Source organism: Streptomyces sp. IBSBF 3136, assembly GCF_036815105.1.
GTDB lineage: Bacteria > Actinomycetota > Actinomycetes > Streptomycetales > Streptomycetaceae > Streptomyces.
Map to the genome: position 1 here is coordinate 1 of NZ_JAJSZC010000017.1, position 56,238 is coordinate 56,238.

Sequence of the window (56,238 nt, forward strand, 5' to 3'; positions counted from 1 at the left end):
CACTGGACAGGGAAGGTGTGCGGGGGTGGGCACCCACCCGGTACCCCGCACACCTTCCCTTTCCAGTGTGCGGGGTACCGGGCGTTACGGACCTACTTGTTCAGACCCGGGTACAGCGGGTGCTTGTCGGCGAGCGCCTTGACGCGCGCCTTGAGGGCCGCGGCCTCGGCGGCCCCGAAGGGGGACGGCGCCTTCAGCGTCTCGGCGATCACGTCCGCGACCTCGGCGAAGTCCTCCGCCGAGAAGCCGCGGGTGGCCAGGGCGGGCGTGCCGATCCGCAGACCCGAGGTGACCATCGGGGGGCGCGGGTCGTTCGGGACCGCGTTGCGGTTGACCGTGATACCGACCTCGTGCAGCCGGTCCTCGGCCTGCTGGCCGTCCAGCTCGGACTCGCGCAGGTCCACCAGGATCAGGTGCACGTCGGTGCCGCCGGACAGGACGTTCACCCCGGCCTCGCGCGCGTCGGCCGCCGTCAGCCGCTCGGCGAGGATGCGCGCACCCTCCACCGTACGGCGCTGGCGCTCCTTGAAGTCCTCCGAGGCGGCGACCTTGAAGGAGACGGCCTTGGCCGCGATCACGTGCTCCAGGGGGCCGCCCTGGAAGCCCGGGAAGACCGAGGAGTTCAGCTTCTTGGCGAAGTCCTTCTTGGCCAGGATGATGCCGCCGCGCGGACCGCCCAGGGTCTTGTGCGTCGTGGAGGTGACCACGTCCGCGTACTCCACCGGGTTCGGGTGCAGACCGGCGGCGACCAGGCCCGCGAAGTGGGCCATGTCGACCCACAGGAACGCCTCGACCTCGTCGGCGATCCGGCGGAACTCGGCGAAGTCGAGCTGCCGGGGGTACGCCGACCAGCCGGCGATGATCACCTTCGGGCGGTGCTCCTTGGCGAGCCGCTCGACCTCGGCCATGTCGACCAGGCCGGCCTCGTCCACGTGGTAGGCGACCACGTTGAACTGCTTGCCGGAGAAGTTCAGGCGCATGCCGTGGGTCAGGTGGCCGCCGTGCGCCAGGTCGAGGCCGAGGATGGTGTCCCCGGGCCGGGCCAGCGCGAACAGGGCCGCCTGGTTGGCGGAGGCGCCGGAGTGGGGCTGCACGTTGGCGTACTCGGCGCCGAACAGCTCCTTGACCCGGTCGATGGCGATCTGCTCGGCGACGTCGACGTGCTCGCAGCCGCCGTAGTAGCGGCGGCCCGGGTAGCCCTCGGCGTACTTGTTGGTCAGGACCGAACCCTGGGCCTCCATCACCGCGAGCGGCGCGAAGTTCTCGGAGGCGATCATCTCCAGGGTCGACTGCTGGCGGTGCAGCTCGGCGTCGACCGCGGCGGCGATCTCCGGGTCCAGCTCGTGCAGGGACGTGTTCAGGACAGTCATACGGCTACGACTCCTCAGCCGGCGTTCTGGGCGGTGTACTCGTCGGCGGAGAGCAGGTCGGCCGGCTCGTCCGTGACGCGCACCTTGAACAGCCAGCCGCCCTCGAAGGGGGCCGAGTTCACCAGCGACGGGTCGTTGACGACGTCCTCGTTGATCTCGGTGATCTCGCCGCTGACCGGCGAGTACAGGTCCGAGACCGACTTGGTCGACTCCAGCTCACCGCAGGTCTCGCCCGCCTCGACGGTGGACCCGACCTCGGGGAGCTGGGCGTAGACCACATCGCCGAGCGCGTTGGCCGCGAACTCGGTGATGCCGACCGTCGAGACGCCGTTCTCGGCGGCCGACAGCCACTCGTGCTCCTTGCTGTAGCGCAGCTGCTGGGGGTTGCTCATGGCCTGAATTCTCCTGTACGCGCGGGAGTGCTGATGAAGGGGGACTGCTGGACCTGCCGGGGGCAGGCCGGTGTGCGCAGGGTCACGCCGTGGTGACGGACCGCGCCCAGTGTCTACTTCTGGCGCTTGTAGAACGGCAGTGCCACGACCTCGAAGGGCTCGTGGCTGCCGCGGATGTCCACGCCGACGCCCTCGGTGCCCGGCGCCGCGTGCGCCGCGTCGACGTACGCGATGGCGATCGGCTTGCCCAGGGTGGGGGAGGGGGCGCCGGAGGTGACCTCGCCGATCACCTCGCCGCCCGCGACGACGGCGAACCCGGCCCGCGGCACACGGCGGCCCTCGGCGACCAGGCCGACCAGGACGCGCGGCGGGTTCTGCTCGGCTCTGGCGGCGGCCTCGGCCAGCGCCTCGCGGCCCACGAAGTCGCCCTCCTTCTCGAACTTCACCACCCGGCCGAGGCCGGCGTCGAACGGCGTCAGCGCGGTGGTCAGCTCGTGCCCGTACAGCGGCATGCCCGCCTCCAGGCGCAGCGTGTCCCGGCAGGACAGGCCGCACGGCACCAGGCCGGCGCCCTCGCCGGCCTTGGTCAGCGCCTGCCACAGCTCGACCGCGTGCTCGGGCTTCACGAACAGCTCGAAGCCGTCCTCGCCGGTGTAGCCGGTACGGGCGATCAGCGCGGGGACGCCCGCGACGGTGCCCGGCAGGCCCGCGTAGTACTTCAGGCCGTCCAGGTCGGCGTCCGTGAGCGACTTCAGGATGCCGGGGGACTCCGGGCCCTGGACCGCGATCAGCGCGTAGGCGTCCCGGTCGTCGCGCACCTCGGCGTCGAAGCCCTCGGCGCGCTCGGTCAGCGCGTCCAGCACCACCTGGGCGTTGGAGGCGTTGGCCACGACCATGTACTCGGTCTCGGCGAGCCGGTAGACGATCAGGTCGTCCAGGATGCCGCCGTCGGCCTGGCAGATCATGGTGTAGCGGGCCCGCCCGACGCCGACGGAGGCGATGTTGCCGACGAGGGCGTGGTTCAGCAGGGCGGCGGCGCCGGCGCCGGTCACCGTGATCTCGCCCATGTGGGAGAGGTCGAAGAGACCCGCCTTGGTGCGCACGGCCAGGTGCTCGTCGCGTTCCGAGCCGTAGCGCAGGGGCATGTCCCAGCCCGCGAAGTCGGTCATCGTCGCACCGAGCGAGCGGTGGAGGGCGTCCAGCGCGGTGTGACGGAGTTCGGTACTGCTCATCGGTCGGTCGTCTCCCGGGGCGGATGGGGTCCCCCCACGCGAACGCAGCCGAGCGCGGGGGAGGGCGAGGTCGTTCCTCCCCATCTGTCATCGGAACCTGAGAGGTTCGCCATGATCCCCGCGAGGGGTCGGTCACGGCTTGCACCTTGGGTGGAGCCACTGTCGCAGCGGCCCGCTTTTCAGATGTGCCTCGCCCACGCGGTAACGGTGCCTGAGAGATTCAAGGGAGGGACTTGCTCCTTCGGCGTCCCAGCGAACGAGGCTGGGAACTCTCCCGCGCGGATTCAAACGGCCGGTATGCAGTTGGCGGGCACATCATTGCACGCCACGCCCCCGCCCGTCAGGGCCCGCATCTGTGACCGACCTGTGGCAGTACGCGTACCGAACCGCAGGGCCCGAACCATTACCTTCTCTTTAACGTCGCGGGGCAGGGGATCTGTCGAGCCCCAGGGGAGGACGATGACGGTGAACAGGACCACGGCCTACGTCACCACCGCGGGCGTCGCGGTGCCGGGACAGCCCTCCGCCCCGGCCCTCGAACACCGCGCGGGGCGCCCCGCCGCCGCCGTGCGCGACCTGCGCGAGCGCGCCGGCCACGGCCCGCGCGCCCTGCTCTTCGGGCCGCGTGACGTGGTGGTGGTCACCGGCCTGCCGGGCAGCGGCAAGTCCACCCTGATGCGCCGCGCGGTCCCCGGGCCGCGCGTCGACTCCCAGGACACCCGGGACCGCTGGGACACCCGGATGCCCCGCTTCCTGCCCTACGCGCTTTACCGCCCCTTGGTCCGCCTCGCGCACTACACGGGGCTGAGGCGCGCCCTGCGCACCGGCACGGGCCTCGTGGTGCACGACTGCGGCACCCAGTCCTGGGTGCGTGCCTGGCTCGCCCGGGAGGCCCGCCGCCGGGGCGGCACCCTGCACCTGGTCCTGCTCGACGTGACGGCCCGGACGGCCGAGGACGGGCAGCGCGAGCGCGGCCGCGCGGTGTCCCGGTACGCCTTCCGCCGGCACCGGCGCACGACCGCACGGCTGCTGCGCGCGGTGGAACGCGGCGAACCGCCCGCGGGCTGCGGCTCGGCGGTGCTGCTCGACCGGGCCGCGGTGGACGCCCTGCAGCGCATCGACTTCACCGGCTGATCGGGCCGGGGCCTGTCACAGGCACCCGCTAGCCTTCTGCTCCACAGGCACGGTTCCCAGCAGGCGGTAGGCAGATGGACTTCCCGGCGGACATTCCCGCGGACTTCCCGGCACAGGCGCACCCCCACCCGCACGGCGGTTGGCCCGGCAACGAGCTGGAGGAGGTGCTCTCGGCCTCCCTCGGCATACCCACGGCCGGCGGGCGGATCATCGAGGTGCTGGGCCGCAGCTTCGTCTGGATCCCGCTGCCCAACGGCGGCGGTCCGCACAGCGGTCCGCTCGACCTGCCCACGATGGAGATCGACGGCCAGGTGTTCGTCCCGGTCTTCAGCTCCGAGGAGCAGCTCCACCAGGCGGCCGGCTCCCACATGTCGTACACCATCGCCCCCGCGGTGGAGTTCGCCCGCGGCCTGCCCCCGCAGGCCGGGATCGCGGTGAACCCCGGCGGCGTGGTGGGCGTGCCGCTGCCGCCGGAGGCGGTGGCCGAGCTGTGCCGCGCGGGCCGTACCCCGCTGGACGGTCCCGGCACCGGCGGCCGGGTCCGCCTCTTCGAGCCCGACTGGCAGGACGACCCGGTCGACTTCCTCGCCGCGGCCGCCGCCGAGTTCGCCGCGACCGGCGTGGTCGTCACCGCCCGCCGCTGCCTCGCGGCCGTCGAGACGGCCGACCCGGTCATGTTCGTCGGGGTGGAACTCTCCCAGTGGGAGGGCGACCTGCGCGCCCTGCCGCTGGAGGCCCTCGGCCGGGCCCTCGGCAAAGTCCCGGTCAAGTGGCCGGTCAACCTGATCCTCCTGGACGTCGCCCAGGACCCGGTCGGCGACTGGCTGAAGACCGACGTCCGGCCCTTCTACCAGTACGGCCACTGAAAGCCGGCGTGACGACCGGGGGGCGCGGGGAACTGCGCGACCGGCCGGGAGCGACCCGCACCCGCGCACGAACACGGGGCCCCGAGCCCTTGGGCGCATAAGCTGTCTCCACACACAGGGCAAGAACCGAAGGGGCGGTACGGACAGGTGAGCGCGAGCCCAAGCGGCAGCGTCGAGCACATGCTGCGCCAGGTCACCCCCGGGCGGTACGACGCCTACGAGGCACTGCTGCGCGCCCTCGCCACCCCCTCCTCCGGCCAGATCTGGATGCTCCTGTGGCACGGCCAGGGCGGGTCCCCCGACGCCCAGTACGGGAACATGGAGGTCGACGGGTTCAGCTACGCCCCCTGCGTGACCTCCGCGCAGGAACTCTCGGCGAGCGGCTGGAACCGCTCCTACGAGGTGGTCGACGGACTTGACGTCGCCCGCACGCTCTACCCGGACCACTACGGCCTCTGGCTCAACCCGCACGCCCCGGGCGGCGGTGTCGGCGTCCCCTGGCCGGACCTGCGCCGGATCGCCACCGGCCTTGACCGCCAGCCCGCCGGGCCCCTCAGCCTGTCGGAACCGGGCATCGAGGTCTCCCAGTTCTACGCGCTGCTCGCACAGAACGCCCACCGCACGCCCGCCCTGCGCGCGTTGCGCCGCGCCTGGGTGCAGCCCGCGCTCGGCGCCCCGTACCTCGCCATCGGCCTGGACGTGTACGACACCTCGCCGGCCACGGTCGACTCGGTGCGGGCGATGATGCAGCAGTCCGTCGGAGCGGTGCCCGAGGGGCTGCCGGTGTCCACGGTCGCCATGACCGACGACTACGACCCGGTGGTGCTGTGGATGCGGGCCAACGCCCGGCCCTTCTACGACCGCGACGCGCACGCGGCCGCGCCCCAGCCGCAGCTCCAGGCCCAGCCCCAGGGGCCGGCCGCCGGGTACGGCTATCCGCCGGTCCACGGGGGCTACTGACCGACGGGTCCGCGCAGTCCGTTCCTTGGACGTAGGGCGGTGTCTCCGGTGAACCGCGGACTTCTTCGCGCGTAGATCAGCGCCGGTTCGTCCCGTTTCACGGAGATAGTCACCCGGTGCCCCAAGTGCCCCGCGTTCGCTGGCCGTTACCCGCTGATCGGATAACGGAATCCCCTGGACTGCATCACGTTTGCGCATACTTTCCCCGTCAGCTCTGGCGGGTGATCGCGGCGACGCTGAAGACTCGCGACTCAGGCCACAGGTGGAGACCTCGTGGTCGAGCAAGTCGACAAAGCCGCAAACCGCGGCAGGCGCAGGCCGGTCACCACCGGCGAGAGGGGTCGGGTTCACAGTGACCGCACCGATCGAGACCACCGGAGCGGCGGCCGAGGCACAGCCGGAAGCTGTGCTCGAAGGCGCCGGTAAGGGGCAGATCGAGGGTCGTTCCCTTGGACAGATCGCGTGGACCCGGTTCAAGAAGGACAAGGTCGCGGTCGCCGGTGGTGTGATCGTGATCCTGCTCATTCTTCTGGCGGTCCTCTCCCGTCCGATCCAGGCCATGTTCGGTCTCGACCCGAACGCCTTCCATCAGGACCTGATCACGCCCGACACCTCGCTGCCCAAGGGCGGCTGGGGTGGCATGAGCGCGGACCACCCGCTCGGCGTGGACCCGAAGTTCGGCCGGGACATCGCCACCCGCGTCCTGGAGGGCTCCTGGGTGTCGCTGGTGGTCGCCTTCGGCGCCACGATCCTGTCCAACGTGATCGGCGCGATCATGGGTGTCGTCGCCGGCTACTACGGCGGCCGGGTCGACAACGTCATCAGCCGCCTGATGGACACCTTCCTCGCCTTCCCCCTCCTGCTCTTCGCCATCGCGATCTCCGCCACCCTGCAGGGCGGCGCGTTCGGCCTGAACGGGCTGCCGCTCCACCTGAGCGTGCTCATCTTCGTCATCGGCTTCTTCAACTGGCCCTACCTGGGCCGGATCGTGCGCGGCCAGACCCTCGCCCTGCGTGAGCGCGAGTTCGTCGACGCCTCCCGCGGCATGGGTGCCAAGGGCCCGTACATCCTGTTCCGGGAGCTGATGCCCAACCTGGTCGGCCCGATCATCGTCTACTCGACGCTGCTCATCCCGACCAACATCCTCTTCGAGGCGTCCCTGAGCTTCCTCGGCGTCGGCATCCAGCCCCCGCAGGCGTCCTGGGGCGGCATGCTCCGCGAAGCGGTGACCTACTACCAGGTCGACCCCGAGTACATGATCGTGCCCGGTCTCGCCATCTTCGTGACCGTCCTCGCGTTCAACCTGCTCGGTGACGGTCTCCGCGATGCTCTCGACCCGCGCAGCCGCTGACGCCTGCCGCCGAGAGTCCAAAAAGTTTCCGACTATGGAGGGGAAAGCGCCCATCATGCGAAGGTCTGCGCTGGCCGCGATCGCGGCCATCGGCTCCGCCAGTCTGCTCGTTGCAGGCTGCAGCAAGGCCGATGACAACAAGGGAGACAACGGCACCTCGTCGGCCGGCGCGAACGCCGCGACCAAGGGCGTCGTCAACGCCTCCGACAAGAAGGGCGGCACGCTCACCTACGAGCTGTCCGACGTGCCGGACTCCTTCGACCCCGGCAACACGTACTACGCGTACATGTACAACCTCAGCCGGCTCTACGCCCGCCCGCTGATGACGTTCCAGCCCGGCGCCGGCGAGAAGGGCAACACCCTCGTCCCGGACCTCGCCGCGAGCAAGGGCGTCCCGAGCGAGGGCGGCAAGACCTGGACGTACAAGCTGCGTTCGGGCCTGAAGTACGAAGACGGCACCGCGATCACCTCGAAGGACGTCAAGTACGCCGTCGAGCGCTCCAACTTCGCGCGTGACGTGCTCTCCCTCGGCCCGAACTACTTCCAGCAGTTCATGGCCAAGGGCGACAAGTACAAGGGCCCCTACAAGGACAAGAGCGCCAAGGGCCTGTCGTCCATCGAGACGCCGGACGACACCACGATCGTCTTCCACCTGAACCAGGCGTTCCAGGAGTTCGACTACCTGGTCGCCGCCCCGCAGACGGCTCCGGTGCCCCAGTCCAAGGACAAGGGCGTCGACTACGTCAAGCACATCGTGTCGTCGGGCTCCTACAAGTTCCAGAGCTACGAGGACGGCAAGCAGGCCGTGCTCGTGCGCAACGAGAACTGGGACCCGAAGACCGACCCGCTGCGCAAGCAGCTGCCGAACAAGATCGTCGTCAAGCTGAAGGTCAACCCGGAGACCATCGACCAGGACGTCCTGGCCGGCGACGCGATCGACCTGGCCGGTGCCGGTGTCCAGGCCTCCACGCAGGCCAAGGTCCTCACCGACACCTCGAAGAAGGCCAACACGGACAACACCTTCGGTGGCCGTCTCGTCTACATGGCGATCAACACCAAGGTGAAGCCGTTCGACAAGGTCGAGTGCCGCAAGGCCGTGCAGTACGCGATCGACAAGGTCTCGGTGCAGACCGCCGAGGGCGGCCCGATCCGCGGCGACATCGCCTCCACGGTCCTGCCTCCGGACATCCCGGGCTACGCCAAGTCCGACGTCTACGCCACCTCCGGCAACAAGGGTGACGCCGCCAAGGCCAAGGAGCAGCTCAAGGCCTGCGGCAAGTCGTCGATCAGCACCAACATCTCGGCCCGTTCGGACCGTCCGCAGGAGATCGACGCCGCCACGGCGATCATCAACTCGCTGAAGAAGGTCGGCATCAACGCCAGCCTGAAGCAGTTCCCGTCCGGTAAGTACTTCACCGACTACGCGGGTGTGCCGAAGTTCACCGAGAAGCAGAACGTCGGCCTGATCATGATGCAGTGGGGTGCCGACTGGCCCTCCGGCTACGGCTTCCTGCAGCAGATCCTGAACGGCAAGGCGATCAGCCAGTCCGGCAACACCAACCTGTCGCAGTACGACAACAAGGACGTCAACAGCCTTCTGGGCAAGGCCATCGGCACGCAGGACGACAGCGCGCGCAACGGCCTCTACACCCAGATCGACAAGAAGACCATGGACGACGCCGTCCTCGTCCCGCTGACCTACTTCAAGGTCCTGCTGGCCCGCCCGCAGAACTACACCAACCTGGTTTCCACGGCGGCCTTCAGCGGTCAGTACGACTACCTCAACATCGGCGTCGCGTCGAAGTAGCAGCCCCGGAAGGCAGGTGAAGGCATTGGTGCCCGCGGGCTTCGCGGCCCGCGGGCACCAGCGCCGGTCCCCGTGATCTCGTACATCCTCCGCCGGACGTTCGCGGCAGTGATCCTGCTGCTGGTCGTCTCCGCGGTCACCTTCGCCATCTTCTTCCTGCTGCCACGGCTTGCCGGCCAGACAGCGGATCAGCTGGCGCAGCAGTACATCGGCAAGAGCCCGTCGAAGGCGGACATCGCCGCTGTCAAGCACAACCTCGGTCTGGACCAGCCTGTCTACGTCCAGTACTGGCACTTCATCAAGGGGATCGTGGCCGGCGCCACCTACGACCTCGGCCCCACCACGGTGCACTGCGACGCACCCTGCTTCGGTTACTCCTTCAAGAACCACCAGGCAGTGTGGCCGGAGCTCACCTCCCGTCTTCCGATCACCCTCTCGCTGGCCGTCGGTGCCGCCGTGATGTGGCTGCTCTCGGGTGTGGCGGCGGGTGTCATCTCGGCGCTGAAGCCGCGCTCGGTCCTCGACCGGACCTTCATGGGCATCGCGCTCACCGGCGTGTCGCTGCCCATGTTCTTCACGGGCAACCTGGCGATCCTGCTCTTCACCTATCAGTGGCCGATCTTCGGCAAGACGTACGTCCCGTTCACCGAGAACCCCTCGCAGTGGGCCAACACCCTCTTCCCGGCGTGGTGTTCGCTCGCCCTGCTCTACTCCGCCATCTACGCGCGGCTCACCCGCTCGGGCATGCTGGAGACGATGAACGAGGACTTCATCCGCACGGCCCGCGCCAAGGGCCTGCGGGAGCGCACCGTCGTCACCCGGCACGGCCTGCGCGCCGCGCTCACCCCGATCATCACGGTCTTCGGCATGGACCTCGGCCTGCTGCTCGGCGGTGCCGTGATCACCGAGTCGGTGTTCTCACTGCCCGGCATCGGCCAGTACGCGGTGCAGGGCATCACCGACAACGACCTGCCCAAGATCCTCGGCGTGACCCTGCTCGCCGCGTTCTTCGTCGTCTTCGCAAATCTCCTGGTGGACGTGCTCTACGCCGCCGCCGACCCGCGGGTGAGGCTCTCGTGACCGAACTCTCCAAGACCGGTGCCGCAGTGGGGGAGCCCACCTCCCCCGGCACGGCACCCGAGGCCTTCCTCGAGGTCCGCGACCTCAAGGTGCACTTCCCCACCGACGACGGCCTGGTCAAGTCCGTCGACGGGCTCAGCTTCTCGCTGGAGAAGGGCCGGACCCTCGCCGTCGTCGGCGAGTCCGGCTCCGGCAAGTCGGTCACCTCGCAGGCCATCATGGGCCTGCACCGGCTCGGCACCCGCGGCAAGAACGTGCGGATGACCGGCGAGATCTGGCTGGACGGCAAGGAACTGGTCTCCGCCGCCCCGGACGAGGTGCGCAAGCTCCGCGGCCGCGAGATGGCGATGATCTTCCAGGACCCGCTGTCCGCGATGCACCCGTACTACAAGGTCGGCGACCAGATCGTCGAGGCGTACCGGGTCCACCACAAGGTCAGCAAGAAGGTCGCCCGCAAGCGGGCCATCGAGATGCTCGACCGGGTCGGCATCCCCGAGCCGGCCAAGCGCGTCGACGGCTACCCGCACGAGTTCTCCGGCGGTATGCGCCAGCGCGCCATGATCGCCATGGCGCTGGTGAACAACCCCGAGCTGCTCATCGCGGACGAGCCGACCACCGCCCTCGACGTCACCGTCCAGGCGCAGATCCTCGACCTGATCCGGGACCTGCAGAAGGAGTTCGGCTCCGCGGTCATCATGATCACCCATGACCTCGGCGTGGTCGCCGAGATCGCCGACGACGTCCTCGTGATGTACGGCGGTCGGTGCGTGGAGCGCGGTCCGGCGAACGAGGTCTTCGAGAAGCCGCAGCACCCTTACACCTGGGGTCTGCTCGGCTCGATGCCGCGCATCGACCGCGAGACCTCCGAACGGCTCATCCCGGTCAAGGGCCAGCCGCCGAGCCTCATCAACATCCCCTCGGGCTGCGCGTTCCACCCGCGCTGCCCGTACGCGGACATCCCCAAGGGGAACGTCACCCGCACGGTGCGCCCCGAGCTGGAACCGGTGGGCACCGGGCACTGGTCCGCCTGCCACCTCCCGGCCGAGGACCGTGAGCGGATCTGGACCGAAGAGATTGCGCCGAAGCTGTGAGTGAGACCAAGAAGACGGACGAGGCCCAGGCCGTGATCCCGCAGCAGGCGTCCGCTCCCGAGGACCGCGACGTGCTGCTCCGGGTCGAGGGTCTGACCAAGCACTTCCCGATCAAGAAGGGCATTCTCCAGCGCCAGGTCGGCGCGGTGAAGGCCGTCGACGGCATCGACTTCGAGGTCCGTCGCGGCGAGACCCTGGGCGTGGTCGGCGAATCGGGCTGCGGCAAGTCGACCATGGGCCGGGTCATCACCCGGCTCCAGGACCCGACCGGCGGCCGGATCACCTTCGACGGCCAGGACATCACCCGGCTGAAGACCGGGCAGATGCGTCCGCTGCGCCGCGACATCCAGATGATCTTCCAGGACCCGTACGGCTCCCTGAACCCCCGGCACACCATCGGCTCGATCGTCTCGGCGCCCTTCCGGCTCCAGGGCGTCGAGCCCGAGGGCGGGGTGAAGAAGGAGGTCCAGCGGCTCCTCGAACTGGTCGGTCTGAGCCCCGAGCACTACAACCGCTACCCGCACGAGTTCTCCGGCGGTCAGCGCCAGCGCATCGGCATCGCCCGCGCGCTCGCCCTGAAGCCGAAGCTGGTGGTGGCCGACGAGCCGGTGTCCGCGCTCGACGTGTCGATCCAGGCGCAGGTCGTGAACCTCATGGACGACCTCCAGCAGGAACTCGGCCTGACCTACGTGATCATCGCCCACGACCTCTCCGTGGTGCGGCACGTCTCGGACCGTATCGCGGTGATGTACCTCGGCAAGATCGTCGAGATCGCCGACCGCACCTCGCTGTACGAGGCGCCGATGCACCCGTACACCAAGGCGCTGATGTCGGCGGTGCCGGTGCCGGACCCGAAGCGCCGTGGCCAGAAGAGCGAGCGCATCCTGCTCCGCGGCGACGTGCCCTCGCCGATCGCCCCGCCGTCCGGCTGCCGCTTCCACACCCGGTGCTGGAAGGCGACGGAGATCTGCAAGACGACCGAGCCGCAGCTCGTGGAGCTGAGGACCGGTCAGCAGGTCGCCTGCCACCACCCGGAGAACTTCGCCGACCAGGCGCCGCAGGACACCGTCCTGCTGTCGGTGGCGAAGAAGGCGTCGGAGCTGGTCCCGGACGCGGTCGTCTCCGACGACTCGGCGAAGCCGGAACCGGTGGCGGAGAAGGCGGCCGCTGCCGAGACGCCGGCGACCACCGAGGCGCCGGCGACCACCGAGACGCCGGCTGCCACCGACGAGACGGCTGCCGCCGCGGAGTCGGCCGACGTGGAGTCGGCCGCCGCCGAGGAGACCGCCGTCGAGAAGCCGGCCGCCGAGCCGGCTGCCTCCGAGGAGACTGCCGAGGAGGAGCCGGCTGCCTCGGAGGAGGCCGCCGGCGAGGACGAGGCCGCCGCCGAGGACACCGGTGCCGAGGACGAGGCGGTGGCCGAGGAGTCGGCGGCCGCCGAGGCCGCGGCCGAGACCGGTCCGAAGACCGGCCCCGGTGCGAAGGTCTCGACCGGCAAGTCCGAACCGGCCGCCGACTCCCAGGAGTCAACCGACAAGTAGCACATGACAACTGGGCAAAGTCATGCACATGCCTGAACGGGGGAGTGCAGAGTCGTCCGTGTCCGACCACTGATCGGCACACGCTCGAAAGGGACGACTCATGGCACTCTCCCGTTCGGCACGTTCAGCGGCCGTCGCCACCGCGGCGGCCGCTTCCTTGGTCATCGCCGCCGCACCCGCCCCCACCGCGGGCGCCCCCGGCACAGGTGACCCCTATTTCCCCCGGCTCGGCAACGGCGGCTTCGACGCCCGCCACTACACCCTGGACATCGCCTACGCCCCGGACACCGGCCGCCTCGACGGCCGGGCGACCCTCACCGCGCGCGCCACCCAGAACCTCTCCTCCTTCGACCTCGACCTCCAGCAGCTCCGGATCACGGCGATCGAGGTCAACGGCAGACACGCCAAGTTCACCCGCGACGGCGACGAGGTCACGGTGACCCCGCGCGGCACCCTGGCCGAGGGCCGCGACTTCACCGTCACCGTCACCTACGGCGGTGTCCCCGAGCCGCTCAGCGGCCCCATCGTCTTCGGCTCCAAGTACGGCTGGATGAAGACCGCCGACGGCGTCTTCGTCGCCTGCGAGCCCAACGCCGCCTCCACCTGGTTCCCCTCCAGCGACCACCCCTCCGACAAGGCCACCTACGACATCCGGATCAAGGCGCCCCGGGGCCTGACCGGCGTCTCCAACGGCCGGCTGGTGTCGACGTACGACCGGGGCGGCTCGACGTACACGCACTGGCGGGAGAGCCGGCCCATGGCCACCTACCTGGCGACCGCCACCATCGGGAAGTTCGACGTACGCACCGGCCGCACCCCGGGCGGCACCCCGATCTACGTCGCCGTCGACCCCGTGCTCAAGGACAGCAACAGCGTCGACGTGTACGCCGTCACCGCCGCCGCCACCGACTACTGGTCGCGGGTGTTCGGCCCCTACCCCTTCGAGGAGACCGGGGCCATCGTCGACGACATGCCCGAGGCCGGCTTCTCGCTCGAGGTGCAGAGCAAGCCCGCCTACTCGGCCGTGCGCAACGAGACGACCATCGTCCACGAACTGGCCCACCAGTGGTTCGGCGACTCGGTGAGCGTGGAGCAGTGGAAGGACGTCTGGCTCAACGAGGGCTTCGCCACCTACGCCCAGTGGCTGTGGGCGGAGCACCAGGGCACCCGCTCGGCCCACGACACCTTCCGCGCCGCCTACGACGCCCGCCCCGCCGACTCCTCCTTCTGGCAGATCCAGGTGGCCGACCCGCAGCGCGACACGATGTTCGCCTCCGCCGTCTACCAGCGCGGCGCGATGACGCTCCAGGCGCTCCGGGAGAAGATCGGCGACAAGACGTTCTTCCGGCTGCTGCCCGCATGGACCCGGCTGCACCGGTACGGCAACGCGGACACGGCCGACTTCGTCCGCCTCGCCGAACGGGTCAGCGGCCGCAAACTGGACGACCTCTTCCGCACCTGGCTCTTCACAACAGGGAAACCCACCCTGTGAGCCTGGCTTTGTAAGGTTCACGCGCCCTGTTGGGTGAGAATGGCAGGGTGCAGCTCCAGCAACTCTTCAGTCCCTCCGTCCAGCACACGCTCGACGTCATCGGCATCTTCGTGTTCGCGATCTCCGGTGCGCTGCTGGCCGTCCGCAAGAACTTCGACGTGTTCGGCATAGCGGTGCTCGCCGAGGTCACGGCGCTGGGCGGGGGGCTGTTCCGGGACGTGGTCATCGGGGCCGTGCCCCCGGCCGCCTTCACGGACCTGGGGTACTTCCTCACCCCCCTGATCGCCACCCTCGTGGTCTTCTTCCTGCACCCGCACGTGGAGCGGATCCAGACCGGCGTCCTGGTCTTCGACGCGGCCGGCCTCGGGTTGTTCTGCGTCAGCGGTACGACCAAGGCGTACAGCTACGGCCTCAACCTGACCGCGTCCGCGACCCTGGGCCTGGCCACCGCGGTCGGCGGCGGTGTGCTCCGGGACGTGCTCGCCAACGAGGTGCCCTCGCTGCTGCGCTGGGACCGCGACCTGTACGCGGTCCCGGCGATCGTCGGCGCCACCATGGTGGCGCTGTGCATCCGCTACGACGCCCTGACCCCGCTCACCAGCGGGCTCGCGGCCGTCACCGCTTCCGCCCTGCGCCTGCTGGCGATGAGGTTCCACTGGCGAGCGCCGCGCGCCTGGAACCGGCGGTCGACGGTGACCGAGGAGTAGCCCCGGCGGTCGCCGAGGTGAGGGACCGGTCCTCGCCGCCCACGCGGTTCTGACCCATCTGGAGGGTCAGCCAGCGGAACACCGCAGGCACCTGCGGCCGCCACAGCGCCATCGTGTGCCCGCCGGCGCTGCGCGGCAGGAAGACCACGTGCACGGTCGTCGGCGCCTTGGCGACGGACTCCAGCGCCATGCCCGCCTGGTAGCCGTCACCCGACTCGCCGGACACGTACAGCGCGATGCGGGGCGGCACGGCCGCCTTGCGCAGCAGCAGGTAGGGGTTGTTCTCGGCGCGCAGCGCGGGGTTCTGCGAGGCCAGCGAGTTGCGCTCGCCGATCGGGTCGTTGTACCCCGACATGCTCACCGCGGCCCGGTACCGGTCCGGGTGTGCCACGGCCAGCTTGACCGCGCAGTGCGCGCCGGCCGAGTACCCGGCCACCGCCCAGCCCTGGGGGGCCGGCTGTGCGCGGAAGTTGTCCGTCACCATCTTGGGCACGTCGACGCTGAGCCAGCTGTCGGCGTTGACCTGACCGGGGATGTTGGCGCAGCCGGTGTCCACGCCGGCCAGCAGGTTGGTGCGCGGCGCCACCAGGATGAACGGCGCGACCCGGCCGTCCCGCATCATCGGCAGCAGCTGCTCGTGCGCCTTCAGCGACCCGAACCATGCCTTCGCCGAGCCGGGGTAGCCGGGCAGCAGTTCCACCACCGGGAACTTCTTGCCGCGGTAGGCCGGCTCGTCGTACTGGGGCGGCAGCCAGACGTAGACCTCGGCGTTCACCCCGGAGACCCGGCCCTTGAGCTGGGTGACGCGGACGCCGCCGGCCGTGCGCATGCCGGGTCCGTCGGCCGGCCTGAAGACCTGCCTGACCTTGGGCAACCGCTTCAGCGCCAGACCGCCGGTGCCGTCCCGGCCGAGGTCGGCGGCCTGCTGGACGTGGTTGCCGGTGCCGAGGAGGTCGGCCCAGTTGTCGTACAGGTTGTTCTGGTTGTTGACCAGCACGAAGACCAGCGCGACGGCCGTGCCCTGGGTGAACAGCAGCATGAGGACCCGGGCTGCGGTGCGCAGCGGCCTGGGCCCGCGCAGCCGCGACCAGAGCGTGAGCGGCAGTATCAGGGCGACGACCGACAATACGATCGTCGTGTAGAGGAACGGAGTCCCGGTGAGGCTCATGTCCCCATAGAGGGGAACAGCGAGGCGTGGGTTGTGGACGTGTCCGGACACTTACCGAGAAATTGCCGGGATCTCACCCGGAGGCCGGATCGGGCGGTTCCGGGTGGCCGGATCGCGCCGTTCGGACGCCGAACGGAAAAGCTACCGCTTAGTAATTACCTGTTGTACCGTTCATCCATGCCAGAAGCAGCCACCGCGCCCACCGGGCGAGCCGTGATCGGCGACAGCGAGTTCGACCGCGACACCGCGGTCACCCGGCGCGAGCCCGGGGTCTACGACATCGACCTCTCCGCCGGCTGGACCATCATCAGCGCCGTCAACGGCGGCTACCTGCTGGCCGTTCTCGGCCGGGCCCTCGCGGACACCCTCCCGCACCCGGACCCCTTCACCGTCTCGGCGCACTACCTGACCGCGTCCCAGCCGGGTCCCGCGGTCGTCCGCACCGAGACGGTCCGCACCGGCCGCACCCTCTCCACCGGCCAGGCCTCGCTCCTGCAGTACGACGACGAGGGCAACGAGGTCGAGCGCATCCGCGTCCTCGCCTCCTACGGCGACCTCTCCGCCCTCCCCGACGACGTCCGCACGACGGCGGCACCGCCCGCCATCCCGCCGCTGGAGCAGTGCTTCGGCCCGGACGACTCGCCCGCCCCGGTGCCGGGCAGTTCCGCCATCACCGACCGGCTGATGCTCAAGCTGGACCCCGCAACCCTCGGCTGGGCCCTCGGCGCGCCCTCGGGCAGGGGAGAGATGCGCGCCTGGTTCGGCCTCGCCGACGGCCGCGACGCCGACCCCCTTTCCCTGCTCCTGGCGGTGGACGCGCTGCCGCCCACCGCCTTCGAGATCGGCCTCAAGGGCTGGGTCCCCACCGTGGAACTCACCGTCCACGTCCGCCACCGCCCGGCCCCCGGCCCGCTGCGGGTGTCCATCACCACCCGCAACCTGGCCGGCGGGTTCCTGGAGGAGGACGCCGAGGTCTGGGACAGCGAGGACCGGCTGGTCGCGCAGTCCCGCCAGCTCGCCCGGGTCAGGCTCGGCTGAGCGGAGCGCGCCCCATCCAGGCCGCGAGCCGCTCGTGGACCCCGGCCCCCGCGGGGGCCTCACGGCGGGTGTCGAACGGGGTCTCCGCGTCGCGGGGGCGGGAGTCGGGCAGTACCCGCTGGGCCGTGGCCAGCGCGAACTCGGCCAGCTCCGGGTCGAGTTCGAACGGGTACCCGACGGCCTCGGCGAGGTCCCAGGTGTGCGTCACGATCTCCATCACGTACCCGGACAGCGCCGCGTGGCCCGGCACCTCGCCCCAGGGCACCCGCACCGGGGCCGTCATCCGCTCGTCGGCCTCCCATGCCTTCAGGACCCGGACGCGCACCTCGTCGTAGGCGGCCGCCCAGCCGTCGTCCTCGACGCCCTCGGCGACCGGCTCCACCGCGAGCCCGTCACCGCCCTCGCCGACCACGGCGATCCGCCGGGTGCCGCCGACGACGTGGCTCAGCAGCGCCCGCACGTCGAACTCGGTACAGGGCGTCGGGCCGTCGAGCTGCTCGGGGCGCACCGTCCTGATGAGCGCGGCGGCCTGCTCGGTGGCGCGGGTGTAGACGGGACGCGGGTCGGTGAAACCGGTGGTGGTCATCGTGTGCCTCTCCTCTGGTGGGTACGGAGAGGAGCATGCGCCGAAAACCTGACAGATTCCGTCAACATTTGCGCGAGGTCGTGAACGACGCGATCCTGGGGCCGTGAAGTCCGACCGGCTGCTGTCGATCCTGCTCCTGCTGCAGACCCGGGGCCGGGTCCCCGCGCACCAACTCGCCGACCGGCTCGAGGTGTCGGTGCGCACCATCTACCGGGACATCGAGGCGCTGTCCGCCTCCGGCGTGCCCGTGTACGCCGAGCGCGGCCGGCACGGCGGCATCGAACTCCTCGCCGGCTTCCGCACGGACGTCACCGGTCTGACCGCCGACGAGTCCCGCGCCCTGTTCATCCTGGCCGCCCAGGGCGCCCATGCCGCGCTCGGTCTCGACGCGGCGCTCGGCTCGGCCCTGCGCAAGGTGATGGCGGCCCTGCCCGCGCCGCACCGGCCCGCCGCCGAGGTCACCAGCCGCCGCATCCTGGTCGACGCCACCCGCTGGCGCAGTGGCCCCGGGCGGTCCGTCGACCTCCAGGTGCTCCAGGACGCGGTCTTCGCCGACCGACGGCTGCGGGTGAGCTACCGGCACAGCGGGCAGCGCGAGCCCCGGACGTACACCGTGGACCCGTACGGTCTGGTCGCCAAGGCCGGGGTCTGGTACCTGGTCGCCGACCGGCGGGCGGCCCCGCGCCTGTTCCGCGCCGACCGGGTGCGCTCGGCGCGGCTGCTCGACGAGCCGGTCCGGCGCCGGACCGGCGTCGAACTCGCCGACGTCTGGGAGGTGCTGCGCCGCCAGGTGGAGGAGCGGCCCGAGGGCGCGATCGACGTCACGGTGCGGGTGCGCCGCGAGCGTCTCGACATGTTCCGGCGGATGGCGGGGGCCCTGCTGACCGAACTCCCCGAGGACGACGGGGAGGGGGACTGGGTCACGGTCCGGCTGTCCTACCCGGCGCTGCGCGCCGTGCGTCAACTCCTGGGCTTCTCCGACCAGGTGGAGATCCTCGACCCGCCCGAGGCCCGCGCCGAACTGCTGCGCGCGGTCGGCTCCGTCACGGCCCTGTACCAGGAGGCTGGACGCGGCGACGGGTGAACCCGCAGGTGAACGTGGGTACTTGGGGGGCGCTTTGCCCGATCGGCAGGCCGGGGCAGGCCACCCGCAGGAAAGCCCCGAGCGCCGCTGGTTCCGTGCCCGTCTCAGGACGCCCCCGACGGCCGGCCCGTTGGGCCGCCCGACGGCCGCCCGGCGGCTCCCGACGCCCGCAGGGCGGACCGGGAGGACCGGCAGGGCCGACCGCGACGGCGGAAGTGGCGCGAAAGCGCGCCCCGAGGGGGTCAGTCCCGCCAGTGCCGGCGGCCGATGGTGATGAGCCGCAACTGCCGCGTGGCGAGCTGGGCGACGCGCTCGCGCTCGTCCTCGGGCGAGTCCAGCGTCTCCAGGAAGAGCGAGGCGGTGATGAGCATCTGGTCGACGTAGAGGTGCGCGAGCATCAGCAGGTCGTCGTCGTTCCACCCCTCCGCCTGCGGGTCCTTGGCCAGCTCCGTCTTCACCTCTTCGGCGAAGCGCGCCAGTTGGGCGCGAATGGCCTCACGGACCGGCTGGACTCCGCCATGCCGCTCACGGGCGATGAAACGGACGTGTGCGGGGTACCCGTCCACGTGACGGGCGATCAGTTCCACGGCGCGCGTGATGCGCTCCTCGCTGTCGCCCGCGGTGGACACCGTCGTCCGCACCATCGGGTGAAGGCTGCCCAGCGCCTCGTCGACCAGGGCCACACCGAGGTCGGCGGTGGAGCGGAAGTGCCGGTAGAAGGCTGTCGGGGCGACGCCCACGGCACGGGTGACCTCGCGCAGACCGAGGCTGCTCAGGCTCTGCTCCTCCAGCAGCACGAGCGCCGCGTCCAGGAACGCCTGCCGGGTCTTCTGCTTCTGGGCCTGCCGGATGCCGAGGGTGTGACTCATGTCTCCAGTTAACAACTGTTCTCCGAAAAGGGAAAGCCGAACGACAGGGTAGACTCGAAGTCAGTGAACAACTGTTACTACAACTGTTCACCCAAGCTTCACGCAGGCCATACACGAGGCATCTCTGAGGGGGGATCTCATCCCATGCTGTTCCTCGTCGCCGCACTCATGCTGCTCGGTGTGGTGCTGGGCACCGTCGCCCACGCACCCCTGACCTTCACCGCCGTCGCGGCCGCCGTCATCGCCGCCTGGCTCGGCATCTTCGCGATCCGCGAGCGTCACGGCCGCCGTCGGCACCCGTCGGCCAACTGACCGTCCGCCACGACTTCCAGGAGCTGAGCACCATGCAACTCACCGCACCGGCCGCGGGCCGCAGCGCCGAAAGCCGCCCGCGCGACCCCGACGGCATGGCCGTCGCGTCGTTCATCCTGGGCCTTCTCGGCCTGCTCGTCCTCAACCTCTTCCTCGGCCCGATCGCCATCGCCCTGGCCGCCGTCGCCCTCTGGCGCGGGACCTCCCGGCGCGGCCGTGCCTACCTCGGCCTGACCCTGGGCGTGGCCGACCTGGTCGTCCTGCTGGTCTCCATGGACCTCTCCCACACGGTCTCCTGGAGCCTGTGACGCCCGGCCGGCGCCCCGAGGACGACGGGGCGGAGCCGCCCGGCACCGCTGACGCCGTGGACAGGCCCGTAGAATCGGCCACACCATGGCTTACCTCGACCACGCCGCGACGACCCCGATGCTCCCGGAGGCGGCGGAGGCGCTGACCGCCCAGCTGAGCATCACCGGCAACGCGTCCTCCCTGCACGCCTCCGGCCGCCGGGCCCGCCGCACGGTCGAGGAGGCCCGCGAAACCCTGGCCGAGGCGCTGGGCGCCCGCCCCAGCGAGGTCGTGCTCACCTCGGGCGGCACCGAGGCCGACAACCTCGCGGTGAAGGGCCTGTACTGGTCCCGCCGCGGCGCCGACCCGGCCCGCACCCGGGTCCTGGCCAGCCCCGTCGAGCACCACGCCGTGCTCGACGCCGTGCACTGGCTCGGCGAGCAGGAGGGCGCCACCGTCGAGTACCTCCCGGTCGACTCCTACGGCCGCGTCCACCCCGAGGCGCTGCGCGAGGCCATCGCCCGCGACCCCGACGACGTCGCCCTGGCCACCGTGATGTGGGCCAACAACGAGATCGGCACGATCCTGCCGGTCCGGGAACTGGCCGCCGTCGCCGCGGAGTTCGGCATCCCGCTGCATGCCGACGCGGTGCAGGCCTTCGGTCAGGTCCCCGTCGACTTCGGCGCCTCCGGCCTCGCCGCGATGACCGTCTCGGGGCACAAGATCGGCGGCCCCTACGGCATCGGCGCGCTGATCCTCGGCCGCGAGTACACCCCCGTGCCCGTGCTGCACGGCGGCGGCCAGGAACGCCACGTCCGCTCCGGCACCCTCGACGTCCCCGCCGTCGCCTCCTTCGCCGTGGCCGCCCGGCTCGCCGCCGAGCAGCGGGGGTGGTTCGACCGCGAGATCGGCGCCCTGCGGGACCGGCTGGTCGACGCCGTGCGCGAGGCCGTCCCGGACGCCATCCTCGGCGGCGACCCCGCCCCCGGGGGGCGCCTGCCCGCCAACGCGCACTTCACCTTCCCCGGCTGCGAGGGCGACTCCCTGCTGCTCCTGCTGGACGCCCAGGGCATCGAGTGCTCCACCGGTTCGGCCTGCACCGCGGGCGTCGCCCAGCCCAGCCACGTCCTGCTCGCCACCGGCACCGATCCGGACCTGGCCCGCGGCACCCTGCGCTTCTCCCTCGGCCACACCTCCACGGAGGCCGACGTCGAGGCCGTCGCCAAGGCCATCGGACCGGCCGTCGAGCGGGCCCGCGCCGCCGGCCTGACCTGACGGGGCGCCCGGTCGCCCGGCCGCTTCCGTCGTCCGGGTCGCTCAGGCCGCCGAGGGCTCACGCGCGGCGCGGACCAGCCGCAGGTACCGGTCCCAGTCCCAGAACCGCCCCGGGTCCGTGTGGTCCGTCCCCGGCACCTCCACGTGCCCGACGATGTGCTCCCGGTCGACCGGTATGCCGTAGCGCCCGCACACCGCCGCCGTCAGCCGCGCCGAGGACGCGTACAGCGCGTCCGTGAAGGAGGAGGCGTCCGCCACGAAGCCCTCGTGCTCGATGCCGACACTGCGCTCGTTGTACGCCCGGTCGCCCGCGTGGAACGCCACGTCCAGCTCACGGACCAGCTGGGTGATCCGCCCGTCCCGGCGCACGATGTAGTGCGCCGCCGCGCGGTGCGCCGGGTCCTGGAACACCTTCACCGCCGACGCGTAACCGCCCTGCGTGACATGGACGACCACCCGGTCGACCCGGTAGTCGTCCGGCCGGTCCGCCCGCCGGTAGTTCGCCGCCGAGGCCGGCACCCAGCGCGCGCCCCGGAAGTCGACGGCGCCCGCCACCCGCGGCTTCTCCACGCCGGGCAGCCGCCACCACAGCCGGGACAGCTCGTCGCGGGCCAGCACGGCACTGCCCACGGCGGCCGCCGCCCCGCCGACCAGCAGGGCCCGCCGCCCGATCCGGCGGTCCCCGTCCTGCGCAGCCACGCCCTTCGTCGCCCCCATGTGATCGTCAACGGATATCCGGCCGACCCGGTTCCCACGCCCCCGTACCCTGGAAGGGCTATGACTGACACCCCGCAGCGCACCCGTCCCCTCCGTGTCCTCGCCGCCATGTCCGGCGGCGTCGACTCCGCCGTCGCCGCCGCGCGCGCCGCGGAAGCCGGTCACGACGTCACCGGCGTCCACCTCGCGCTCTCCGCGAACCCCCAGTCCTTCCGCACCGGCGCGCGCGGCTGCTGCACCATCGAGGACTCGCGGGACGCCCGCCGCGCCGCCGACGTCATCGGCATCCCGTTCTACGTCTGGGACCTCGCCGACCGCTTCCGCGAGGACGTCGTCGAGGACTTCGTCGCCGAGTACGAGGCCGGCCGCACCCCCAACCCGTGCCTGCGCTGCAACGAGAAGATCAAGTTCGCGGCGCTCCTCGACAAGGCGCTGGCCCTCGGCTTCGACGCCGTCTGCACCGGTCACTACGCCCAGGTGATCCTCAAGGAGGACGGCTCCCGCGAGCTGCACCGCGCCTCCGACATGGCCAAGGACCAGTCGTACGTGCTCGGCGTGCTGGACGAGCGGCAGCTCGCCCACGCGATGTTCCCGCTCGGCGACACGGTCACCACCAAGGACGAGATCCGCGCCGAGGCCGAGCGCAGGGGCCTCGCCGTGGCGAGGAAGCCCGACTCGCACGACATCTGCTTCATCGCCGACGGCGACACCCAGGGCTTCCTCGCCCAGCGGCTCGGCAAGGCGGAGGGCGACATCGTCGACGAGTCCGGCGCCAAGCTGGGCACGCACGAGGGCGCCTACGGCTTCACCATCGGCCAGCGCAAGGGCCTGCGGATCGGCACCCCGGCCGCCGACGGCAAGCCCCGCTACGTCCTCGACATCTCCCCGGTGGACAACACCGTGACCGTCGGCCCCGCCGCCGCCCTGGACGTCACCGCGCTGACCGCGGTCAAGCCCCGCTGGTGCGGCACCGCGCCGACCGCCCCCGCCACCTACACCGCCCAGCTCCGCGCGCACGGCGGCGAGACCGAGGTCACCGCGGCACCGGTCGACGGCGAACTGCGCGTGACCTTCACCGAGCCGGTCCGCGGCGTCGCCCCGGGCCAGGCGATCGTGCTCTACGACGGCACGCGCGTGGTCGGCTCGGCGACGATCGCCTCCACGACCCGGGCGGCCGCGGCGGCCGTCTGACGTCGTACGCCGGGCGACGGGCCCGGGCACTCAGCCCGCGAAGAACTCCGCCAGCACGGGCCCCAGCACCTCCGGTTCCACCATGTGGGTCTGCCCGTCCAGGACGCGGTACGCGCCTTCGGGCACCGCCTCGGCGACCGCCCGGCCCGCGGCGCGCATCCACTCCGGGCTCGCCCCGCCCACCACGGACAGGACGGGCACGGAGACGGCCGCGAGCCGCTCCCGGGGCAGCAGCCCGTCGCCCATCACCGCGTCGTCGTACGCCAGGCTCGCCGCCACGGCCTCCATGCCGGACCACATCGGCGACTGGCGGGCACCCCGGATCATCTCCTCGCCGAGGCCCGTCAGCCGCAGGAACAGCTCGACGGCGTCCCCGCGCCGGCCCTCCGCGAGCGCCTTGCCCAGGCTCTCCTTGTACACGGCCTCACGCTCCGCGCCGCCCTCCATGTGGTCGGCGAACGGCGCCTCGTACACGGCCACCTGACGGACCGGCAGCCCGCTCGCCGCCGCCTCCAGCACCAGCGCGCCACCCGAGGAGACACCGAACAGCGCCGCCTCGCCGCCCACCGCCTCGACCAGTGCCGCCAGGTCCTCCACCTCGCGCTCCACCGCGTACGGCGCCGTGTCCCCGCTCTCGCCGCGGCCGCGGCGGTCGTAGACGACGGCCGTGCACCGGTCGGCGAGCCGGAGCGCGAGGGGCGCCAGGGTGCCGCCGGTGGACATCGCGCCGCTGGCCAGGATCACCGTCGGCCCCTGGCCGGTCACCCGGTACGCGAGGGAGGTGCCGTCTCGGGAAGTCGTCTTCTTGTCCATGCCCTAGCAGACTGCCGTACGCCGCCGAATTCAGCGGTCACGACACGTCGGCCTCGTAGAAGCAGAGGTGGTCCTTGATCTCCGCCACCTCCGGCTTCGGATCCGGATAGGCCCACGCGAGGTCGGGGGCGCCGGGCAGCGACCAGTAGGAGGCGGTGCCCTTGAAGGGGCAGACGGTGTGCGTGTCCGAAGGGGTGAGCAGTTCCAGGCGGACGTCCTCGGCGGGGAGGTAGTACCGCTCCGGACAGCCTGTCTCGCGCAGCACGAGCGGGCGGTCGGTCTCCGCGAGCACCTGGCCGCCGTGCACCACGCGCACGTGCCGCTCGCTCTTCTCGATGGTGATCGTGTGTCCTCGGGTCATACAGGGGCAGCGCGCGCGGGCCCGTACTTCTTCCCACGTACGGTGAAGGACATGAACATCTGCGTCTTCCTGTCCGCCGCCGACCTCGACGACCGCTACACGCGACCCGCGCGCGAGTTCGGGGAACTGATCGGCAAGGCCGGTCACACCCTTGTCTGGGGCGGCTCCGACACCGGTCTGATGAAGGTCGTCGCCGACGGTGTGCACGAGGCGGGCGGCAGGCTGGTGGGCGTCTCCGTGGAGTTCCTGGCGAACAAGGCGCGGCCCGGCGCGGACGAGATGATCGTCGCCGCCGACCTCGCCGAACGGAAGAAGCTGCTGCTGGAGAAGGCCGACGCCGTGGTGATCATGGTGGGCGGCACCGGGACGCTCGACGAGGCCACCGAGATCCTGGAGCTGAAGAAGCACGGCCGGACCGAGAAGCCGGTGGTGCTGCTGAACACGGCCGGCTTCTACGACGGCCTCGCCGAACAGTTCCGGCGCATGGAGGAGGAGGGCTTCCTGCCCCGGCCGCTGGTGGAGCTGATCCACGTCGCCGAGGAGCCGGCCGCCGCGCTGGCCCACCTGGAGGAGCGGCTCGCGGGCCACTGATGCGAGCATGGCGGGCATGGCTACTCATGTGATCACCGGGGCCGGTTCCGGCATCGGCGCGGCCGTCGCCCGCCGGCTGCACGCGCGCGGGGACGAACTCGTCCTGCACGCGCGCGACGCGGGACGGGCGAAGGAGCTGGCCGCCGAGTTCCCCGGCGCGCGCACCCTGGTCGGCGACCTCGCCGACCCCGACAAGCTGTCCTGGGCCTTCTCGCACCAGACACTGCCGGACCGGGTGGACTCGCTCCTGCACATCGCCGGTGTCGTGGACCTCGGTGAGGTCGGCGAGCTGACCCCGAAGGCCTGGCGCCACCAGCTCAACGTCAACCTGGTCGCGCCCGCCGAGCTGACCCGGCACTTCCTGCCCCAGCTGCGCAGCGCGCGCGGCCATGTGATCTTCGTCAATTCCGGCTCCGGGCTGAACGCCCACGCCGGCTGGTCCGCCTACGCCGCCTCCAAGCACGGCCTGAAGGCACTGGCCGACTCCCTGCGCGAGGAGGAGCACGGCAACGGCGTCCGCGTCACCTCCGTCTACCCCGGCCGCACGGCCAGCCCCATGCAGGCCAAGGTGCACCAGCAGGAGGGCAAGGAGTACGACCCGGGCCGCTGGATCGACCCCGAGTCGGTGGCGACGACCGTCCTGATGGCCCTGGACCTGCCCGCGGACGCCGAGGTCAACGACCTGACGGTGCGTCCCGGCCGCTGACCGCGGCGCACCCGGGGCCCGAAGCCTACGTAGGCTTCACCCCGTGGACGAGAACATTCGCTTCGGCCCCGCGACCGGCATCGGGTCCCTGCCCGGCGGGGACGCCCGGGAAGCCGCCAAGACCGTCACCGGCAGCGTCGAGGACTTCCCCTTCCTGGCCGAGCTGCCCGCCCGGGGACCCGGCGCCGACATGATCGGCCGGACCGCCGGGCTGCTGGTCGAGCTGTACGCGCGCGTGGAGCCCAGCGGCTGGCGGCTCGGCGACCGGCCGGGCCGGGACACCAAGCGGGCCCGGTCCTGGCTGGGGGAGGACCTCGACGCCCTGGAGGAGTTCACCCAGGGGTACGAGGGCGACCTCAAGGTGCAGGCGGTCGGGCCGTGGACGCTGGCCGCCGCCCTGGAGCTGCGCAACGGGGAGGCCGCCCTGTCGGACCCCGGCGCCTGCCGCGACCTCGCCGCCTCGCTCGGCGAGGGCCTGCGGGTGCACCTCGACGAGGTGCGGCGCCGGGTGCCGGGCGCCCGGGTGGTGCTCCAGCTCGACGAGCCCTCGCTCACCGCCGTGCTGCTCGGACAGGTGCGGACCGCCAGCGGCTACCGCACCCACCGGGCCGTGGACCGGCAGGTGGTCGAGGCCACCCTGCGGGAGGTCGTCGGTGCGCACGCCGGCGGGCCCGTCGTGGTCCACTCCTGCGCGCCCGGCGTGCCGTTCGCCCTGCTGCGCCGGGCGGGCGCCGCCGCCGTCTCCTTCGACTTCTCGCTCCTCACCGAACGTGACGACGACGCCATCGGTGAGGCGGTGGAGGGCGGCACCCGGCTGTTCGCCGGTGTCGTGCCGGGCACGGACGGCCCATTGTCGGACCCTGCCGGTAGCGTCATGGGTGTCAGGACGCTGTGGCGCAGGCTGGGGCTGCGTCCGGGGCTGCTCGCGGAGGCGGTCACGGTGACCCCGGCGTGCGGGCTCGCGGGCGCTTCCCCCGCCTACGCGCGCCAGGCGCTCGCCCACTGCGTCCGGGCGGCGAGATCCCTCGCGGACAACCCAGAGTAACGGGAGGACAACACGGTGGCCGGCGACAAGCAAGCCCGGGTGACGGCGGTGCCCGCCGAGGCCCGCGAGAAGCACATGCAGCTCGCGGAGCAGGTCGAGGAGCACCGCTTCCGGTACTACGTGAAGGACGCTCCCGTCGTCAGCGACGCGGCGTTCGACAAGCTCCTGAAGACGCTGGAGGCGCTGGAGGCGGAGTACCCCGAGCTGCGCACCCCGGACTCGCCCACCCAGAAGGTCGCCGGGTCGTACGCGACGGAGTTCACCGCCGTCGAGCACCGCCGGCGGATGCTCTCGCTGGACAACACCTTCAACGACGACGACCTGGCCGCCTGGGCCGACCGCATCGCCCGGGAACTGGGCGAGCAGGAGTACCACTTCCTGTGCGAGCTGAAGGTCGACGGCCTCGCGGTCAACCTGACCTACGAGCACGGCCGCCTCACCCGCGCGGCCACCCGCGGCGACGGCCGCACCGGCGAGGACATCACGCCGAACGTCCGTACGATCACGGAGATCCCGGACCGCCTCGACGGCGACGACGTGCCGGACCTGGTGGAGATCCGCGGCGAGGTCTACTTCCCGATGGAGAAGTTCCTCGAGCTGAACGAACGCCTGGTCGCCGCAGGCGACAAGCCCTTCGCCAACCCCCGCAACGCGGCGGCCGGTTCACTGCGGCAGAAGGACCCGCGGGTCACCGCCACCCGCCCGCTGCACATGGTGGTCCACGGCATCGGCGCCCTGGAGGGCTTCTCGGGGATGACCCGCCTCTCCCAGGCCTACGACCTGCTGAAGACCTGGGGCCTGCCGACCTCCCCGCACAACCGCGTGGTCGACGACCTCGACGGCGTCCGCGCGTTCATCGCTCATTACGGCGAGAACCGCCACTCCGTGGCGCACGAGATCGACGGCGCCGTCATCAAGCTCGACGAGATCCGCCTCCAGGGCCGCCTCGGCTCCACCGCGCGCGCCCCGCGCTGGGCGATCGCCTACAAGTACGCGCCGGAGGAGGTCAACACCAAGCTCATCGACATCAAGGTGGGGGTGGGGCGCACCGGCCGGGTCACGCCGTACGCCCAGGTCGAGCCGGTCACCGTGGCGGGCAGCGAGGTCGAGTTCGCCACCCTGCACAACCAGGAGGTCGTCAAGGCCAAGGGCGTGCTCATCGGCGACACCGTCGTCATCCGCAAGGCCGGTGACGTCATCCCGGAGATCCTCGGCCCGGTGGTCGATCTGCGGGACGGCGACGAGCGGGAGTTCGTGATGCCGGGCGAGTGCCCCGAGTGCGGGACGGCGCTGCGGCCCATGAAGGAGGGCGACATCGACCTCCGCTGCCCCAACGCCCGTGGCTGCCCCGCCCAGTTGCGCGAGCGGGTCTCCTACCTCGCGGGCCGCGACTGCCTGGACATCGAGCACTTCGGCGCGGTGGCCGCCGCCGCGCTCACCCGCCCGCTGGAGCCGGCCGCCCCGCCGCTGGTCGACGAGGGCGACCTGTTCGACCTGACGGTGGAGAAGCTGCTGCCCATCAAGGCCTACGTCCTCGACCCGGACAGCGGGCTGCCCAAGCACGACCCCAGGACGGGCGAGGAGAAGGTCGTCACGGTCTTCGCCAACCAGCAGGGCGAGCCCAAGAAGAACACCCTCGCCCTCCTGGAGAACATCGAGGCGGCGAAGTCCCGGCCGCTCGCCCGCTTCCTGAACGGGCTCTCCATCCGGCACGTCGGCCCGGTCGCGGCGCAGGCCCTCGCCCGCGAGTTCCGCTCCCTCGACCGCATCGAACAGGCCACCGAGAAGGAGCTGGCCGGCACGGACGGCGTCGGCCCCATCATCGCCGCCGCCCTCAAGGAGTGGTTCGCCGAGGAGTGGCACCGCGAGATCGTCCGCAAGTGGAAGGCCGCCGGAGTCCCGCTGGAGGACCAGGCGTCGGGCGAGGACGAGGGACCGCGCCCGCTGGAAGGGCTCACCGTCGTCGTCACCGGCACCCTGGAGAACTTCACCCGGGACGGCGCCAAGGACGCGCTGCAGAGCCGCGGCGCCAAGGTGACCGGGTCGGTGTCCAAGAAGACCTCGTTCGTGGTGGTCGGCGACAACCCGGGATCGAAGTACGACAAGGCGATGCAACTCAAGGTCCCCGTCCTGAACGAGGACGGTTTCGCCGTCCTGTTGGAGCAGGGACCCGAGGCGGCGGCCGAAGTCGCGCTTCCCTCCCCGGAGTAGCGGTTGAAGGCCACCCGTTCGGTGCATATCAGTTGCATACGGGTGGCCCGGGCGCATTCGGGCAACCGTCGACGACCGCTGCCCGAGGAAGCCTTCAGCGTCCTACTGTTGAGGTGTGCGCCTGCCGTGCCCAGCTGCGGCTGGGGCATCTCCCTGCCCGCGAAGGGCACGGGGAAGGTTTCTTCAACGCGGAGCCGCTGATGGTTGTCGGGCATCGGGCCGCGTGGCGTGGGCACCGCCGGCTGTGAGAGGGACGGGAATGGAACCGACCGAGAGCGCCGCTCCGGACTCATGGCTGCGCCTGCGCCGCCGTGCGGTCGCGTGGCGGGAGAGCCGGTGGACCGGGCGGGGCTCCGAGCGCACGGGCGTCCGGCCGCGCCCGGCCGGACCCGGTGCCTCCGCCGAGACGCACACACCGATCCCCCTGGCCGTCGAACCCGTCCCGGCGCTGCCCGGCGGCGCCGCCGAACGGCACCTGCCCCGGCCGCCGCTGCCCACCGCCGTCGTGGCCGTCGCCGGATGCGTCCTGGGCGCCGGCTTCCTCAGCGCGTTCACCCACCACCACGCCCTCTTCCCGTGCGACACGCTCGGCTGGTCGCTGGCCGTGCTCACCGGCATCATCGTCGGCCACCTCGTGATGCTCGGCCGCGCCCGCTGGTGGGGCGGCACCGGCTCCGGCGCCGCCCTGACCCTCGCCGTCCTGCTGCTGTACGGCTGGGTGCCCGCCGGGATGGTCAGCCTGACCGTCGTCGTCCTGGTCGGCATAGCCAGGCGGCACCGCTGGCGGCAGGGCGTGCTGCACGGGGCCGTGGACATCGTCGGGATCGGCGCCGGCGCCCTGGTGCTCGGCTCCTTCGGGCGGGTGCCCAGTGTCGAGGAGCCCTGGCGGCCCGAGAGCTGGGGCATCACCACCGTGCCCGAGGTGGTGCTCGTCGCGGCCGCCTACCTCGCGGTCAGCCGCGGCCTGCTCTGGTACCTGCACGCCCCGCGCGGTGGCGGACTGCCCACCGTCGCCCGCACCGCCCTGGTCAGACAGGGCCTGGTCGCCATCGCGCTGCTCGGCATCGCGCCCCTGGTGTGCGTGGTGGCCGACGCCCAGCCGATCCTGCTCCCGCTGTTCGCCATCCCGCTCATCGCCCTCGACTCCACGCTGTGGATGGCCCGGGCCCGCGCCGAGGAACAGTTGCGCGACCCGCTGACCGGATTGCCCAACCGGCAGTGGCTGCTGGAGCGGATCTGGACCGCGCTGGACGACGCCGAACGGATCGGCGCGCGCGCCGCCCTCATGTTGATCGACCTCGACCGTTTCCGGTCGGTGAACGACACCCTCGGTCATCTCGCCGGTGACCGGCTGCTGCTCCAGATCGCCGACCGGCTGCGGATCGCCCTGCCGCGCGGCGCGGAGGCGGCCCGGCTCGGCGGTGACGAGTTCGCCGTCTTACTGCCCGTCGCCGACTCCACCACGTCGGCCACGCGGGTCGCCCGCGGCCTCGTCGCGGCCCTCAGCTCCCCGCTCGACCTGGACGGCCTCACCCTCGTCCTGGAGGCCAGCGCGGGCGTCGCCGTCTTCCCGGACCACGCGCTGGACGCGGAGGGGTTGCTGCGGCGGGCCGACGTGGCGATGTACCAGGCGAAGCGCGACCGCACGGGCGTCGAGGTCTACGAGTCCAAGCGGGACTCCAACACCCCGGACCGCCTCGGCCTGCTGGGTGACCTGCGCCGGGCGCTGGACGCGCACGAGGTGCAGGTGCACTACCAGCCCAAGGTCCGCTTCGACGGGCAGGTCGTGGGTCTCGAGGCGCTGGTGCGCTGGGTGCACCCGGAGCGCGGGAAGGTTCCGCCGGACGAGTTCATCGCCATCGCCGAGTCCTCGGGGCTGATGCCCCATCTGACGGAGTACGTGCTGGAGACCGCCCTCGGGCAGGTCGCCCGGTGGCGGGCGCAGGGGCTCAGGGTCCCGGTCGCCGTGAACGTCTCCCCGCGCGACGTCCACACGCCCGGCTTCGCGGGCTCGGTCGCGGCCCGCCTGGCCCGGCACGGTGTGCCGGCGGGAGCGCTCCAGCTGGAGATCACCGAGCACGTCCTCCTGGAGGACCCGCAGCGGGCCGCCGACACCCTCGCCGGGCTCACCGGGCACGGGGTGAAGATGTCGCTGGACGACTTCGGCACGGGCTACTCCTCGCTGGTGCACCTGCGCCGGCTGCCGGTCAGCGAGCTGAAGATCGACCGGTCCTTCGTCGCCCGGCTGGCGGTGGACAACGAGGACGCGGAGATCGTGCGCTGCACGGTCGACCTGGCGCACTCGCTGGGCCTGCTGGTCGTCGCCGAAGGGGTCGAGGACGACGAGACCTGGGAGCGGCTGCGCGACCTGGGCTGCGACGCGGTGCAGGGCTGGCTGGTCGCCGCCGCGATGCCGCCGGACGAGACGACCGCATGGCTGCGCGCCCGCGGCTCCCGGGGCTGGCAGCGGCCGCGCGCGGCCCTGCCGGCGGCCGAGTAGCCCTTCACCCGCCGCCTCCGGTCAGCCGCGCGTGAAGTGGTCGATCAGCAGCCCCAGCCTCCTGTCGTGCGCCTCCTCCGGGAGCCTGCCGCTCCTCGTGAGCGTCGCCAGGCCGTGCAGGGCCGCCCAGAACGTCTCCGTCAGCGGGACCGGTTCCTCGCCCCCGGCCGCGACCGGTTCCACCACGCCCAGCAGCTCCCCGAACGCCTCCCGCAGCGGTGCCGGTGGCCCGTCCGTCGCGAAGGGCAGGTCCACCAGGTGGGTGAACATCGCGTCGTAGAGGGCGGCCCGGCGCCGGGCGAAGGACGTGTACGTCTCCGCCACCGCCGCCAGTGACTCCCGCACCCCCCGTACCGCCGAGCGCGCCGCCCGCAGCTCCACGGCCAGGTCCGCGCAGCCCCGCACCGCGACCGCCGCCATGATCGCGTCCTTGCCCCTGAAGTGGCTGTAGAGCACCGGCTGGCTGTACTCGATCCCGGCGGCCAGCCGGCGTGTGGTCACCGCGTCCCAGCCCTCCGCCTCCGCCAGTTTCAGCGCGGCCGTGACGATCAGCCGCTCGCGTTCCGCTCGTTCGCGCTCACGGCGCCGCTGGATCGACATGGTCGCGATTCTAGCGGTGCTAGCCATTCTGTCGACGCTCTGCTAGCTTCGCTCTTGCATCTAGCGCTGCTAGCAAGGAGTGGGAATGACCGTCACCGCGTACACCCTGGCCGTCGTGCTCGACCTGTTCTGCCTGTTCCTCGGCTACCGGTTCCTGTTCCAGCCCGGTGCCGCGGCCGCCGGCTACGGCGTCCCGGCCGACCCCGGCGGCGACGCCGGCGCCTACCTCACCGTCAAGGGCTCGCGGGACGGCGCCTTCGGCGTGGTGGGGCTCGCGCTGCTCGCCTTCGCCGGCGCGCACGCCGAGGCCTGGTTCATGCTCGCCGTGGCTCTCGTCCCGCTCGGCGACACACTGATAGTGCTGCGCAACGGCGGCGCCAAGGCCGTCGCCTTCGGGGTCCACTTCGCCACCGCGGTCGTCGTCCTGATCAGCGCCGCGTTGCTCTTCCTCGTCTGACCGCCTCGGCACCCGTCCGACCACGTCCGTACTCGTCCGTGCTCGTCCGTGCTCGTCTGTACACGTCCGCACCAGCACCGGGGGTCCAAGCAGATGTCGCTGTTCGTTCCGAAGTTCGACGAGACCGTGATCGTCCGCGAGGCCGAGGCCGAGGTGGTCGGCCGCGCGCCCACCACCGTGCGCCTGCTGGCCGACAGCAGCCGGACCGGCGGAGCCCTGTCCACCCAGCGCGTCACCCTCAGGGCGGGCGCCGACGGCGCCAAGCCGCACTGGCACGACAACTCCGCCGAGATGTTCTTCCTGCTCGACGGCGCCGCCGAGATCCTCTCCGGCGACGACGTCGTCACCGCCGGCCCCGGTGACCTGGTCGTCGTCCCTCCAGGCCGGCCGCACGCCTTCGCCGCCGTGCCCGGAGCCGACGCCGACCTGCTCATCGTCCTCACCCCGGGCGTCGAGCGCTTCGAGTACTTCCGCCACCTGCGGCGCGTCGCCCTCGGAGAGGTCACCCCGGACAGTCTCCTGGAGGTCCAGGAGCTGTACGACAACCACTTCCTGCGCAGCGCGGCCTGGGACGGACGGCACGGCTGAGCGGCGCCACGGGGCGGGGCGGGGCAAACCGTTTCACGGGCACCCGCTCCGGCCCCATAGGATTGGGGCCAGCCCAAAACCGCAAACTCTCACCCCAGAGGATCGCTGCATGCCTGGCATCACGCGCGAGGAGGTCGCCCACCTCGCCCGGCTGGCGCGTCTGGAGCTGAAGCCCGAAGAACTCGACCACTTCGCGGGACAGCTCGACGACATCATCGGCGCGGTCGCCCGCGTCAGTGAGGTCGCCGACCAAGACGTACCGCCGACCTCGCACCCGCTCCCGCTGACGAACGTCATGCGGCCGGACGAGGTCCGTCCCTCGCTCACCCCCGAGCAGGCGCTCTCCGGCGCCCCGGCCCAGGAGCAGCAGCGTTTCAAGGTGCCGCAGATCCTGGGTGAGGAGTGACCACCATGACGGACAGCAACATCATCAAGCTCACGGCCGCGCAGATCGCCGAGAGGATCGCCGCGGGCGAACTCACGGCCGTCGAGGTCACCGAAGCCCACCTCGCCCGCATCGAGGCCGTGGACGAGAAGGTCCACGCCTTCCTGCACGTCGACCGCGAGGGCGCCCTCGCCCAGGCGCGCGCCGTGGACGAGAAGCGGGCCCGCGGCGAGAAGCTCGGCCCGCTGGCCGGCGTCCCGCTCGCGCTCAAGGACATCTTCACCACCGAGGGCGTGCCGACCACCGTCGGCTCCAAGATCCTCGAGGGCTGGATCCCGCCGTACGACGCGACGCTCACCAAGCGGCTGAAGGCCGCCGACGTGATCATCCTCGGCAAGACCAACATGGACGAGTTCGCCATGGGGTCCTCCACCGAGAACAGCGCCTACGGCCCGACCGGCAACCCCTGGGACCTGACCAAGATCCCCGGCGGCTCCGGTGGCGGTTCCTCCGCCGCGCTCGCCTCCTACCAGGCCCCGCTCGCCATCGGCACCGACACCGGCGGCTCGATCCGCCAGCCGGCCGCCGTCACCGGCACCGTCGGCGTGAAGCCGACGTACGGCGCGGTCTCCCGCTTCGGCATGGTGGCGTTCTCCTCCTCCCTCGACCAGGGCGGCCCCTGCGCCCGCACGGTCCTGGACGCGGCCCTGCTGCACGAGGTCATCGCCGGGCACGACCCGCTGGACTCCACCTCCATCGACGCCCCCGTGCCGCCGGTGGTCGAGGCCGCGCGCAACGGCAGCGTCGCCGGCATGCGAGTCGGCGTGGTCAAGCAGTTCCGCGGCGAGGGCTACCAGGCCGGCGTCGTCCAGCGCTTCGACGAGTCCGTCGCGCTGCTCAAGGAGCTGGGCGCCGAGATCGTCGAGCTGGACTGCCCGTCCTTCGACCTCGCCCTGTCGGCGTACTACCTGATCGCCCCCTCCGAGTGCTCCTCCAACCTCGCGCGCTTCGACGGCCTGCGCTACGGCCTGCGGGTCGGCGACGACGGCAGCCACTCGGCCGAGGAGGTGACCTCCCTCACCCGTGAGGCGGGCTTCGGCCCGGAGGTCAAGCGGCGCGTCATGCTCGGCACCTACGCCCTGTCGAGCGGCTACTACGACGCCTACTACGGCTCCGCGCAGAAGGTCCGCACGCTCATCACGCGCGACTTCGAGAAGGCGTTCGAGCAGGTCGACGTGATCGTCTCCCCGACGACCCCGACCACCGCCTTCGCGATCGGCGAGCGCGCGGACGACCCGATGGCCATGTACCTGGCCGACCTGTGCACCATCCCCACCAACCTGGCGGGCAACGCGGCCATGTCGCTGCCCTGCGGCCTGGCCCCGGAGGACAACCTCCCGGTGGGTCTGCAGATCATCGCCCCGGCCCTGAAGGACGACCGCCTGTACAGGGTGGGTGCCGCCGTCGAGGCCGCCTTCGTGGAAAGGTGGGGGCACCCGCTGCTCGAGGAGGCTCCGTCGCTGTGAGTGCACTGAACAAGGCCAAGGGCTTCAAGAAGTCGAAGTCCGGCACGTACCTGTCGATGGCCGGGACCGCGTTCGGCGCGTTCGGTGTGGCCAAGCAGATCAAGAAGGCGCGCGCCGAGCAGGACACGCTGCGGCTGATCGACGCCACCGTGTCCGCCGTCGCGATCGTCACCGGCCTCGCCATCCTCTACCGCGAGCTGAAGCGGCTGGGCGACGACGACGTCCTGCTGGGCTGAGAGGGAAGTTTTCACCGTGACCATCACGACCGACCTGGTGTCGTACGAGGACGCGCTGGCGTCGTACGACCCCGTCATGGGCCTTGAGGTCCATGTCGAACTCGGCACCAAGACCAAGATGTTCTGCGGCTGTTCGACGGCGCTCGGCGCCGACCCGAACACCCAGACCTGCCCCGTCTGCCTCGGCCTGCCGGGCGCGCTGCCGGTCGTCAACGCGACCGGCGTGGAGTCCGCGATCAAGATCGGTCTCGCGCTGAACTGCGAGATCGCCGAGTGGTGCCGCTTCGCCCGGAAGAACTACTTCTATCCGGACATGCCGAAGAACTTCCAGACCTCCCAGTACGACGAGCCGATCGCCTTCGACGGTTACCTCGACGTGCAGCTGGAGGACGGCGAGACCTTCCGCGTGCAGATCGAGCGCGCCCACATGGAGGAGGACACCGGCAAGTCGACGCACGTCGGCGGCGCCACCGGCCGTATCCACGGCGCGTCCCACTCCCTGCTGGACTACAACCGCGCCGGCATCCCGCTCATCGAGATCGTCACCAAGCCGATCGAGGGCGCGGGCGAGCGCGCTCCCGAGGTCGCCCGCGCGTACGTCCGCGAGCTGCGCGAGCTCATCAGGGCGCTCGGCGTCTCCGAGGCCCGCATGGAGATGGGCCAGATGCGCTGCGACGTGAACCTCTCGCTGCGCCCGCACGGCACCGAGAAGTTCGGCACGCGCTCCGAGACGAAGAACGTCAACTCGCTGCGCTCGGTGGAGCGTGCGGCCCGCTTCGAGATCCAGCGGCACGCGGCCGTGCTGTCCTCGGGCGGCACGATCGTCCAGGAGACCCGCCACTTCCACGAGGACACCGGGTCCACGACCTCGGGCCGCGTGAAGGAGGAGGCCGAGGACTACCGGTACTTCCCGGAGCCTGACCTCGTCCCGGTGGCCCCCTCCCGCGAGTGGGTCGAGGAGATCCGCGCGGCGCTCCCCGAGCTGCCGCTGGCCCGCCGCACCCGGCTGCTCGCCGAGTGGGGCGTCTCCGCCACCGACATGCAGTCCATCACCAACGCCGGCGCGCTGGACCTGATCGTCGCGACGATCGACGCCGGTGCCGACGCGGCCTCCGCCCGCAAGTGGTGGATGGGTGAACTGGCGCGCAGCGCCAACGAGTCCGGCAAGGCGCTGGACGAGCTGCCGATCACCCCGGCGCAGGTGGCCCGGGTGACCGAGCTGGTCACCAAGGGCGACCTGAACGACAAGCTGGCCCGCCAGGTCATCGAGGGCGTCCTCGCCGGCGAGGGCACCCCGGACGAGGTCGTCGACAAGCGCGGCCTCAAGGTGGTCTCCGACGACTCGGCGCTCGGCACGGCCGTCGACGAGGCCATCGCCGGCAACCCGGGCATCGCGGACAAGATCCGCGGTGGCAAGGTGGCCGCGGCCGGCGCCCTGGTCGGCGCGGTCATGAAGGCCACCCGCGGCCAGGCCGACGCGGCCCGCGTCAAGGAGCTGATCCTGGAGAAGCTGGGGGTGAGCGAGGGCTGAGTCCCCGCTCCCGTACGGCCCCGGAGGCATGCCCTCCGGGGCCGTACCCGTGTCCGGTCCCGGAGCCGCTACGCTCGCCCGCCATGAGTGGACGCATCGATTCCGGCACCGGACCCGCCATAACCGGAGCGGAGGACACGGCGGACCCCGCCCAGGGCGCCCGCCGTGCCCGCTGGACCGCCTTCGGCACCGGAGCGCTGCTGTCCCTGGCCGGGCTCGCGGCCTCGCTGCTGCGTCTCACCGGCTCCGCCCCCGCCCTCGTGCCCGCCGCCTACGCCCTCGGCGCCGCCCTGTGCGCCCTCGCCGCCGTCCTCGGCCTGCGGGGCCGTACCCGCCGGGCCCTGTGGCTGCTGATCGCCGGGGCGACGGTCATGGCCGTCGGAGACCAGTTCGACTGACCCGTGAGAGGCTCGGCCAGGTCCCGGTGGAGGAACCGGGGAGAACGCGAGAGGAGCGGGAGCGCGATGTACGCGACATCCCTGGGTGGCGACGGCGCCGAACTGCGGCCCCTGGAGGTCTGGCACGCGGCCGACCTGCTCGCCAACATCGACCGGGGACGCGAGTTCATCGGCCGCCACATCGGCCTCGCGGACGTGGTGGGCGACCTGGACGGCGCCCGCGCCTGGCTCCGCTCCTACGCGGACAAGCGCGCCGCCGACGCGGGCGGCCTGCACGGCATCTGGCTCGACGGGCGGCTGGTGGGCGGTGTGCTGTTCCGGGTCTGGGACACCCCGAGCGGCGTCTGCGAGGCCGGCTGCTGGCTGGAGCCCGCGGCGGCCGGGCGCGGACTCGTCACCCGCGGCATGCGGTTGCTGCTGGACTGGGCGTTCGACGAGCGCGGCATGCACCGGGTGGAGTGGCACGCCTCCTCCGCGAACGAGGGCAGCCTCAACGTGGCGCGACGGCTCGGCATGACCCGGGAGGGCGTGCTCCGGGAGAACCACCCGCACCGGGGCGTGCGCACGGACACCGAGATCTGGGCGCTGCTGGCCCCCGAGTGGCGGTCGGCCCGCGCGGGCGGCGCCCGCGACGGCCGTTAAGGGAGCTCTCAGAGAGCGTCCGTACGGTGCCGGGCATGGCAACGAAGACATCGGACGTGAGCAGGACCGACGACGAGCGGGCGGGGCAGGAGGCCGCCGCGAACCCCGAGGACGAGGCGCGGGCGACGGGGACGGGGACGCAGGAGGCCGCCACCGGGGCCGACGGCGCGGAGGGCGCCGAGCGCGGTGCGCCGTCCGGAGCAGCCCGGGAGAAGACACCCGGCGTCGGCCAGGGAGCGGGCGCCGTCGTCTCCGCCGCGCTGGGCGTGATCTCGCTCAACGGTGGCTGGATCGGCACCGTCGCCGCAGCCCGCGAGACCCTCGTCGGACAGCTCCGGACCTCGTCCGGGGCGAGCGTCGGCAAGCAGATCAAGGAGGTCTACGGCGACGCCTGGCACACCACCGCGCTGTGGGCCGGCCTGTTCGCGCTGGCCGCGCTCGCCGTCGGCGTGGTCGTGCTGGTCCGGCCCGCGTTCGGCACCCCCGGCCGCCCGCAGGCCGCCTGGATCAGGTCGGTCGCCTGGGCGGGCGTCTCGCTCGGCGTCGTCGGGCTGCTGCTGGCCGTCCTGAAGTACTCGGACGCACTGCTGGCGCTGCCCTCGACCGGCTGAGAAACCGCAGGTCCCCGGGGGCCTTAGGGAATCCGTACCCGCCTTACGGAGTCCCTGAGGCCCCTTACGCGTGCCCGCGGCCCGGGGACCGGCCCAAGATGCGGAAGTCTCCCGATGTGGCGCACCCCCCTGGGAGACGAAGGTGGAGGCATCGCGGAAAGCGAAGCACGAAGACCGCCTCACCCGAAGGACACGCCATGTACGAGCTCGACCTGCACCGGATGCGCTCCGCCGAACTGCGCCGCGAGGCCGCGCGGGAGCGACTGGCCCGCGAGGTCTCCCGCACCGGCCGCGCCGCCCGGCGCGCGGCGGCCGCCCTGCGCAGCGCCCCCGAGGCCGAGACCCATACCGACCGCCCGCGCGGACACCGGCTCCCGCGCACCGCGTGAGGAGCCGGGCGGTGGCGGGCGGCCGTACGGGGGTCGGCCACCCGCGGGGCCAGGGCCGGGCACCTCGCACCGAGGAGGGCCCGGCCCTGCCGCCCGTCGGTACGACGATCACACCTGACCTGTGGAAAACAGGTGCCGCGCGCTCCGGACCTCGTGCGATGCTCGGGCCTGTGGAGACCAGGTCCGTCAGTCCCGTGTTCGTCGGCCGCACCGCCGAGTTGGCCACCTTGAACGACGCGCTCGCCCGTGCCGCCGCGGGAGAGCCCCAGGCGCTGCTGCTCGGCGGTGAGGCCGGCGTGGGCAAGACCCGCCTCGTCGAGGAGTTCGCCGCGGCCGCCTGCCGCCGTGCCGCCGCCGTCGCCGTGGGCGGCTGCGTGGAGATCGGGGCCGACGGGCTGCCGTTCGCCCCCTTCTCCACCGCGCTGCGCGTCCTGCGCGACGCCCTGCCCGAGGAGTTCGCCGCCGCCGTGGCCGGACAGGAGGAGGAACTGTCCCGGCTGCTGCCCGAACTCGGCGAGGCCGGCCCCGGCCGCCACGACGAACGCGGCACGGCCCGCCTGTTCGAACTCACCGCCCGGCTGCTGGAGCGGGTCGCCGCCGCGCACACGGTGGTGCTCGTCCTGGAGGACCTGCACTGGGCCGACGCCTCCACCCGGCACCTCCTCGCCTACCTCTTCCGCACCCTGCGCACCGGCCGCCTCCTCGTCCTGGCCACCTACCGCGCCGACGACGTCCACCGCCGCCACCCGCTGCGCCCCCTGCTCGCCGAACTCGACCGGCTGCGCACCGTCCGCCGCCTGGAACTGGCCCGCTTCACCCGTGCCGAGGTCGCCCGCCAGATCGCCGGCATCCTCGCCACCGAACCCGACCCCGCCCAGGTCGACGAGATCTTCGAACGCTCCGACGGCAACGCCTTCTTCGTCGAGGAACTCGCCGTCGCCGCGGGCGAAGGCTGCTGCACCGGACTCACCGACTCCCTGCGCGACCTGCTCCTGGTCCGGGTCGAGGCGCTGCCCGAGCGGACCCAGCGGGTCGCCCGGATCGCCGCCGAGGGCGGCTCCACCGTGGAGTACGGGCTCATCGCCGCCGTCGCCGGGCTCACCGAGGACGACCTCATCGAGGCGCTGCGGGCCGCCGTCGGCGCCAACATCCTGACCGCGACCCCGGACGGCGACGGCTACCGCTTCCGGCACGCCCTGGTCCGCGAGGCCGTCGCCGACGACCTGCTGCCCGGCGAACGCTCCCGGCTCAACCGCCGCTACGCCGAGGCCCTGGAGGCCGACCCCACGCTCGTCCCCGCCGACGAACGCGTGGTCCGGCTGGCCGGCTACTGGTACCACGCCCACGACCCGGCCCGGGCCCTGCCCGCGGTCCTCGACGCCTCCGTGGTGACCCGCCGCAGGCATGCGTACACCGAGCAACTGCGTTTCCTGGAACGCGCGATGGAGCTGTGGGACACCGCTCCCGCGGAGGTTCGCGACGCCCTGCGCCCGGTGGACTACACCGACGTCTACCCGCCCTGCGGCTGCGACCCGGCGACCACCCCGCTGCGCTACCTCGACCTGATGGCGGAGGCGGCGGCCGCGGGCCGCTTCGCAGGGGAACGCGAACGCGCGCTCAAAATCATCAAGCGCGCCCTGCGCCTGCTGGAGGAGGAGCCGGACCCGCTGCGCGCCGCCTGGTTCTGGGTGCAGCGCTCCCGGGTCGTCCAGGCCCTGGCCCGCGGCGACGGATGGCCGGAACTGTCCACCGCCCAGGAGCTGGTACGCGGCCTGCCGCCCTCGGAGGTGCACGCCGAGGTACTGGCGGAGGCCGCCGGTTGGTCCATGCTGCACCGGCCCGGACCCGAGGCCTTCGCCGCCGCCGAGCGGGCCGTCGAGTACGCGCGCATGGTCGGCGCCCGGGAGATCGAGCTCAACGCCCGCCTCACCCTCGGCGGCCTCATGGTCGACGCCGGCGACACCGAGGCCGGACTGGCGGAGATGTCCCGGGTGAAGGAGGACGCGCTCCGCGAAGGCGTGCGGAGCGTGGCGGGCCGGGCCTTCGTGAACCTGCCGTCCGCGTTGCAGGCGGTCGGCCGCTCCCGCGAGGCCGTGCCCCTGTTGCGCGAGGGGACGGCCTTCGCCCGCGAGTTCGGACTGCTGGACACCGAGGCCTGGGTCTGGGGCAACCTCTCCGACTCGCTGTACACACTGGGCAGGTGGACCGAGGCCGCCGACGCCGCGGACCACGCGCTGCGCGTGGGCCACAGCGCCAAGCCCCAGGGCGCGGGCTCCCTGCGCCTCGCCCAGCTCGCGCTCGCGCGGGGCGACCTCGCCGAGGCGGCCCGGCACCTGGAGACCGCCGGCGCCCGCTACGGCTGCCACGACCCCGTGCCCCAGGAGTCCCTGCGGGTGGTCCGCGTCGCCATCGGCGTCGCCGCCGCGGAGGGCCGCATCCTCGACGCCCGCGCCGAGCTGGGCACCGCCCTGGACGCGGGCTTCCCGCCCGGCACCCAGCGCTACGCCTGGCTCCTGCTGCTGGCGGCCGCCATCGCCGAGGCCGAAGCCCGCACCCTGCCCGCCGCCGCGGACGGCCGCGCCGAGATCCTCGACCGGCTGCGCGAGACCGCCCGGGCAGTCACCACCGGCGCACCCCTGTGGCAGGCCCACCAGCAGTGGGTCCAGGCCGAACTGCACCGCGCCGAGGGCCGGGACACCGCCGAGGTCTGGTCCCGGGTGGTCGCCGCGTTCGAGTGCCTCGACCGCCCCTACGACCTCGCCCGCGTCCGGTACCGGCTGGCCCAGAGCCTGCTCGCCGAGGGCGGCGAGGACGGACGCGAGCGCGCCGTGGAACTGCTGCGGCTGGCCGGCGCCGTCGCCGGCCACCTCGGGGCCCGCCCGCTCGGCGACGCGGTCGCCCGGCTGGCCCAGCGGGCCCGTCTGACCCTGGCCGGCTCCCCGCGGCAGGCCCCCGATCCGGCCGACCCGGCCGAGGCCCTCGGCCTCACCAGCCGGGAACGGGACGTCCTGCGCCTGGTGTCGGCCGGCCGTACCAACCGCCAGATAGCCGAGGAACTGTTCATCTCGCCGAAGACGGCGAGCGTCCACGTCTCCAACATCCTCGCCAAGCTCGGCGTCTCGGGCAGGGGGGAGGCGGCGGCGCTGGCGCACCGGCTGGGACTGTTCCCGGACGGCACGCTCGCCGCACCGGCGGCCGGGTGACCGTACGCTGGAGGAATCCGGCAGGGGGGAGAAGCCGTGTTCAACGCCTTCGAGGAACTGTTCGCGCCCGGCCGCAAGCACACCCACGACGAACAGAAACGCCTGGAACTGACCCGGGAGGACGTCGGCGACGCCGATCCCGCCCGCGGCCCCATAGACCTGGCCTCGGGAAAGGTCGTGGTGCGCCGTCCCGGGCAGCCCGCCGCCGAGGAGGAGGGGGCGCCGGATCCGGGTGAGGAGGCGGACCCGGGGGAGCAGCGGGCGCGGGGGTGAGCCCTGGGGCTACCTCACCTGTACTTCGAGCACCCGGTCGTCCGGCTTCTTCGGCTTGCCGCGGCCGTCGGTGTTGCTCGTCACCAGCCACACCTTGCCGCCGCCCGCCGGGACCACGGTGCGCAGCCGGCCGTACTCGCCGGTGAGGAAGGCCTGGGGGGCCGCCGAGGCCTTGGTGCCGTTCAGCGGGATGCGCCACAGCCGCTGACCCTTCAGCGCCGCCATCCAGATCACCCCGTCCACGTAGGCGATCCCGCTGGGAGAGGCGTCGTCGGTGTGCCACTGGGCGATGGGGTCGATGAAGCGGGAGTCGGAGGACACGCCCTCGGCGTCCGGCCAGCCGTAGTCGCCGCCGGGCTTGATCGCGTTCAGCTCGTCCCAGGTGTCCTGGCCGAACTCCGAGGCGAACAGGCGCTGTCGACCGTCCCAGGCCAGGCCCTGGACGTTGCGGTGGCCGTAGGAGTACACGGGCGAGTGCGGGAACGGGTTGCCCGGGGCCGGTTCGCCCTCCGGGGTCAGCCGCAGGATCTTGCCGCCCAGCGACTCCCGGTCCTGGGCCAGGCCGCGGTCGCCGCTCTCGCCGGTGCCCGCGTAGAGCATCCCGTCGGGACCGAAGGCGATCCGCCCGCCGTTGTGGATCAAGCCCTTCGGGATGCCCTTGAACACCGTGTCCGGGGCGCCCAGTTGCTCACCCGCAGGCTTGTGCTCGTCGTACAGCACCCGGACGATGCGGTTGTCCGAGGCCGAGGTGAAGTAGGCGTAGATCATGTGGTCCGAGGCGAAGCCGGGCGACAGGGCGATGCCCAGCAGACCGCCCTCGCCGGCCGCGGAGACCCCGGACACCGTGCCCAGCAGGGTCTTGTGGCCCGTCTTTTCGTCGATGCGGGTGATGGTGCCGTCGTCACGGGAGGAGACCAGCAGTCCGCCGCCCGGCAGCGGGGCCAGGCCCCACGGCGACTTCAGGCCCTCGGCCACCGTGCGCAGCACCCGCACCGCACCCTTGGCCGGCGGAGTCGGCCCGGCGGACCGGGAGGGCGACGCGCCACCCGGGGTCGTGGTCACCGGCCCCATGCCCCCGCCGCCCGGCGGGCTTCCGCCGCCTGAGCAGCCCGCCGTCAGCAGGAGCGATGTCGCGGCCAGCACGGCCGTCACAAGTCGACGTGGCACGGTCTTGGTCCCTTCGAGGCGTCGGCTACTCCCTCTCATACACCGCTCACACCGCCCGGGTTCCCGTTCCGCGCGAAGTCGCTCAGTCCCAGGAACCCTGTGCCGCCGGGAGCCGGGACACCTCCAGAAGGTCCTCGGCGGACAGCCGCAGCCCGGCCGCGGCCGCGTTCTCCTCGGCCCAGCGCTCCTGCTTGGTCCCCGGCAGCGCGATCACATGACGGCCCTGGGCGAGCACCCAGGCGAGGGCCACCTGGGCGGCGGTGACGTCCTCGCCGTACCGGCGGGCGATCCGGCGCAGACCGGCGACGATCGGCTGGTTGGAGGCCATCATCTCGGCGGTGAACCGGGGATGGCGGGCCCGGACGTCGTCCGGCTCGAACCCCTCGCCCGGTGTGAGCGTGCCGGTCAGGAACCCGTTGCCCAGGGGCATCGCCGCCAGGAAGCCCACGCCCCGCGACGCGCACCAGGGCAGCAGCGCGTCCAGCGCCTCCTGCGACCACACCGAAAGCTCCGCCTGCACCGCGCTCACCGGGAAGACCTGCTGCACCCGCTGCAACTGGCGCAGCGTGGTGTCGTGCAGCCGGGACCCGGACCGGCGGCCGCCGCGCGCGCCCACCGCGCACAGCCCGAGCGCCCGCACCTTCCCGGCCCGCACCAGCTCGGCCATCGCGCCCCAGGTCTCCTCGACGGGGACCTCGGGGTCCGCGCGGTGCAGCTGGTAGAGGTCGATCACGTCCGTCTGCAGCCGCCGCAGCGAGGCGTCGCAGGCCCGCCGCACATAGCCCGGGCGGCCGTTGGCCACGATGTGCTGCTCACCCACGAGCAGCCCCACCTTGGTCGACACGAACGCCTCCGGGCGCCGCTCCTTCAGCACCCGCCCGAGCAGCAGCTCATTGGTGAACGGGCCGTACATGTCGGCCGTGTCCAGCAGGGTCGAGCCGAGGTCCAGTGCCCGGTGCACGGTTCTGAGCGACGCGTCGCCCCGCTGCCGGGAACCGCTGTACGCCCAGCTCATCGGCATGCACCCGAGTCCGACGGCCCCCACCGCGAGCGCCCCCGCGCCGATCGTCCTGCGCTCCACGTGCCCGTGAACCTCCCTCGTCCGGGTCACCAACCTAACCCTTGGTCATCCGCGCACCTGACATAGCCTCCTGTCATGAGTGCTGACGTGTGGCTTCCCATCGCGCCGGAGGAGATCGAGGGGCTCCCCGAAGGGCCCCGCTACCTGTTCTGGGACGGCGGTCCGGACGGTGACCAGGAGTTCCCGGGCGACCCGGCGGACTGCGTGCTGTACGTGGTGCCGTACATGAAGAAGTGGTCGGTCAAGGTGCGTCCGCTGGAGCGGCTGACGGGGGTGCGGGTCATCCAGACGCTCACGGCCGGCGTCGACGACATCACCGCCCGGATGTCCTCCATCGTGCCCGGCGTCCAGCTGTGCAACGCCCGGGGCGTGCACGAGGCGAGCACGGCCGAGCTCGCCCTGACCCTGACCCTCGCCTCCCTGCGCGGAGTTCCCGAGTTCGTCCATGCGCAACGGGAGGAACGCTGGCAGAGCCGGTTCCATCCTTCCCTGGCCGACAAGAACGTCCTCATCGTCGGCTACGGCGCCATCGGCGCCGCCATCGAGGACCGGCTCGTGCCCTTCGAAGTGGCGCGCGTGGCGCGCGTCGCGCGCTCCCGGCGCACCACAGCGCGCGGTCTCGTGCATCCGCTCACCGAATTGCCCTCACTGCTTCCGGACGCCGATGTCGTGATCCTCTCGACGCCCTTGACGGAGGAGACGCACGGTCTGGCCGACGCGGAGTTCCTCGGCCGCATGAAGGACGGTGCCCTGCTCGTCAACGTGGCCCGCGGGCCCGTCGTCGACACCGAGGCGCTGCTCAAGGAGTTGGGAGCCGGACGCCTCACCGTTGCCCTGGACGTGACGGACCCCGAGCCGCTGCCGCCCGGACACCCCCTGTGGCAGGCGCCCGGCGTGCTCATCAGCCCGCACGTCGGCGGCCCCAGCTCCGCCTTCCTGCCCCGCGCCAAACGGCTGCTCGTGGACCAGTTGCACCGATTCGTGAACCAGGAACCCCTGCGGAACGTGATCCTGACGACAGGGGAGTAATCCGCTTCCGGCACGCTCCGCGATCTCGCGGACGCGGTACGTGTCCGCCTTGACGGTGATCGTCACGGAGCGTAGAGAAGCTATGTCCCTGAGTGACGATACTGGTGTATCGTCCCGACAGGGGCTGCGCCGCTCACCATTCGGCGCCGGGGATGGACATTTCAGATTTGTGAGGGGGGCGACGGGCGATGCACGGCCTATGGACGAACGATCCGACGCGGCGGAGCCGCCGGCGGCGACCCTGGCGCACGGCCACGCGCAGACGCGGCCACCACACGAGCCATCACAGCCACCCCCGCAGGCCGGGCAGCCGCAGGAGGCACCCGGCGCAGCGGGCCCGGCGCGACGCTGGTCCGGCGCGGAGCGGGAGGCCCCGGTGAACGCGCCGCCTTCCATGTCGACCGCCGCCCTCGACGGCGGGCTGCGCGCACCGCACCTGCCGGGGGCACCGCTGCCGTCCCGTCCGCCGGCCGCCGCCGACGGATCGCGGCTGGTCCACCAACTCGGCCTCGCCCTGGTCTGCGGCGCGTACGCCATCGGGTCCACCTTCGACTGGGGCTCGCAGGCCGTCGCGCTGGTCATGGGCGACTTCGGGCTGAGCGCCGCGGCGGGCACCGCCGCCGTCTCCTGCTTCCTCTACGCCCGCGGCCCGCGGGTCCGCTTCCGGCCCGCCTGGCTGCTGTTCGCGCTCTCCTCGGCGATGGCGGCCCTGGGCAACGCGGTCTGGGGGTGGTACGAGGTCGTCCTCGGCCGGCAGGTGCCCAGCCCGAGCTACGCCGACCTGTTCTTCCTGTGCTTCGCGCCCCCGGCCATCGTGGGCCTGCTGGTCCTCGCCAAACGGCCGGTGACCCGGGCGGGCTGGATCTGCCTCGGTCTCGACGCCTGGCTGATCGGCGGCTCGCTGCTCACCCTGTCCTGGAGCCTCGCGCTCGCCCAGGCGGCCCGGTTCGACGGGCCGAGCGTCGCGCACACCGCGCTGTCCCTGGCGTACCCGCTGCTCGACATCGTGCTCGTGAGCATGGTGCTCGCGCTGCACTTCCGCCGCTCCCCGGGCAACCGCACAGCGGTCAACACCGCGATCGGCGCCCTCGCGCTGACCGTGATGTGCGACGCGCTGTTCACCTCGCCGCTGCTGCACAGCAGCTACCGCTCCGGGCAACTGCTGGACGCGGGCTGGTTCGCCGGTTCGCTGCTGCTCGCCTACGCGCCCTGGGCCGCCCCCCGGCGCACCGGAGCGGCGGACACCGAACGGCACGTGCCGGACGGCCACACGCGCGTGGTCCACGAGCACGTGCCCGGACAGCGCGCCGCGGGCCATCCGGCACCGCCGGCCCCCGGGCCGGGCGGCGACCACGTCCGGTACCCGGCCGGACGGCCGCTCACCGGCTCGCTCGCCGCGCTCACCCCGTACCTCGCCGCCGCCGTGTGCACCCTGGGCATCCTCTACAACGTGCTCAACGGCCGCCGGCCCGACCACGTGGTGCTGATCACCGCGGGCGGCGTCGTGCTGGCGCTCGTCATGCGCCAGGGCATCATGCTGCTGGACAACATCACCCTCACCCAGGAACTGGCGCAGAAGGAGAACCACTTCCGCTCCCTGGTGCAGGGCTCCAGCGACGTCATCATGATCGCCGCGCCCAACGGCATCCTGCGCTATGTCTCCCCGGCCGCCGCCGGGGTCTACGGACGGCCCGCCGAGGACCTGGTGGGCACCGAGCTGGCCGCCCTCATCCACCCGGAGGACCTGGGCTGCGTGGTGCACGAGGTGCGCCGCTTCCTCGCCGCCAGCCCGGTCGAGGAGCCGACCACGCGCATCGAGTGCCGGTTCCGGTCCGGCGGCGGGGGCGCCTCCCGCCCGGGCGAAGCCGGGAGCGGGGGAGGCTGGCTCAACGTCGAGTCCACCGTCAACCGCCACCACGGCGGCCTGATCTTCAACAGCCGGGACGTGACCGAAAGGGTGCGGCTGCAGGCCCAGTTGCAGCACAACGCCGAGCACGACCCGCTCACCGACCTGCCCAACCGCGCGCTGTTCACCCAGCGCGTCCAGCAGGCACTGTCCGGCCGCCGCGCCACCGACCGGGGCGCCGCCCTGCGCGGCACGGCCGTCCTCTTCATCGACCTGGACGGCTTCAAGGCCGTCAACGACACGATCGGGCACCAGGCGGGAGACGAACTGCTCGTCCAGGCCGCCCGCAGACTGCACGACGCCGTCCGGCACGGGGACACCGCGTCCCGGCTCGGCGGCGACGAGTTCGCGGCCCTGATCGTCGGGGACGGCACCCGCGACCGTGCCGCCCGGGAGCGGAACATCCTGGAGCTCGCCGACCGCCTCAGGACGACCCTCTCCCAGCCGTACTCCATCGACGGCAACGATGTCCGGGTCAACGCCTCCATCGGCGTCGCCTTCGCGGAACCGGGCCTCGGCGCGGGCGAACTGCTGCGCAACGCCGACCTCGCCATGTACCGCGCGAAATCGACGGGCAAGGGCCGCGTGGAGCTGTACAAGCCGCAGATGCAGCAGGACGTCGTGCGCAAGGCGGAGCTGGCCACCCGGCTGCGCGCTGCGCTGCACGACGGCGAGTTCGCGCTGCTGCACCAGCCGGTGGTCTGCCTGGAGAACGGCCGGATCACGTCGGTCTCCGCGCAGGCGCGCTGGCGCTCCTCCCAAGGGGTGCTGTTCACCCCGGCCGAGTTCCTGCGCGTGACCGAGGACGGCGACAAGACCGCCGAACTGGACCGCTGGATCCTCCAGGAGGCCGTGGAGCAGGCCGCCGAGCGGGCCGCCGCCGGGGCCGCGGTGCCGGTGACCGTACGGATGAGCGCCCGGCGGCTGCTGGACCGCTCGATGCCGCTCGGCTCCGTGGAGGCGCTGCTGACCCGGTACGGACTGCCGCCCGGCGCGCTGGTCGTCGAACTGGCCGACACCGACCCCCGGGCCGCCTCGCTGGACGAGCTGGAACGGCGGCTGACCGCGCTCAGCCGGCTCGGGGTGCGGATCGCGCTCGACGGCTTCGGCAGCGGCTACGCGGCGATCACGGCCCTGCGCAGACTGCCCGTGGACGTCCTCAAGCTCGACCGCGGCCTGGTCGAGGGCGTGGTGGAGTCCGCCCGGCTGCACAAGATCACCAGCGGGCTGCTGCGCATCGCGGGCGACCTGGGGCTGCAGTCCGTCGCCGAGGGCGTGGACCTGCCGGAGCAGGTGGTCGCGCTGCGCGCCATGGGCTGCACCCACGGGCAGGGCATGGCGTTCGCGGGGCCGCTGGACGAGTACCGGCTGCGCCGGGCGCTCGGATCAGGCCATTATCCGGTGCCGCACGCTCCGGCCGAGCCGGCCTTCGCGGGCGGGGGCGGCGGGGTGTACAGCCAGGGGGTGTCCGCCGTCATCGGAGGTGGCGGTGGTCTCCGCTCACATAATGAGACTCCCGTCCCACCCACTTGACACGTGGTGCGTGCCGGGGGGAGGGTCAGTTCCATGCGCACCCGAATTCTCGTACTTGGACAGCGCGTCGGCTGAGCTGGGACCCACCGGAGGAGATCCGGAATCCCCAGCGACCTCACCGGCGCGCTCCCCTCGCTTGCCTTTCGGCACGAGGGGTTTTTTGTTGCACGAGTGCCGTTCGTGCAGCGCTCGAACTCCGCCCAAACCTCGCAAAAACCCTCAGCATCGAGAAGAGAATGCCGATGACCGAGCAGGCCACCGGGGCCCATCCGCAGCCGCGGCCCCGATCCGGAGGACAGCACTCCGCCACCGTCGAGCACGTGACGGGTGCGCAGTCCCTCATCCGCTCCCTCGAGGAGGTCGGCGCTGAGACGGTATTCGGTATCCCCGGCGGTGCGATCCTGCCGGCGTACGACCCGCTGATGGACTCCACCCGGGTCCGCCACGTGCTGGTCCGCCACGAGCAGGGCGCCGGCCACGCGGCCACCGGCTACGCGCAGGCCACCGGCAAGGTCGGCGTCTGCATGGCCACCTCGGGCCCGGGTGCCACCAACCTGGTCACGCCGATCGCCGACGCGCACATGGACTCGGTGCCGCTCGTGGCGATCACCGGCCAGGTCGCGTCCAAGGCGATCGGCACCGACGCCTTCCAGGAAGCGGACATCGTCGGCATCACCATGCCGGTCACCAAGCACAACTTCCTGGTCACCAAGGCCGAGGACATCCCGCGGGTGATCGCCCAGGCGTTCCACATCGCCTCCACCGGCCGCCCCGGCCCGGTCCTGGTCGACATCGCCAAGGACGCCCTCCAGGCGAAGACCACCTTCTCCTGGCCGCCCACCATGGACCTGCCCGGCTACCGACCGGTGACCAAGCCGCACGCCAAGCAGATCCGCGAGGCGGCCAAGCTGATCACCTCCGCCAAGCGGCCCGTGCTGTACGTCGGCGGCGGCGTCCTCAAGGCGCGGGCCACCGCCGAGCTGAAGGTCCTCGCCGAACTCACCGGAGCGCCCGTCACCACCACCCTGATGGCGCTCGGCGCATTCCCCGACAGCCACCCACAGCACGTGGGGATGCCGGGCATGCACGGTGCGGTCACCGCCGTCACCGCGCTGCAGAAGGCCGACCTGATCGTCGCCCTCGGAGCCCGCTTCGACGACCGCGTCACCGGCAAGCTGGACAGCTTCGCCCCGTACGCCAAGATCGTCCACGCCGACATCGACCCGGCCGAGATCGGCAAGAACCGCGCCGCCGACGTGCCGATCGTCGGTGACGCCCGCGAGGTCATCGCCGACCTGGTCCAGGCGGTGCAGAAGGAGCACAGCGAGGGCCACACGGGCGACTACACCGCCTGGTGGAGCGATCTGAACCGCTGGCGCGAGACCTACCCGCTCGGCTACGACCAGCCCGCGGACGGCTCGCTGTCCCCGCAGCAGGTCATCGAGCGCATCGGGCAGCTCGCCCCGGAGGGCACCATCTTCGCGGCGGGCGTGGGCCAGCACCAGATGTGGTCCGCGCACTTCATCCAGTACGAGCAGCCGGCCACCTGGCTCAACTCCGGCGGCGCCGGGACGATGGGCTACGCGGTCCCGGCCGCCATGGGCGCCAAGGCCGGCCGGCCGGAGCGCACCGTCTGGGCGGTCGACGGCGACGGCTGCTTCCAGATGACCAACCAGGAACTGACCACCTGCGCGCTGAACAACATCCCGATCAAGGTCGCCATCATCAACAACGGCGCCCTCGGGATGGTCCGCCAGTGGCAGACCCTCTTCTACAACCAGCGCTACTCCAACACCGTGCTGCACAGCGGCCCGGAGGCCGACGGCAGGCAGCCGAGCGCCGGCACCCGCGTCCCCGACTTCGTGAAACTGTCGGAGGCCATGGGCTGCTACGCGATCCGCTGCGAGCGCCCGGAGGACCTGGACAAGGTCATCGAGGAGGCGAACTCGATCAACGACCGCCCGGTCGTCGTCGACTTCATCGTCCACGAGGACGCGATGGTGTGGCCGATGGTCGCCGCCGGCACCTCCAACGACGAGATCATGGCCGCCCGGGACGTCCGCCCCGACTTCGGCGACAACGAAGACGACTGAGCGAGAGAGACGAACGAGAAATGTCCAAGCACACGCTCTCCGTCCTGGTGGAGAACACGCCGGGCATCCTGGCCCGGATCGCCGCCCTCTTCTCCCGCCGCGGCTTCAACATCGACTCGCTCGCGGTCGGTGTCACCGAGCACCCCGACATCTCCCGCATCACCATCGTCGTGGGCGTCGAGGACCTGCCGCTCGAACAGGTCACCAAGCAGCTCAACAAGCTGGTCAACGTGCTGAAGATCGTCGAGCTGGAGCCCGGCCAGGCCGTTCAGCGCGAACTCGTCCTGGTGAAGGTGCGCGCCGACAACGAGACGCGGTCCCAGATCGTGGAGATCGTCCAGCTGTTCCGCGCCAAGACCGTCGACGTCTCCCCGGAGGCCGTGACCATCGAGGCCACCGGGTCCGGCGAGAAGCTGTCCGCCATGCTCAAGATGCTGGAGCCGTTCGGCATCAAGGAGCTGGTCCAGTCGGGCACCATCGCGATCGGCCGGGGCGCCCGCTCCATCACGGACCGTTCGCTGCGCGCGCTGGACCGATCCGCGTAAGGCTTGGGTACGGGCGGTCCCGCGCCGCCCGTATGCCGAGACCCCAGAACTTCCCGTTCCCCCACCGGCATACGGTGGGACGCACCATCTGCACACCAAGGAGAGAACCCAAAGTGGCCGAGCTGTTCTACGACGCTGACGCCGACCTGTCCATCATCCAGGGCCGCAAGGTCGCGGTCATCGGCTACGGCAGCCAGGGCCACGCCCACGCGCTGTCGCTGCGCGACTCCGGTGTCGACGTCCGTGTCGGTCTGCACGAGGGCTCCAAGTCCAAGGCCAAGGCCGAGGAGCAGGGCCTGCGCGTGGTGAGCCCGGCCGAGGCCGCCGCCGAGGCCGACGTCATCATGATCCTCATCCCGGACCCGATCCAGGCCCAGGTCTACGAGGAGTCGATCGCCCCGAACCTGAACGACGGCGACGCGCTGTTCTTCGCGCACGGCTTCAACGTCCGCTTCGGCTTCATCAAGGCCCCGGCCGGCGTCGACGTCGCCCTGGTCGCCCCCAAGGGCCCGGGCCACCTGGTCCGCCGCCAGTACGAGGAGGGCCGCGGCGTCCCCGCGATCGCCGCCGTCGAGCAGGACGCGACCGGCAACGCCTTCGCGCTGTCCCTGTCGTACGCCAAGGCCATCGGCGGTACCCGCGCCGGTGTCATCAAGACGACCTTCACCGAGGAGACCGAGACCGACCTGTTCGGTGAGCAGGCCGTGCTGTGCGGCGGCACCTCCGCCCTGGTCAAGGCCGGCTTCGAGACCCTGGTCGAGGCGGGCTACCAGCCGGAGATCGCCTACTTCGAGTGCCTGCACGAGCTGAAGCTGATCGTCGACCTCATGTACGAGGGCGGCCTGGAGAAGATGCGCTGGTCCGTCTCCGAGACCGCCGAGTGGGGCGACTACGTCACCGGCCCGCGCATCATCACCGACGCCACCAAGGCCGAGATGAAGCAGGTCCTCGCCGAGATCCAGGACGGCACCTTCGCCCAGACCTGGATGGACGAGTACCACGGCGGTCTGAAGAAGTACAACGAGTACAAGCAGCAGGACTCCGAGCACCTGCTGGAGACCACCGGCAAGCAGCTGCGCAAGCTGATGAGCTGGGTGAACGAGGAGGCGTAAGCCTCGCGTCAGGGGGTCGGGGCACGCTGCTCCGGCCCCCTTCCGCCACCCGGACCCGGCCGGGCCGACGACGATCCGCTAACGCCGTTCACCGGTTGTCCAACCCGTCCAGCCACGGACGGGTGATACTTCCGCAGCGGCGCAATACGGCGACCGCGGCGCCACTAGACTGCTGGACAACATACGCGTCAGGCCCACAGCGTCGTGCGTCTTCCGCGGCTAGCCCCCTCCACCGCCAGCGGCCGTCGGGACGGCCGTCCGCATTGGACTTGTGAGGACTCACGTGAGCTCGAAACCCGTCGTACTCATCGCTGAAGAGCTGTCGCCCGCGACCGTCGACGCGCTCGGCCCGGACTTCGAGATCCGGCACGCCAACGGAGCCGACCGAGCCGAACTGCTCCCCGCCATCGCCGACGTCGACGCGATCCTGATCCGCTCCGCCACCAAGGTCGACGCGGAGGCCGTCGCCGCCGCCAGGAAGCTCAAGGTCGTCGCGCGTGCCGGCGTCGGCCTGGACAACGTGGACGTCTCCGCCGCCACCAAGGCCGGCGTGATGGTCGTCAACGCCCCGACCTCCAACATCGTCACGGCCGCCGAGCTGGCCTGCGGTCTGATCCTGGCCACCGCCCGCAACATCCCGCAGGCCAACGCCGCGCTGAAGAACGGCGAGTGGAAGCGCAGCAAGTACACGGGCGTGGAGCTGGCCGAGAAGACGCTGGGCGTCGTGGGCCTGGGCCGTATCGGCGCCCTGGTCGCGCAGCGGATGTCCGCCTTCGGCATGAAGGTCGTCGCCTACGACCCTTACGTGCAGCCCGCGCGGGCCGCGCAGATGGGCGTCAAGGTGCTCTCCCTGGACGAGCTGCTCGAGGTCTCCGACTTCATCACCGTCCACCTGCCCAAGACCCCCGAGACCCTCGGCCTGATCGGCGACGAGGCGCTGCGCAAGGTCAAGCCCAGCGTGCGCATCGTCAACGCGGCCCGTGGCGGCATCGTCGACGAGGCGGCGCTGTACGCGGCGCTGAAGGAGGGCCGGGTCGCCGGCGCCGGCCTCGACGTGTACGCCAAGGAGCCCTGCACCGACTCCCCGCTGTTCGAGCTGGACCAGGTCGTCTGCACCCCGCACCTCGGCGCCTCCACGGACGAGGCTCAGGAGAAGGCCGGTATCGCGGTCGCGAAGTCGGTGCGCCTCGCGCTCGCCGGTGAGCTGGTGCCGGACGCGGTGAACGTCCAGGGCGGTGTCATCGCCGAGGACGTGAAGCCGGGTCTGCCGCTCGCCGAGCGCCTCGGCCGCATCTTCACCGCGCTCGCGGGCGAGGTCGCGGTCCGCCTCGACGTCGAGGTCTACGGCGAGATCACCCAGCACGACGTGAAGGTGCTCGAACTGTCCGCGCTCAAGGGCGTGTTCGAGGACGTCGTGGACGAGACGGTGTCCTACGTCAACGCGCCGCTGTTCGCGCAGGAGCGCGGTGTCGAGGTCCGCCTGACCACCAGCTCCGAGTCGTCGGACCACCGCAACGTGGTGACGGTGCGCGGCACGCTGGGCAACGGCGAGGAGGTGTCGGTCTCCGGCACCCTGGCCGGTCCGAAGCACGTCCAGAAGATCGTGGCGGTCGGCGAGTACGACGTCGACCTCGCGCTCGCCGACCACATGGCCGTCCTGCGCTACGAGGACCGCCCGGGTGTCGTCGGCACCGTCGGCCGCATCCTCGGCGAGGCGGGCATCAACATCGCCGGCATGCAGGTGGCCCGTGCGACGGTGGGCGGCGAGGCGCTGGCCGTGCTCACCGTCGACGACACGGTCGCCCCCGGCGTGCTGGCCGAGGTCGCCGAGGAGATCGGGGCGACGTCCGCCCGTTCGGTGAACCTGGTCTGACCTTCCGCGCGTCCGGGTACCGAAACGCCGGACGGACCGAGATCCCTCGGCCCGTCCGGCGTTTTCCGTGTGCTCCGGCCGTCGCCCGGTGTCCTAGGCGTCACCCACCCGGATCTTCCGCAGGGTCAGTGCCGCTCCCACCGCGGCCAGCGCCAGGACGACGGCCCCGGCGATCGCCACGCCGTGCATCCCGGTGGTGAAGGCCTCCCGTGCCGTGGCGAGCAGGGACTGACCGGCCCGGCCGGGCAGCCGGGCGGCGTCGGCCAGGGCGCCGCCCAGGGTCTCGCGGGCCTCGGCCGGCGCCGAGGACGGCATCCGGTGGCGGTAGACGGCCGCGCCGACGGAACCGAGGACCGCCATGCCGAGGGCGCCGCCGAACTCGGTGGCCGTCTCCAGCAGGGAGGAGGCGGTGCCCGCACGCTCCACCGGTGCGGTGGACATGGCCAGGTCGGTGAGCTGGGACATCACCATCACGACGCCGGAGGCCAGGACCCCGGCGGCGGCCAGCACCAGCCAGAGGGAGTCGGTGCCCACCAGGGCGAGGGCCGCGTAGCCGATCGCGGTGACGGCGAACCCGGCGGCGACGACGTGGCCGCGGTGGACGCCCCGGGCGACGAGCATCCCGGTGACCGGGCCGGCGACACCGATCAGCACCGACGGCAGCAGGCTCCACAGGGCGGCCTCGAGCGGGCTCTTGCCGAGGACCGACTGCAGGTACTGGGTGGTGAAGATGGCCGAGCCCATCATGCCGAACGCGGACACCAGGGTCAGGACCAGCGCCGGGGTGAAGCCGTGGTGGCGCAGCAGGGCCGGCGGGACCAGCGGTGAGGCCGCGGTGCGCTGACGGTGGACGAAGAGCGCCGCGAAGAGGAGCCCGACCGTCACCGAGAGGACGTAGAGCGGGTGCCAGCCCTCGGAGGGGATCTCCTTCAGGCCGTAGATCACGGGCAGCACGGCGGCCATCGACAGCGGGACGCTCGGCCAGTCGAAGCGGCCGGGGTTCGGGTCCTTCGACTCGGGGAGCAGGAACGGCCCGAGGACCAGCAGCAGCGCCATCGCGGGCAGGTTGACCAGGAAGACCGAGCCCCACCAGAAGTGCTCGACGAGGACGCCGCTCATCACCGAGCCGAGGGCGATACCGCCCGTCATCACCCCGGACCACAGCCCGATCGCCTTGGCCCGCTGGCCGGGGTCGGTGAACATCGTGCGCAACAGGGCCATCGTCGACGGCATCAGGGTGGCGCCGCCGATGCCGAGGATCGCGCGGGCCGCGATCAGGGTC

General features: G+C 71.9%; 52 protein-coding genes and 2 riboswitches (1 of these 54 only partly in view). Of the genes, 39 read left to right on the forward strand and 13 right to left on the reverse strand.

What is annotated here, in order from left to right; all coding sequences use genetic code 11:
* Positions 1-92: 92 nt before the first annotated feature.
* The 3 genes from glyA to gcvT form a co-directional block, all read right to left on the reverse strand.
* Positions 93-1,370: a serine hydroxymethyltransferase gene (gene glyA / locus V7E45_RS05935; RefSeq protein ID WP_333773006.1), complete on the reverse strand. Its 1,278-nt coding sequence runs from the start codon at positions 1,368-1,370 to the stop codon at positions 93-95.
* Between the two features lie 14 nt (positions 1,371-1,384).
* Positions 1,385-1,762, reverse strand: a complete 378-nt coding sequence (gene gcvH / locus V7E45_RS05940; protein WP_020942360.1) for a glycine cleavage system protein GcvH — start codon at positions 1,760-1,762, stop codon at positions 1,385-1,387.
* Positions 1,763-1,875: 113 nt separating this feature from the next.
* Positions 1,876-2,994 (reverse strand): glycine cleavage system aminomethyltransferase GcvT, encoded by a 1,119-nt coding sequence (gene gcvT, locus V7E45_RS05945; protein WP_333773007.1) that lies wholly within the window; start codon positions 2,992-2,994, stop codon positions 1,876-1,878.
* A 74-nt stretch (positions 2,995-3,068) separates the two neighbouring features.
* Positions 3,069-3,183, reverse strand: a riboswitch (glycine riboswitch).
* Positions 3,184-3,281: riboswitch (glycine riboswitch) on the reverse strand.
* A gap of 172 nt (positions 3,282-3,453) precedes the next feature.
* Here gcvT and V7E45_RS05950 point away from each other — a divergent pair.
* The 10 genes from V7E45_RS05950 to V7E45_RS05995 all read left to right on the forward strand — a co-directional run bounded on the left by V7E45_RS05950 (position 3,454) and on the right by V7E45_RS05995 (position 15,023).
* Positions 3,454-4,128: an AAA family ATPase gene (locus V7E45_RS05950; RefSeq protein ID WP_333773008.1), complete on the forward strand. Its 675-nt coding sequence runs from the start codon at positions 3,454-3,456 to the stop codon at positions 4,126-4,128.
* A 74-nt stretch (positions 4,129-4,202) separates the two neighbouring features.
* Entirely contained in the window at positions 4,203-4,994 is a 792-nt protein-coding gene (locus tag V7E45_RS05955; protein WP_333773009.1) for an enhanced serine sensitivity protein SseB, read from the forward strand.
* 180 nt (positions 4,995-5,174) lie between these two features.
* Entirely contained in the window at positions 5,175-5,954 is a 780-nt protein-coding gene (locus V7E45_RS05960) for an enhanced serine sensitivity protein SseB C-terminal domain-containing protein (RefSeq protein ID WP_443055950.1), read from the forward strand.
* A gap of 352 nt (positions 5,955-6,306) precedes the next feature.
* Positions 6,307-7,305, forward strand: coding sequence for an ABC transporter permease (locus V7E45_RS05965; RefSeq protein WP_333773011.1), 999 nt, complete (start codon positions 6,307-6,309; stop codon positions 7,303-7,305).
* A 55-nt stretch (positions 7,306-7,360) separates the two neighbouring features.
* Complete coding sequence (locus V7E45_RS05970) at positions 7,361-9,112, forward strand: ABC transporter substrate-binding protein (RefSeq protein WP_443055948.1); 1,752 nt, start codon at positions 7,361-7,363, stop codon at positions 9,110-9,112.
* Positions 9,113-9,184: 72 nt separating this feature from the next.
* A complete protein-coding gene (locus V7E45_RS05975; RefSeq protein WP_333773013.1) occupies positions 9,185-10,192 on the forward strand; it encodes an ABC transporter permease in 1,008 nt (335 codons plus the stop codon).
* Positions 10,189-11,283: an ABC transporter ATP-binding protein gene (locus tag V7E45_RS05980; protein ID WP_333773014.1), complete on the forward strand. Its 1,095-nt coding sequence runs from the start codon at positions 10,189-10,191 to the stop codon at positions 11,281-11,283. The genes V7E45_RS05975 and V7E45_RS05980 overlap by 4 nt, the downstream gene beginning before the upstream one ends.
* Complete coding sequence (locus tag V7E45_RS05985) at positions 11,280-12,824, forward strand: ABC transporter ATP-binding protein (RefSeq protein ID WP_333773015.1); 1,545 nt, start codon at positions 11,280-11,282, stop codon at positions 12,822-12,824. Before V7E45_RS05980 ends, V7E45_RS05985 begins: the two co-directional genes overlap by 4 nt.
* A gap of 100 nt (positions 12,825-12,924) precedes the next feature.
* Complete coding sequence (locus V7E45_RS05990; protein ID WP_333773016.1) at positions 12,925-14,316, forward strand: M1 family metallopeptidase; 1,392 nt, start codon at positions 12,925-12,927, stop codon at positions 14,314-14,316.
* 47 nt (positions 14,317-14,363) lie between these two features.
* A complete protein-coding gene (locus tag V7E45_RS05995; protein ID WP_333773017.1) occupies positions 14,364-15,023 on the forward strand; it encodes a trimeric intracellular cation channel family protein in 660 nt (219 codons plus the stop codon).
* Here V7E45_RS05995 and V7E45_RS06000 read toward each other — a convergent pair.
* Entirely contained in the window at positions 14,932-16,191 is a 1,260-nt protein-coding gene (locus V7E45_RS06000; protein WP_333773018.1) for an alpha/beta hydrolase, read from the reverse strand. The genes V7E45_RS05995 and V7E45_RS06000 overlap by 92 nt on opposite strands.
* A gap of 177 nt (positions 16,192-16,368) precedes the next feature.
* Here V7E45_RS06000 and V7E45_RS06005 point away from each other — a divergent pair, with 177 nt between their 5' ends.
* Complete coding sequence (locus tag V7E45_RS06005; protein WP_333773019.1) at positions 16,369-17,229, forward strand: thioesterase family protein; 861 nt, start codon at positions 16,369-16,371, stop codon at positions 17,227-17,229.
* Here V7E45_RS06005 and V7E45_RS06010 read toward each other — a convergent pair.
* The gene (locus tag V7E45_RS06010) at positions 17,216-17,815 is read right to left on the reverse strand and encodes a TIGR03086 family metal-binding protein (protein WP_333773020.1); all 600 of its coding nucleotides are present in this window, start codon (positions 17,813-17,815) and stop codon (positions 17,216-17,218) included. The genes V7E45_RS06005 and V7E45_RS06010 overlap by 14 nt on opposite strands.
* 103 nt (positions 17,816-17,918) lie before the next feature.
* Between V7E45_RS06010 and V7E45_RS06015 the strand changes: the two genes are divergently transcribed.
* Positions 17,919-18,899 (forward strand): helix-turn-helix transcriptional regulator, encoded by a 981-nt coding sequence (locus V7E45_RS06015; protein ID WP_333773021.1) that lies wholly within the window; start codon positions 17,919-17,921, stop codon positions 18,897-18,899.
* A 242-nt stretch (positions 18,900-19,141) separates the two neighbouring features.
* Here the strand turns inward: V7E45_RS06015 and V7E45_RS06020 are convergent, their stop codons facing one another.
* Positions 19,142-19,768 carry a TetR family transcriptional regulator gene (locus V7E45_RS06020; protein WP_333773022.1) on the reverse strand — a complete coding sequence of 209 codons (627 nt, stop codon included), beginning with the start codon at positions 19,766-19,768 and terminating at the stop codon, positions 19,142-19,144.
* Positions 19,769-19,912: 144 nt separating this feature from the next.
* On the opposite strand from V7E45_RS06020, the gene V7E45_RS06025 reads away from it, so the two are divergent.
* The 3 genes from V7E45_RS06025 to V7E45_RS06035 all read left to right on the forward strand — a co-directional run bounded on the left by V7E45_RS06025 (position 19,913) and on the right by V7E45_RS06035 (position 21,643).
* On the forward strand, positions 19,913-20,080 hold the full coding sequence (locus V7E45_RS06025; protein WP_333773023.1) for a hypothetical protein: 168 nt from the start codon (positions 19,913-19,915) through the stop codon (positions 20,078-20,080).
* Between the two features lie 32 nt (positions 20,081-20,112).
* Positions 20,113-20,388 (forward strand): DUF4190 domain-containing protein, encoded by a 276-nt coding sequence (locus tag V7E45_RS06030; RefSeq protein ID WP_333773024.1) that lies wholly within the window; start codon positions 20,113-20,115, stop codon positions 20,386-20,388.
* A gap of 85 nt (positions 20,389-20,473) precedes the next feature.
* On the forward strand, positions 20,474-21,643 hold the full coding sequence (locus tag V7E45_RS06035; protein WP_333773025.1) for a cysteine desulfurase family protein: 1,170 nt from the start codon (positions 20,474-20,476) through the stop codon (positions 21,641-21,643).
* A 42-nt stretch (positions 21,644-21,685) separates the two neighbouring features.
* Here V7E45_RS06035 and V7E45_RS06040 read toward each other — a convergent pair whose 3' ends face one another.
* The gene (locus V7E45_RS06040; protein ID WP_333773026.1) at positions 21,686-22,360 is read right to left on the reverse strand and encodes an N-acetylmuramoyl-L-alanine amidase; all 675 of its coding nucleotides are present in this window, start codon (positions 22,358-22,360) and stop codon (positions 21,686-21,688) included.
* A gap of 60 nt (positions 22,361-22,420) precedes the next feature.
* Here V7E45_RS06040 and mnmA point away from each other — a divergent pair, with 60 nt between their 5' ends.
* A complete protein-coding gene (gene mnmA, locus V7E45_RS06045) occupies positions 22,421-23,551 on the forward strand; it encodes a tRNA 2-thiouridine(34) synthase MnmA (RefSeq protein ID WP_333773027.1) in 1,131 nt (376 codons plus the stop codon).
* A 30-nt stretch (positions 23,552-23,581) separates the two neighbouring features.
* On the opposite strand, the gene V7E45_RS06050 is transcribed toward mnmA, so the two are convergent.
* Entirely contained in the window at positions 23,582-24,364 is a 783-nt protein-coding gene (locus tag V7E45_RS06050) for an alpha/beta fold hydrolase (protein ID WP_333773028.1), read from the reverse strand.
* Between the two features lie 37 nt (positions 24,365-24,401).
* Positions 24,402-24,725, reverse strand: coding sequence for a DUF427 domain-containing protein (locus V7E45_RS06055; protein ID WP_333773029.1), 324 nt, complete (start codon positions 24,723-24,725; stop codon positions 24,402-24,404).
* A 51-nt stretch (positions 24,726-24,776) separates the two neighbouring features.
* Between V7E45_RS06055 and V7E45_RS06060 the strand changes: the two genes are divergently transcribed.
* The 5 genes from V7E45_RS06060 to V7E45_RS06080 all read left to right on the forward strand — a co-directional run bounded on the left by V7E45_RS06060 (position 24,777) and on the right by V7E45_RS06080 (position 31,778).
* A complete protein-coding gene (locus V7E45_RS06060; RefSeq protein WP_333773030.1) occupies positions 24,777-25,316 on the forward strand; it encodes a TIGR00730 family Rossman fold protein in 540 nt (179 codons plus the stop codon).
* A gap of 7 nt (positions 25,317-25,323) precedes the next feature.
* Complete coding sequence (locus V7E45_RS06065; protein WP_333773031.1) at positions 25,324-26,022, forward strand: SDR family oxidoreductase; 699 nt, start codon at positions 25,324-25,326, stop codon at positions 26,020-26,022.
* Positions 26,023-26,065: 43 nt separating this feature from the next.
* Entirely contained in the window at positions 26,066-27,067 is a 1,002-nt protein-coding gene (locus V7E45_RS06070; RefSeq protein ID WP_333773032.1) for a methionine synthase, read from the forward strand.
* A gap of 75 nt (positions 27,068-27,142) precedes the next feature.
* Positions 27,143-29,278 carry an NAD-dependent DNA ligase LigA gene (gene ligA, locus V7E45_RS06075; RefSeq protein ID WP_443055952.1) on the forward strand — a complete coding sequence of 712 codons (2,136 nt, stop codon included), beginning with the start codon at positions 27,143-27,145 and terminating at the stop codon, positions 29,276-29,278.
* Between the two features lie 259 nt (positions 29,279-29,537).
* Positions 29,538-31,778, forward strand: coding sequence for a putative bifunctional diguanylate cyclase/phosphodiesterase (locus V7E45_RS06080; RefSeq protein ID WP_333773034.1), 2,241 nt, complete (start codon positions 29,538-29,540; stop codon positions 31,776-31,778).
* Positions 31,779-31,799: 21 nt separating this feature from the next.
* On the opposite strand, the gene V7E45_RS06085 is transcribed toward V7E45_RS06080, so the two are convergent.
* Positions 31,800-32,378 carry a TetR/AcrR family transcriptional regulator gene (locus V7E45_RS06085; protein ID WP_333773035.1) on the reverse strand — a complete coding sequence of 193 codons (579 nt, stop codon included), beginning with the start codon at positions 32,376-32,378 and terminating at the stop codon, positions 31,800-31,802.
* An 85-nt stretch (positions 32,379-32,463) separates the two neighbouring features.
* Here V7E45_RS06085 and V7E45_RS06090 point away from each other — a divergent pair, with 85 nt between their 5' ends.
* From V7E45_RS06090 to V7E45_RS06145, 12 genes are all read left to right on the forward strand, one after another.
* Positions 32,464-32,835: a DUF4267 domain-containing protein gene (locus V7E45_RS06090; RefSeq protein ID WP_333773036.1), complete on the forward strand. Its 372-nt coding sequence runs from the start codon at positions 32,464-32,466 to the stop codon at positions 32,833-32,835.
* A 93-nt stretch (positions 32,836-32,928) separates the two neighbouring features.
* Complete coding sequence (locus tag V7E45_RS06095) at positions 32,929-33,423, forward strand: cupin domain-containing protein (protein WP_333773037.1); 495 nt, start codon at positions 32,929-32,931, stop codon at positions 33,421-33,423.
* A 109-nt stretch (positions 33,424-33,532) separates the two neighbouring features.
* Positions 33,533-33,829 carry an Asp-tRNA(Asn)/Glu-tRNA(Gln) amidotransferase subunit GatC gene (gatC, locus tag V7E45_RS06100; RefSeq protein ID WP_004925108.1) on the forward strand — a complete coding sequence of 99 codons (297 nt, stop codon included), beginning with the start codon at positions 33,533-33,535 and terminating at the stop codon, positions 33,827-33,829.
* 5 nt (positions 33,830-33,834) lie between these two features.
* Positions 33,835-35,334 carry an Asp-tRNA(Asn)/Glu-tRNA(Gln) amidotransferase subunit GatA gene (gene gatA, locus V7E45_RS06105; RefSeq protein WP_333773038.1) on the forward strand — a complete coding sequence of 500 codons (1,500 nt, stop codon included), beginning with the start codon at positions 33,835-33,837 and terminating at the stop codon, positions 35,332-35,334.
* A complete protein-coding gene (locus tag V7E45_RS06110) occupies positions 35,331-35,570 on the forward strand; it encodes a hypothetical protein (RefSeq protein WP_190018530.1) in 240 nt (79 codons plus the stop codon). The genes gatA and V7E45_RS06110 overlap by 4 nt, the downstream gene beginning before the upstream one ends.
* Positions 35,571-35,586: 16 nt before the next feature.
* Entirely contained in the window at positions 35,587-37,101 is a 1,515-nt protein-coding gene (gene gatB / locus V7E45_RS06115) for an Asp-tRNA(Asn)/Glu-tRNA(Gln) amidotransferase subunit GatB (protein WP_333773039.1), read from the forward strand.
* Positions 37,102-37,184: 83 nt separating this feature from the next.
* Positions 37,185-37,499: a hypothetical protein gene (locus V7E45_RS06120; protein ID WP_333773040.1), complete on the forward strand. Its 315-nt coding sequence runs from the start codon at positions 37,185-37,187 to the stop codon at positions 37,497-37,499.
* A gap of 66 nt (positions 37,500-37,565) precedes the next feature.
* Entirely contained in the window at positions 37,566-38,141 is a 576-nt protein-coding gene (locus V7E45_RS06125) for a GNAT family N-acetyltransferase (RefSeq protein ID WP_333773041.1), read from the forward strand.
* Positions 38,142-38,176: 35 nt separating this feature from the next.
* Entirely contained in the window at positions 38,177-38,752 is a 576-nt protein-coding gene (locus tag V7E45_RS06130) for a hypothetical protein (RefSeq protein ID WP_333773042.1), read from the forward strand.
* A 197-nt stretch (positions 38,753-38,949) separates the two neighbouring features.
* A complete protein-coding gene (locus tag V7E45_RS06135; RefSeq protein WP_333773043.1) occupies positions 38,950-39,141 on the forward strand; it encodes a hypothetical protein in 192 nt (63 codons plus the stop codon).
* Positions 39,142-39,299: 158 nt separating this feature from the next.
* Positions 39,300-42,344, forward strand: a complete 3,045-nt coding sequence (locus V7E45_RS06140; RefSeq protein WP_333773044.1) for a helix-turn-helix transcriptional regulator — start codon at positions 39,300-39,302, stop codon at positions 42,342-42,344.
* A gap of 36 nt (positions 42,345-42,380) precedes the next feature.
* Entirely contained in the window at positions 42,381-42,617 is a 237-nt protein-coding gene (locus V7E45_RS06145; RefSeq protein WP_333773045.1) for a DUF6191 domain-containing protein, read from the forward strand.
* 9 nt (positions 42,618-42,626) lie between these two features.
* Here the strand turns inward: V7E45_RS06145 and V7E45_RS06150 are convergent, their stop codons facing one another.
* The gene (locus V7E45_RS06150; protein ID WP_333773046.1) at positions 42,627-43,823 is read right to left on the reverse strand and encodes a PQQ-dependent sugar dehydrogenase; all 1,197 of its coding nucleotides are present in this window, start codon (positions 43,821-43,823) and stop codon (positions 42,627-42,629) included.
* Between the two features lie 43 nt (positions 43,824-43,866).
* Positions 43,867-44,865, reverse strand: a complete 999-nt coding sequence (locus tag V7E45_RS06155; RefSeq protein WP_333773047.1) for an aldo/keto reductase — start codon at positions 44,863-44,865, stop codon at positions 43,867-43,869.
* Positions 44,866-44,940: 75 nt separating this feature from the next.
* Between V7E45_RS06155 and V7E45_RS06160 the strand changes: the two genes are divergently transcribed.
* From V7E45_RS06160 to serA, 6 genes are all read left to right on the forward strand, one after another.
* Positions 44,941-45,894, forward strand: a complete 954-nt coding sequence (locus V7E45_RS06160; protein ID WP_333773048.1) for a 2-hydroxyacid dehydrogenase — start codon at positions 44,941-44,943, stop codon at positions 45,892-45,894.
* 376 nt (positions 45,895-46,270) lie between these two features.
* Complete coding sequence (locus V7E45_RS06165; protein ID WP_333773060.1) at positions 46,271-49,333, forward strand: putative bifunctional diguanylate cyclase/phosphodiesterase; 3,063 nt, start codon at positions 46,271-46,273, stop codon at positions 49,331-49,333.
* Positions 49,334-49,575: 242 nt separating this feature from the next.
* Positions 49,576-51,426 (forward strand): acetolactate synthase large subunit, encoded by a 1,851-nt coding sequence (locus V7E45_RS06170; protein WP_333773049.1) that lies wholly within the window; start codon positions 49,576-49,578, stop codon positions 51,424-51,426.
* A gap of 20 nt (positions 51,427-51,446) precedes the next feature.
* A complete protein-coding gene (ilvN, locus tag V7E45_RS06175) occupies positions 51,447-51,971 on the forward strand; it encodes an acetolactate synthase small subunit (protein ID WP_018544678.1) in 525 nt (174 codons plus the stop codon).
* A gap of 113 nt (positions 51,972-52,084) precedes the next feature.
* Positions 52,085-53,083, forward strand: a complete 999-nt coding sequence (gene ilvC / locus V7E45_RS06180) for a ketol-acid reductoisomerase (protein WP_333773050.1) — start codon at positions 52,085-52,087, stop codon at positions 53,081-53,083.
* Between the two features lie 283 nt (positions 53,084-53,366).
* Positions 53,367-54,956 carry a phosphoglycerate dehydrogenase gene (gene serA, locus V7E45_RS06185; protein ID WP_333773051.1) on the forward strand — a complete coding sequence of 530 codons (1,590 nt, stop codon included), beginning with the start codon at positions 53,367-53,369 and terminating at the stop codon, positions 54,954-54,956.
* Positions 54,957-55,049: 93 nt separating this feature from the next.
* Here the strand turns inward: serA and V7E45_RS06190 are convergent, their stop codons facing one another.
* Positions 55,050-56,238: the 3' portion of an MFS transporter gene (locus V7E45_RS06190; RefSeq protein ID WP_333773052.1), read on the reverse strand. It continues 341 nt past the right edge of the window; 1,189 of the gene's 1,530 nt are visible here — the last part of the coding sequence; the start codon falls outside the window, past its right edge; its stop codon occupies positions 55,050-55,052.

Excerpts from the sequence above, each read along its gene's own strand:
- gcvH (WP_020942360.1), bottom strand. The coding sequence starts at position 1,762 with ATGAGCAACCCCCAGCAGCTGCGCTACAGCAAGGAGCACGAGTGGCTG.
- V7E45_RS06020 (WP_333773022.1), bottom strand. The coding sequence starts at position 19,768 with ATGAGTCACACCCTCGGCATCCGGCAGGCCCAGAAGCAGAAGACCCGG.
- V7E45_RS06050 (WP_333773028.1), bottom strand. The coding sequence starts at position 24,364 with ATGGACAAGAAGACGACTTCCCGAGACGGCACCTCCCTCGCGTACCGG.
- V7E45_RS06090 (WP_333773036.1), top strand. The coding sequence starts at position 32,464 with ATGACCGTCACCGCGTACACCCTGGCCGTCGTGCTCGACCTGTTCTGC.
- V7E45_RS06135 (WP_333773043.1), top strand. The coding sequence starts at position 38,950 with ATGTACGAGCTCGACCTGCACCGGATGCGCTCCGCCGAACTGCGCCGC.
- V7E45_RS06010 (WP_333773020.1), bottom strand. The coding sequence starts at position 17,815 with ATGACCACCACCGGTTTCACCGACCCGCGTCCCGTCTACACCCGCGCC.
- V7E45_RS06150 (WP_333773046.1), bottom strand. The coding sequence starts at position 43,823 with ATGAGAGGGAGTAGCCGACGCCTCGAAGGGACCAAGACCGTGCCACGT.
- V7E45_RS06120 (WP_333773040.1), top strand. The coding sequence starts at position 37,185 with ATGAGTGGACGCATCGATTCCGGCACCGGACCCGCCATAACCGGAGCG.
- V7E45_RS06035 (WP_333773025.1), top strand. The coding sequence starts at position 20,474 with ATGGCTTACCTCGACCACGCCGCGACGACCCCGATGCTCCCGGAGGCG.
- V7E45_RS05960 (WP_443055950.1), top strand. The coding sequence starts at position 5,175 with ATGCTGCGCCAGGTCACCCCCGGGCGGTACGACGCCTACGAGGCACTG.
- V7E45_RS06000 (WP_333773018.1), bottom strand. The coding sequence starts at position 16,191 with ATGAGCCTCACCGGGACTCCGTTCCTCTACACGACGATCGTATTGTCG.
- gatC (WP_004925108.1), top strand. The coding sequence starts at position 33,533 with ATGCCTGGCATCACGCGCGAGGAGGTCGCCCACCTCGCCCGGCTGGCG.
- V7E45_RS06025 (WP_333773023.1), top strand. The coding sequence starts at position 19,913 with ATGCTGTTCCTCGTCGCCGCACTCATGCTGCTCGGTGTGGTGCTGGGC.
- ilvN (WP_018544678.1), top strand. The coding sequence starts at position 51,447 with ATGTCCAAGCACACGCTCTCCGTCCTGGTGGAGAACACGCCGGGCATC.
- V7E45_RS05950 (WP_333773008.1), top strand. The coding sequence starts at position 3,454 with ATGACGGTGAACAGGACCACGGCCTACGTCACCACCGCGGGCGTCGCG.
- V7E45_RS06170 (WP_333773049.1), top strand. The coding sequence starts at position 49,576 with ATGACCGAGCAGGCCACCGGGGCCCATCCGCAGCCGCGGCCCCGATCC.
- V7E45_RS06005 (WP_333773019.1), top strand. The coding sequence starts at position 16,369 with ATGCCAGAAGCAGCCACCGCGCCCACCGGGCGAGCCGTGATCGGCGAC.
- V7E45_RS06065 (WP_333773031.1), top strand. The coding sequence starts at position 25,324 with ATGGCGGGCATGGCTACTCATGTGATCACCGGGGCCGGTTCCGGCATC.
- V7E45_RS06095 (WP_333773037.1), top strand. The coding sequence starts at position 32,929 with ATGTCGCTGTTCGTTCCGAAGTTCGACGAGACCGTGATCGTCCGCGAG.
- V7E45_RS06080 (WP_333773034.1), top strand. The coding sequence starts at position 29,538 with ATGGAACCGACCGAGAGCGCCGCTCCGGACTCATGGCTGCGCCTGCGC.
- V7E45_RS06160 (WP_333773048.1), top strand. The coding sequence starts at position 44,941 with ATGAGTGCTGACGTGTGGCTTCCCATCGCGCCGGAGGAGATCGAGGGG.
- gatA (WP_333773038.1), top strand. The coding sequence starts at position 33,835 with ATGACGGACAGCAACATCATCAAGCTCACGGCCGCGCAGATCGCCGAG.
- V7E45_RS06055 (WP_333773029.1), bottom strand. The coding sequence starts at position 24,725 with ATGACCCGAGGACACACGATCACCATCGAGAAGAGCGAGCGGCACGTG.
- V7E45_RS06030 (WP_333773024.1), top strand. The coding sequence starts at position 20,113 with ATGCAACTCACCGCACCGGCCGCGGGCCGCAGCGCCGAAAGCCGCCCG.
- V7E45_RS05990 (WP_333773016.1), top strand. The coding sequence starts at position 12,925 with ATGGCACTCTCCCGTTCGGCACGTTCAGCGGCCGTCGCCACCGCGGCG.
- gcvT (WP_333773007.1), bottom strand. The coding sequence starts at position 2,994 with ATGAGCAGTACCGAACTCCGTCACACCGCGCTGGACGCCCTCCACCGC.
- V7E45_RS06130 (WP_333773042.1), top strand. The coding sequence starts at position 38,177 with ATGGCAACGAAGACATCGGACGTGAGCAGGACCGACGACGAGCGGGCG.
- V7E45_RS05970 (WP_443055948.1), top strand. The coding sequence starts at position 7,361 with ATGCGAAGGTCTGCGCTGGCCGCGATCGCGGCCATCGGCTCCGCCAGT.
- V7E45_RS06060 (WP_333773030.1), top strand. The coding sequence starts at position 24,777 with ATGAACATCTGCGTCTTCCTGTCCGCCGCCGACCTCGACGACCGCTAC.
- V7E45_RS05955 (WP_333773009.1), top strand. The coding sequence starts at position 4,203 with ATGGACTTCCCGGCGGACATTCCCGCGGACTTCCCGGCACAGGCGCAC.
- mnmA (WP_333773027.1), top strand. The coding sequence starts at position 22,421 with ATGACTGACACCCCGCAGCGCACCCGTCCCCTCCGTGTCCTCGCCGCC.
- glyA (WP_333773006.1), bottom strand. The coding sequence starts at position 1,370 with ATGACTGTCCTGAACACGTCCCTGCACGAGCTGGACCCGGAGATCGCC.
- V7E45_RS06125 (WP_333773041.1), top strand. The coding sequence starts at position 37,566 with ATGTACGCGACATCCCTGGGTGGCGACGGCGCCGAACTGCGGCCCCTG.
- ligA (WP_443055952.1), top strand. The coding sequence starts at position 27,143 with ATGCAGCTCGCGGAGCAGGTCGAGGAGCACCGCTTCCGGTACTACGTG.
- V7E45_RS06040 (WP_333773026.1), bottom strand. The coding sequence starts at position 22,360 with ATGGGGGCGACGAAGGGCGTGGCTGCGCAGGACGGGGACCGCCGGATC.
- V7E45_RS06085 (WP_333773035.1), bottom strand. The coding sequence starts at position 32,378 with ATGTCGATCCAGCGGCGCCGTGAGCGCGAACGAGCGGAACGCGAGCGG.
- V7E45_RS06140 (WP_333773044.1), top strand. The coding sequence starts at position 39,300 with ATGCTCGGGCCTGTGGAGACCAGGTCCGTCAGTCCCGTGTTCGTCGGC.